Raw genomic sequence first — 51,747 nt, forward strand, 5'->3', positions numbered from 1 at the left:
ATTTAATGAAATTGGTATAAAACTGCTTTTCGGAGCGTTTGTGAGCTGTCTCACACATTAAAATAAGCTATAGGCGATTTTCATTTGGTTGAAGCTAGCTACTTGAGTGGAGTGCTCGCATTTTAATTCGCTCAAGACTAAAACTTTGAATATAGTGGTAATTTAGATGTATTGGAAATTGGCTATTGAATAAGTCGTAATAAACTAGGGAGATGTCTTTCAGGTATTAAAATAATGATTAAGGTCTTGATTATTAAGAGTATTAATTTTATGACTTTTTTCTTGAAGTTATCAAGAGGGGGGATGGGGCGACTGATGGGGCTCGAACCCACGACAACCGGAATCACAATCCAGGGCTCTACCAACTGAGCTACAGCCGCCACAATTTTCGTGTAACACCTTTATGGTGTGGCGCGCATAATACAGAACTTTTTTTACAATGCAAAGCCTTTTTTTATTTTTTTACTGTTTTTAGTAGATTTGCAGCAATTTTCGTCTAGACAGCTAAAATCCATACTTTGTACTTAAACTTAATAGCTTAGAATAAATTATAGGAGAGTTTATGGAAGTACTTATGGATTGGCTGAATAACAATTCGGACACCTTGTCACATTACCTCATTCAAGGGGTAATCGCTTTAATCATTTTCTTTATTGGAATTAGGGTGGCTAAATTTTCGGCCTCCTTAACTGAGAAGGCGATCAGTAAACGAAAAGTAGATAAAGCGGTAGGTACTTTTGTATCTAACATTGTGTACAGCTTGGTCTTTGTGGCGACGCTACTGATGGCGCTATCGCAGGTGGGTGTTGAAACAACGTCGTTTATCGCTATTCTAGGTGCAGCGGGTTTAGCGGTGGGTTTAGCACTGCAAGGGTCACTCTCTAATTTTGCGTCTGGTGTATTGATTATTATACTCAGACCTTTTAAATCCGGTGATTATATCGATGCAGCAGGCCAGTCGGGCAGTGTGCAGCGCATAGAGATTTTTTCTACCGAACTGATAACGCCAGACAACAAAGTTGTTATAATACCCAATTCATCAATCATGTCAGGTGCGATAGTAAACTATTCTCGTGAAAAGACGCGTAGAATAGACTTTGTAATTGGCGTTGGATACGACTCTGATCTTAAGCAAGTGAAGAAAGTATTGGAAGAGGTGCTTGAAAAAGAGTCTCGAATTTTAAAAGACCCAGCTTATACTATAGCTGTTTTGGCATTGGCAGATTCAAGCGTTAATTTTGCTGTACGACCTTGGGTAAATACCAGTGACTATTGGCCAACTTATTTTGATTTGTTGGAAAACATCAAACTGGCGTTAGATGACGCTGGCATTAATATTCCTTATCCGCAAATGGATGTGCATTTACAAAAAGATTGAATATAAAGGTTACTTTTATAATGAAAATGAAACTGATTTCTCTGTGTGTTTTAACAGCAACTTCTTCTTTTGTAGCAACTGCTGAAGCAAGCTCTGAAAGCCCTATCAAAGAGGAAAAAGTATGGGACATCACAAGTGAAGTGGGCGCAATTGTCACGAGCGGTAATACAGAAACAACGACACTCAAAGGTGAAATTAAAGCCAAACATAATTTAGAAAGTTGGCGTAATGAGTATAAGTTGGATGGCATTTTCAAAGAAGATGAGATTGAAAATGACGACGGTGAAAAAGTTAAAGAACGTACTAATGAAAAGTATTCTTTCTCTGTTCAAGGCAACTACAAACTAGTTGAAGATCACAGCCATTTATTTATTTCTGGTTCATACGCTTCGGACTATTTCGGTGCATATAGAAGTGAATCTGTACTGTCTGTGGGTTATGGCCTGAGATTGTTAAGTAAAAGCAACATGTACTTAGATTTTGAAATTGGCCCAGGTATAAAGCGCTTTGAATATCAAGATGATAGCACTGAAACGACGCCTGACGGTCAATCGTTAGCGGGAGAAACTGAAAGCGAAGTTATCGGCGTTGGAAAGATAGACTATGAATGGCAGATATCAGACAATGCTAAGTTCACTCAATTGGTGTCAGTAGAGTACGGAGATACAAACACTAAAACAGTATCGGAAACCGCATTACTGACAAAGATAAACGGCTCGCTGCAAATGAAGGTTGGGTACAATATCACCCATAATTCTGATGTTGATGAGGGCAAAGAAAAAACTGATACGGAAACATCGTTGACCTTGGTTTACAGTTTTTAACACATAGACGCAGAATATAACAAAGATATGACAAAAAAAGGGCCGCAGGCCCTTTTTCTATTTAGTAGATCTCGTGTAGAATGTGCAATCTTTTTTTGAATATTGACAAAGCAGGATACTGATTAGATGTCTTTTACGCGTGTTTTAGCAATAATTTTATTTGGGTTTAGTGCCTTTGTTAGTGCATTTTCACCGACACCAGAGCAGATAGAACAGTTCAAAAAATTACCTAAGGCACAGCAAGAGGCATTGGCCAAGCAATATGGTGTTGATCTTTCTTCGTTAGGATTGGGAAACAAGTCTGGTATGTCAAGTGAGATGGAGCACTCTGCGTCCAGCATTGAACCAAGGGATGTTATGGAGTTAGAGGTTGAAGAGCCTTTAAAGCCTGTCCAGACTAAATTGAAGCCATTTGGATATGAGTTGTTTGCAGGTACTCCTACAAGCTTTGTACCCACTGAACAAATTGCTGTTCCAAATGATTATGTATTAGCAAGTGGCGATGTGGTTTCCATTAGTTTATACGGTAAAGAAACTGCCATTCACGAATTGAAAATAGACCGTGAGGGCCGTTTGAGTATTCCAAACTTCTCCCCAGTCTATGTTGTTGGCTTAACTTATAAAGAATTGAAGCAGCTTATTGACAATAAGGTAGCTACTGAAGCAATTGGCCTTAGGGTTTTTGTTTCTATCGCTGAGTTAAGAAGCCTACGCGTGCTTGTAGTAGGTGAAGCATACAAGCCTGGTAGTTATATACTTTCGCCTTTATCCAATGTGACTCATGCTTTATTTGCAAGTGGTGGTTTAACGGATATCGCCTCTTTGAGAAATATTGAAGTAAAAAGAAAAGGTAAGAGCATAGCGAAGCTTGACCTTTATGATTTGTTGCTTAAAGGTGATAGCACAGGAGATATTACTTTACAGTCTGGTGATGTTGTATTTATTCCTTCAGTTGGCCCCCAAATAAGAGTTGAAGGGTTTGTTAAACGGCCTGCAATTTTTGAATTAAAGCCGGGTGAAGTCGCTGAATCACTGATAACTATGTTTGGTGGATTTAAGGAAGACGCATTTTTAGAACAGGTTGAAATAAAGCGTGTAGTTGATAATGCTAAAAAATCCGTAATTTCTGTCAATTTTAGAAAAAATCAAATCAATTATCGTCCACAAGGCGGTGATGTTATAAAAGTACAAAGTGTTAATAATGAAGTGATCGATTCTATTACTCTAATCGGTGCAGTTTCCAGACCTGGCTACTATCAGTGGGATGGTGATTTGAGCTTTGACCAGTTGGTCAAAAATAGCAAGGCTGACTTACTTCCTCAAGCTGACTTAAATTACGCAATTATTGTTCGAGAAGGTGCATCACTTGGTCAAGTTGACATTGTTCAGTTCTCTATTTTAGACGCTCTAAATGGGGAAAAAATTAGTCTTCAGAAAAATGATGAAGTTTATGTGTTTAGTCGTTTTAACTATTTGCATAAAGAAGAAAATGCGCTCCGTAATTTAGCACTGACAGCGGCTGAACAAGAGCTTCAGGAGCAGGTGAAATTATGGCATTTGTACGAGCGTGAGCAATTTAACAAGAAAGTTATCTCTGCTGGGGTGAAAATCAATACTCCAGTAAGCAATGGTGATACGAAAAAAGCTACGCCAACATTATTTGGTCGAGCTAAATTGCTTGCCCCAATCATTGCTAAACTAGAGCATCAGTCTACTGCTGGGCAACCTGTAGCAATATTCGAGATTGATGGGCAAGTGAGGTTCCCAGGGGTATACCCATTGTCACAAAATAAAACCCCGAGAGATGCATTAGCTGCTGCAGGTGGTCTATTGGAATCTGCGTTTACAGAGTATGCCGAAGTAACACGTGGACTCATAGATGGTGAAGTGCTTCATTTTCAAATCAACGACATTCACAGTAGAACTGAAAGTGAACGTAAGCTTTTGGCAAGCCGCGACATATTAAATATTCTAAAGCAACCTAACTGGCAAGAAAGTTATAAAGTTCAATTAAAAGGCGAAGTTAAATTCCCTGGAATTTACACCATAAAGCGTGGTGATAGCCTAGAGCAAGTTTTATTAAGGGCTGGCGGAATTACAAAATTTGCTGAGCCAAGAGCTGCCATTTTTACACGTGAAGCGATTAAAAACCAAGAGGAAAAGCAGCTTCAAAAGTTGTCGGAAGATTTAAGAAAAGATATCGCATCGAAGAGTTTTCAGAAGTCTATAGGTTCGAATACTTCATTATCATATGACGAAACAGATAAGTTGCTGAAAGACCTGGCGAGCGTTAAAGCTCTTGGTCGTTTAGTTATTGACTTACCAGATATCATAAATGGTAGAGAAGTTTTGAGGTTACAGGACGGTGATACTTTGTATATTCCTGGTAAACAAGACTCTATATCAATTATCGGTGAAGTAAACTATAGCTCATCTCATTTGTTTAAACAGGGCGTATCTATTGAAGAATATATTGCTTTGAGTGGTGGTATGAAAGACCGTGCTGATGAAAAAAAGGTATATGTAATTAAAGCAAATGGTGCTGTATTCATACCTAACTACACGAATTGGTTTGCGGTTAATAATCACCTTGAACTAGAAGCAGGAGACACAATAGTTGTGCCAATGGACTCGTCTCACATGGATAATTTGACTCTTTGGAGTACTGCTACTCAGATATTTTATCAGTTGGGTGTTGGTGTCGCGGCGATTGCAAGGATCTAGGTTGAGTCGATTATGAATATAGAGAATAATGAAGTGGACTTTCAAGCCTTAGTCAAATTAATTTGGATTAAAAAATTCTACATCATTAGCATTGCGCTTCCAATAATTTTGCTAATTAATTTAGCCGTTTATTTTGGTGTTGAAAAAGAGTATTCAGCCCAAGTTTTATTGTCGGAAAGAAGCAGTAATAATCCGTTAGAGCTCCCTGGTGAGATGGGGGCTTTGGGTGCATTGGTTGGCTTTGGGGCAGAATCCACTAATGAAGCTGATAAATCTTTAGAAATAATGAAAACTAGAAAGTTTATTGGTCAGTTTGTGAATAAATATGATTATTCACCTTATTTACTTGAGGTTAAAAAGTGGGATAAAGAAAGTAATGAAATCTCGTTTACCGATGCGTATTCAGCTACTGATGGGTGGGCTGAGGGTGAACCGAATATCTTTCAAATCAAGAAGGCCTTTTTGGACTCGGTAAAAGTAGCTCAGGATAACGTCAGTAATTTCTACTCGATCGCAATTACACATAAGTCTCCTTATGTTGCAAAAGAAATCTTAGAGAACCTAGTTTCTGACTTAAATGAGTTGATGCAACAAAAAGCTATTCTTAGCGCCGACTCTAGCATTGAGTACCTTGAGAGAGAATTGGTAAATACGAAAAACGTTGAGCTGAGGCAGACGTTATTAAAGCTTGTAGAGGCTGAGTTGCAGAAAAAAATGATGGCTAGAGTCCACAGTGATTATATTTTTACAATTGAGGACCCAGCTGTATTGAGGTTAAAACACATTTTTCCGAACTACATGTTATTAGCAATCCTATCGGTTTTTGCTGGATTAGGTTTTGGTGTTTTTATTGTGTTATTGAGAGCAAAGCTTAAAGGGGTGAATCAATAATGCACAGAACGAATTCAGAAATGCACCTAGATGAAGTTAAAATGGATAATCAAGATATCAAGTACTACTTGAATAAATCCTTTCGCTCAAGAAGGCAGGCTTTGAAGCCTGATATTATATACTTATATTGCCCAGAATCAGCGGTAGAAGAAGTACTAAATTGTACTAAAGATTATGATTTTGATGTAGCAATCAATGATTATGACGTTAAAGCAATAGGCCGAAAGGTAATTTGTCACTATCACAGTGCTGCGCTTTCCAGTGAGCAAAAACAGTTCTTAATTCGTGCTATGGAGTACGGCGCATGGGTAGAGCCTTTGGTAAGCTACTTAGATGCTCGAAACAAGTACACTGAAGTTAAGCTTCTGAACAGTGGTTACTTTTTGCATCAAAAAGCGTTTTCGATTCTCTCTACTCAGAGAAATCAGAAAATTAAGCGCGTATTAGATATCGTAGTCTCTTTAACTGCTCTTATCTTCTTACTCCCTATTATGTTACTTGTTGCCATTGCTATTAGGCTTGAAAGCCCTGGACGTGTTATATACAAGCAACTAAGGGTTGGGCAGTTTAACCAAGAGTTCGAGGTTCTTAAGTTTCGTTCAATGGTTAACAATGCAGAGAATGGGAAGGCTCAATGGGCTCAGAAGAACGACCCTCGTGTAACTAAAGTAGGAAAATTTATACGTAAAACACGTATAGATGAGCTCCCTCAGTTTGTGAATGTTTTAAGAGGAGAAATGTCACTTGTTGGCCCTAGACCAGAACGTGAAGTGTTTATATGTGATCTTGAAAAGGAAATCTCCTACTACAGATTCAGACATTCAGTTAAACCTGGTATTACAGGGTTAGCACAAGTTTCGTATCCTTATGGTGACTCTATAGAGGATGCTGTTTGGAAGCATAAATACGACATCTATTATATTAAACACCACTCTTTAAGAAGTGATTTCAAGATATTGTTGAAAACAGTCAAAGTCGTACTTTTTGGTATGGGTAGATGATTGAAGTTTTGAAGGGAAAAGGACGAAAAGTCCTTTTCTCAACAATTGCTGATCTTATTCCACGGGTTATTCCTCTATTAACAACTATCTTTATAGTTAGTTTAGATACTGAACCACGAGTTGTTGATTACTTATTTACTCTAGCAATTTTTAATATCGCAGCTGTTATTTTAAACTTTGGTGCTCAATATCAAGAGAGTACATCACATGAATTATTAAAGCAGAAGCTGATAATTCAGTTCTCGTTTGTTCTTCTTGTATATTTGTCTCAATTTCTAATTGAAGTTAAACAATTTGAAGAGATATTGTACGCTTTAATTCTTGGTTGTGTTTATGCTCATGTTAATGAGTTTAGGCTGCGTAGAGAAGGTAAAGTATATAAATATTTCTTGGCGACCCTGCTACTTGTGGTGCCTAGAGCTGTATGCATGTTTTTTAGTGTTGACTATTATATTTCATCAATAATTTCAGCAGTTTTGTTAGCTTTATTTATATTGGTAGGGCTAGATAAAGTTGGGAATAAAGCTGAGAGTCAAAGTGTTTTTAACTTTGCATTTTTAACAAGTGTAATCATAATTATATATCAGCAAATACCGAGCTTGTTTTCAATAACCCAAGGAGTTGATGAGAATGAACGTATAGAACAGATAGTTGTAAGAATACTGTTTGGCCTTATGTTCCTTAAAACTACACTGGTAGTTATGATTATCAGATATAATTTTAAAATTTATTTTAATCGTTTGGCTTTCTCATGCTTTTTATTGTCTTTTATCTTGGCGACAGAGTTTTTTGTTAGTTATACATATTCAAAATACTTTTTATATATAATTATATTTTTTAGCTCAGAATTAATATATGCGTACTTCTCTGCAGAAATGCATAAGAATTATAATTATAAGAGTATGTCTGTTGATGCATTTTGCCTCATGTCTTTAGCGTTTTTGTTTTCGTATTTTGGGTTTAATTTAATTCAGATTTATACCTTTAGCTCAGTAGGGCTTGTTATATTTAGGTTAAGGAAAGGGCATGTTTAAGAACTTAACAAGGCTTATTTCTTATGCTTTAAAATTTAGGAGAGTAGATAAATCCTATTTGACTATTAATATAGGTAAAAATATTCGCCTTTATTATCCAGAAAAAGTTCAGCACGAAGGGTATTTGCACCTCAACGATGATAACTTCATTGATGCACGTGGTGGTGTTGATTTTGGAAAGAACGTTATATTGGCTCCTAAAGTTTGTATTCTTACATATAATCATGATTATGATAATGTGGGTTGGGTTCCTTATTCTCCAAAAATAATAATGAAAGGTGTAGAAATAGGGCAAGATTGTTGGATTGGTTACGATTCGTTGTTATTACCTGGTACAAGGCTCGGTAATAATACTGTTGTTGCAGCAAAGTCCGTTCTCAAAGGAAGTTATCCTGACAATGTGTTAATTGCCGGTAACCCAGCAAAAGTAATAAAAGCATTAGAGAAGTCAGATGATGCAATACAGTATTTAATTCAAAAGTTTGGTGGAATATCTTGAGAAATATCAATATTGTAAATGGCTTTTTCCCTAATAAAAATTTTGGAGATGATATGTTTCTAGCTTGTGCTGGAGAATATGTCGAAGGGGATTATGAAGTACGCAATTTAGCAAAAGAAAACAAAGGCTACCTAGCTTGGCTTGCGTATTTATTTAAAAGAGTAAAGTCTTATACTTGGCTTGGTGGTACATTTATTGATAAAGATACAACTTTTCCAATGTTGATCTCTATGCTGATTGAATTCACCTTGGTGAAGCTCGCTGGCGCGAAATTGACCTTTGTTTCCGTTGGTTTATCGAGGGATGTTAATTTAATTAAAAAGCTATCACTAAAGTATATTTGCTGGCTGGCTAATGATGTATCAGCGAGAGATAAAGATAGTTTTGAGGCATATAAGCGTCATAACAAAGGCATGACTCTGACCGGTGATATTGTAGTCCTGAACGAGGGGTTGTTTCATAAGGGAATTAAGCAATCAAATCGTCGACTTCTTTTTGTGAGTGTTGATAAAAATAAGTCGTTACAAATTTTCAATGATAAGCAAAGTGTATTCAAACACTTATCTAATACTCCATCTGTAGTACAAGTAACTAGCCCATATCAGGCTGAGTCTCAAAAGAGGCTGTCAGAAGAGATATGTAACTCTTTGGGGTGTAGTTATGACTGCATTGATTATAGCTCTTTTAAAGAAGTGCTAGAGCTTATTGCAGAGTCAGAATGTGTAATCACTGATAGGCTGCATGTTGCGATTGCTGGAGTAATTAATAACAAACCAGTTTATTTGTTTGGTGTTAGTGAAAAGTTGAAAGGTATCAATGATCTGTTGGACACACGTGGCCTTCTTACATTGGTTTCGTAACAACTTATTTGAAAGAGTGAAGAATGAAAACTAATGCCGAAGTAATTAAAGTTGATGTAAGTCTAATAATTTCAGGCTTTTTTGCATTTTTGACTTTTGGTAACTTAGTGGTTGCTCTTACTGTCGTACCTTATTTTAAAGAGCCATTATTTTATTCGGTTTATATACTGAATTCGATGATATTACTTTTTGCATACTCGAGGCTAAAGCCGACTTACTGGAGTTTTCATCATGATAAAGATGCTAGTCTTTACATTAAATTTATAGGCATCTTATCTTCACTGCTAATTCTTAGTGTTTACGTCGCGCAAGGAATGCCTAGTTTAATCGATTTTAGAACGAGCAATCATCATTCTCTAGGTATTATCTGGCTGCTTTTGAACGTGTGTTTATTAATATCACCGCTAGGTAACGTTAAAAAGAGCTATTTTTATATCGCTGTTACCTTAGTTGGTGTGTTGCTCACGGGGTCAAGACTTTACCTGCTTATCTATATGGTACTCACCATGTTAGTTTTTGGTGTGAAACTTAAAAGTATAAAGACTGTTATAGTTCTTTCCATGACTGTCTTGTTATCGACTATTTTAGCCGTATTAAGAGAGTCAGGTGGAGGTGTCAACCGAGATGCTATTATATTCTTTCTATTTGAACTTATTGAACGGAATGTATCATTACTTAATGGGATAATGCTTAACTATAAGCATTGTGCAAACTCGCTGGAGTATAGTAATCCTATAGGTTTGTTAATACCGAGAGTTTTGTACTCTGATAAAGAGCTCGTTTTTAATATCAGAGCGTTCATGTGTTTTTATGATAAGAAATTTGTGCCTTCTAAAAGCTCTGGTTTTTTTATGAGTGAATATTTCCTATATTTTGGAACCTGGGGAGGTGCAATACTTTCATGTATCATCGCACTGATTTACTCATTTTTACTGGTTAAGTTGTTTAATAGGCTTTCTTATAAATTTAAGTTGATATGTTTCCCATTATTGTTCTTGGGTATTTTTGGGCCAATTGAAGGGTTGTATACTGCTTCATTTCAGATTGGCCTGATGTTATTTGTGATATTTGTTATATATGAGTTAATGCCGAAAAATGAAGGTTATTCTGTCTCCTCATCCTGAAAAAACTGCTGGCTATAAATTTGATGAAAATTATGCAGAAAAAAACGATTTTCAAATTATAAGTTTAAAGTCACCTAACAAGTTAATTAATCTAATTCAGTTATTTATCTCGCTTCCCTTTGTACCTATTATGGGTGTTTATGGGGCGATAACGTTTATTCGTGTTCTAAGTAAGCTGAACGTTGTAAAACAAAGCTCAGAAGTTTGCATCTCTAGGTCATTGTTTCCATCGGTTTTATTGCCAGGTAAGACCTCTGTTTTATATCACAATATTGAGCTTTTATATTATTTTGAAGAAGCTAAAGCTTCAAAAAGCTTTTTAAAAAAAGCTATTTTTTACCATCAATTCCTCGTGTTGAAACTTTTTGAGTTTAAGGGGTTAGGAAATAGCTTAGTTATTTGTCTTTCAATGACTGAGAGCAGGCTATTAAATCGTAAAAAGCGCAATGCGATTTTCAGTAAAAGTACATTGTTTACACGTACGGTGAAAGACGAGCAGTTTTTAAGTGAATTTGATGGGGATGATATTTGCTTTTTTGGAGCCTTCAACAATGTGAGAAATATTGAAATGGCAGAAAACCTTCAAAAGGTATATCCAAATATTCGCTTTTTTGGACGTCACGGTGAGCTATTGCCCAGTCATCTAAAAGTGAACTATAAAGGGGAAATAGACGACTTTTCAAAGTTTATTAACTCTAATGTACTCGTGATGATTGAAGCTCCAAAAGCTGGTGTTCAGACTAAAGTTGTTGACTGGCTTGAGAATGGGGGAAAAGTATTTATTCCGAATAATTTGAGACGTAAGATGTGGGGTAAATTAAATGAGCGCTAAAACAGCTATTATATGCAATTCAAATAACCCAGACCTAGCAATGTACTTTAGCAAAAAGGTTAAATGTTTCAGAGACGAAGCCTATTTCCTTGCAAATAAAGAAATTGCAAACAACCTGAATATCGGCTGTTCTTCAGTGTCAAAAGTTTCAGGTCTGAGTTTTGGTCTTATTATCGACTCGTTTCTAGCCTTTATTGTAGTCTTTAAGTTGCTTTTTAATAGAGTCAATACAGTAGTTTTTGATACTGCACACATCTCAAATCTGCCATTAGCAGTGCTGTGTAAAATATGTGGAATTAAGCTGGTTTTTACTATTCATGATTGGAACCCTCATGAAGGCAAGCAGCAAAAAAATGTACTCCTCTACAATAAATTCGTCGATAAAGTGTTAGCGAATGCTTACATTACCTTTTCAAAAGTGAATACTGACACTAAAGTTTACCAGCTGAGGTTGTCAGGCTTTGAAAAGCAATCCCCAGCACAGCCTGATGGATACTATTTATTTTTTGGCAGAATTGAGCCTTATAAAGGTCTAAGGCATTTGGTTAGTATTGCAAAAGCTATGCATGAAAAAGGTTTACCTGAGAAGATCATCGTTGCTGGACGAGGCGAAGACAATTCTATAGATGAGTTGGAGGCATTACCTAATGTAGAAGTCATAAATAGGTTTATTTCTGACCAAGAACTTGACGGTCTACTGAAGGGGGCTATAGCTACATTATTACCATATGACTCTGCTACTCAAAGCGGCGTGATTTTACACTCTTATTCATATTCTAAGCCAGTCGTCGCTTTTGATGTTGGTGCACTTCACGAATATATCAATGATGGAGTAAGTGGTATTTTAGTTGAACATGGAAATACGTCTCTCTTTACAGAGAAAATGCATTATATTAATGAAAATTATGACTTTTTTATGAGCGGCGTAGAATCCGAGTTTAAGGAATTTGATGATAATGCGCTTGAAAGACAATACAAAGCGTTATTAGAAAGTTTAAAAAGATAATTATTAGGTGATTTATGATTTTACCAGTGATCATGGCTGGAGGCTCTGGCACAAGATTGTGGCCACTGTCAAGGGGCAATTATCCAAAGCAGTTCTTGAAGCTGTGCGGTGAGCACACGATGTTACAGCAAACCGTTCTTCGTTTAAGTGGCATAAACCACTCTGCGCCTATGCTGATTTGCAACGAAGAACACCGCTTTATCGCAGCTGAGCAACTAAGAGCTATAAGCTCTCAAAATAGTGGTATTTTCCTTGAACCTGTAGGCCGAAATACTGCTCCTGCAATTGCTCTAGCTGCATTAAAAGCGACGAAAGAAAATGAAGATGCGCTACTTCTTGTACTTGCTGCTGATCATGTTATTGGCAACCAAGAGGCATTTACAAAAAGCGTTGAAGCTGCAAAGCCTCTTGCTGAGTCAGGCAAACTCGTAACATTTGGTATTGTAGGGAATAAACCAGAGACAGGTTACGGGTACATTAAGCGTGGAGAGTCAGTAAATACAGATTCCTTCCACGTTGCAGAGTTTGTCGAAAAGCCAGATCTTGATACAGCTAAAAGATATTTAGAATCAGGTGAATATTACTGGAATAGCGGTATGTTTATGTTTAAGGCATCAGCATATTTAAGTGAGCTACAAGCACACCGTCCAGATATCTATAAAGCTTGCGTTGCTGCTTCCGAAAATAGCAGTACTGATCTTGACTTTATTAGAATTGATAAAGAAGCCTTTGAGTCATGCCCAGATGAGTCAGTAGACTATGCTGTAATGGAGCACACCAAACATGCTGTAGTTGTTCCTATGGACGCAGACTGGAATGATGTTGGCGGGTTTTCTGCCCTGTGGGATGTTCAAGAGAAAGATTCTCATGGCAACGTATTTCTTGGGGACGTAAAATCAAAAGAAACCAAGAATACTTTGGTTTATGGCGAAGGCAAATTGGTTGCTACAGTTGGTGTTGAAGATCTTGTCATCATTAATACCAAGGACGCTATCTTAGTTGCAGACAAAAATAAAGCGCAAGATGTGAAATTGATAGTTAACGAGCTGAAGGCGCAGGAAAGGCAAGAAGTTACATTCCATCGAGAAGTATATCGACCTTGGGGTAAGTATGACTCAATTGATAGTGGTGAACGTTTTCAAGTGAAACGCATTACAGTAAAGCCTGGTGCTAAGCTGTCTGTGCAAATGCACCATCACAGAGCTGAGCATTGGATTGTTGTTTCCGGTACGGCCAAAGTACTAATTGGTGACAAAGAACAATTCGTTACTGAGAATGAGTCTGTATATATCCCAATAACTGAAATACATGCTTTGGAAAACCCTGGTAAGGTAGATTTAGAGCTGATCGAGGTCCAATCAGGTACTTACTTGGGCGAAGATGATATAGTTCGTTTCGAAGATAGATACGGAAGAGTTAAATAATGACCAACGCGAGTCAATTAATTAAGCAAAGCGGTATTGAGTTTGGGACAAGTGGTGCGAGAGGTTTAGTTGAGCAATTTACGCCTCAAGCTTGCTATGCGTTTACTGTCGCTTTTATTAAAGCGTTGGAAGGTGAATTCTCGTTTCAGAGAGTTGCGATAGCAATAGACAATCGTCCGAGCAGTTATGCTATGGCTAAATCTATTTCTGCGATGGTAAAACATCTGGGCTATGAAGCTGAGTTTTTTGGTGTATTACCAACACCTGCACTCGCATTTTACGCTCTTCAAAACCGCATGCCATGCATAATGGTCACGGGTAGTCATATCCCTTTTGACCGTAATGGATTAAAGTTTTATCGTCCTGATGGTGAAATCTCAAAAGCTGATGAATTTAAAATCATTAATTGCAATGAGAGTGTTACCACACCAGATAGTGAAGATGAACTAGATATATTGAGCGGTGCAACTAATTTGTACATAGAGAGATATACACAACACTTCCCCAATAAACCATTTTCTGGAAAAAGGTTGGGTATATATGAGCATTCAAGTGCGGGACGAGATATTTATAAAAAAATATTTGAATCACTTGGTGCAGAAGTGATCTCTTTGGGAAGAAGTGACCAATTTGTGCCGATTGATACTGAAGCAGTCTCTGATGAAGATAAGAGCAAGGCTTTGAATTGGTCTAAAGAACTAAATCTAGATGCCATTTTTTCGACCGACGGCGATGGGGATAGACCTCTCATTGCTGAAGAGCTTGGTAATTGGCTTAGAGGTGACATTTTAGGCCTAGCTACTGCAAAATATTTGAAAGCAAAGCTGCTGGCAACTCCTGTCAGTTGCAATACCGCCATTGAGTTATCTGATACTTTTGAAAAAGTGGTTCGAACTAAAATTGGTTCACCGTATGTTATTGAAGCATTTAGTGGCCAAGATGAAAACTTAAAACCTTATGCTGGCTTCGAAGCCAACGGTGGTTTTTTGTTAGGAACAGATTGCAACTACGGAGGCGGTATATTCCACGCTTTGCCAACGAGAGATGCCGTACTACCAGCTCTAGTGCTTTTCAATGAAGCTTGGTCTAATCAAAAGGAAATTAGTGAACTTATTGAAGAACTACCCAGTCGGTTCACAGCAAGTGACCGAATTAAGGAATTTCCAAGGGAAATTAGCCTTTCTTTAATAGACAAGTTTGCTAATTCAGAAGATATGAGAGGCAAGCTTCAAGAAGTGCTGTCTATTGAAGGAACTCTAGAATCATCTAATGAAATAGATGGATATAGAATGGTATTTACAAATAATGAGATAGTTCACTTCAGGCCGTCAGGTAATGCACCTGAATTGAGATGTTATGCGGAAGCCGATAGGCAAGAACGAGCAGAACATTTGGTTAATCTTGCGCTTAGAACGCTCAAAGAGCTCTCTATCACTTAGTATTAAATCAAGCAGTATATGGCTTACTAGGGGTTGATACAGTATTTTATTGACCCCCTTAACCAGTTCCGTTTCTCTGCAATAGGCTAAGTTAACATACTTTAAATTGGTTCATTAAATGGCTAGAAGTCATAGCCCTATTTAGTTTTCTTTATTTCAACTTATTGTAACAACAAAGATTTGTATCAACTCTTGGTATATGTTGATAGTCGCTATTTTGAATAGTCTGTAGGAATTCACGTATGGCGTAAAAGCCTCTTGGAACTATAGGTGTTCAACCCTTACTCGTTAATCCCCCTCGTAATTTCCCTTTACTTTAAAATTTCTGACATTTTTCCCCTTCATTATGTCCTTGTAAGCTTTATTCGAAAATTTAATGTCACCTTTGAAGGGCCGTTGAAGCTTAGTCTACTAAATGGCAGGCAAGGAAAAGTAAATGAAAATAGCGGTTGCAGGAATAGGCTATGTAGGGCTTTCCAATGCAGTATTGTTGGCCCAACACAATGAAGTCATGGCTTATGATATCGATGAAAGTAAGGTGAGTGCGATAAACAATAGGTTATCGCCAATTCTAGATGAAGATATTAGTGAATACTTGACGGATGGGAATTTGCGGCTCACTGCAACCTCAGACAAAGTCGAAGCATTCTTAAGAGCAGAGTTTGTGATAGTCGCAACGCCGACTAATTATGACCCGATAACAAATTGTTTTAACACGACATCAGTTGAAGGGGTCATTGAAGATATTATCGCGATTAACCCCACTGCACACATAATAATAAAGTCTACAGTGCCCGTTGGTTATACGATTGGGCTACAACAAAAACACCAATCTGAGCAGATAATATTTTCGCCCGAGTTTTTAAGAGAGGGTAAAGCACTTTATGACAACTTGTACCCATCTAGAATTATCGTTGGAAGTAAGAGCCAAAAGGCCCATCATTTTGCAGAGCTGATGTCACTTGGAGCTAAGAAAGTGGATGTGGAAACTTTGTTTACTGGTTCTACCGAAGCTGAGGCGGTGAAACTCTTTTCAAACACCTATTTGGCAATGCGGATTGCTTATTTTAACGAGTTGGATAGTTACTCAGAAGCACATCAGCTAAATACACGCGAAATTATCAAGGGAGTGGGTTTGGACCCAAGAATAGGTGATCATTATAACAACCCTTCGTTTGGTTATGGTGGATACTGCCTGCCAAAAGACACCAAGCAACTAGTGGCAAACTACCAAGATGTACCAAGTAATATTATCGGCGCGATTGTGGATGCGAATCGTACCAGAAAAGATTTTGTAGCTGAGTCGATATTAAAGAGGCAGCCTAAGGTTGTTGGGATACATCGATTGGTCATGAAATTTGGTTCAGACAACTTCAGAGCTTCTGCTATTCAAGGTGTTATGAAGCGAATAAAAGCAAAAGGAATAGAAGTTATCATCTATGAGCCTACGTATCGCGAGGAGAGGTTCTTCAATTCAAGGGTGATTAGTGACTTAGCGCAGTTGAAGTTGGAGGCTGATATTATAGTGACAAACAGAATGTCTCAGGAGTTAGAGGATGTTAAGTATAAAGTTTATACACGAGATTTATTTGGCAAGGATTGAGGCTACCTATAGCTTCACTCGAAGAAAGGGTAAAGCAGCTTTAATCACTGATTAAGCATTTTGAGATATCATAAATACCTGAGCATAAAGTTCAGCACATATGCTGGAACTTTTTTGGAAACTTGTTCTCCGACCTCTTTTACTCGCATTTTTAGTAATATTAATTGAATCTGTATTAATACTAATGTTTTGCATCTCGCAACAGCTGTTTATGATTGGCGATGGAAAATTTATTCTGTATAATATTTGAGGTTAGGGAGCTTTCTAAATAAAGATACAAGGAATAGTATGAAAACAATTCTAAATACCTCTATTTCTGGCTCAACAACTGTAGAGGAATCACCAAATTTTTCTCGAAATCAATGAGCTGTTCATCGGTCGGCTACTTGGTTTGTGGTGCAGTAAATTACAATTCACGGTTAGTTTGAATTTTGCAATTATCTTTTCAGATATTGAAATCAGAAAGCCGACTGTATGGTGATAAATAACCCCCTAAAAGGTGTATTAAAATTGGTACTAGCCGAGATTTTTTCATGTAAATCAAGCGTATTCTAGTTGGAATTTATTTGCATGGCTATTGCAACAAATCTTTAGTAAAACTCATGTAACATTAACGCAATGTAAACTTGCGATTGATTTCATCGCATGCTTTAATTAGCCATCGCATAAGTAGGACTTATGTTTCTTAGTTGAAAACAACTCAGATAGTAAGAATAAGTATTAAAATATTTAGGAATAACAAATGGCCCAACGCTGTAAAAATTTCATTGCCACTACTGCGGCTGCATGTGTTTTGGTAATGAGTGGCTGCACCTTAATCCCAGGTGGGCATTACGAAGGAATTACGTCAGGTGATAAAACAACAAGCTTGGAGCAGGACCTTTCAAAAGTAAATATCCAGCTTATAGATTCTACATTAATTAAACAGCACAAAAACCAAAGCCATCAAGTTAAAAAACATCAGTCTAAAGGCTTAGAACTGTCAGATTATGAATATAAGCTGGGAGTGGGTGATGTAGTAACTGTTGGTGTTTGGGATCATCCTGAGTTAACTATACCTGCGGCTGTTCAAAGAACTGCTGAGTTCGATGGTTTTAGAGTTCAAGCAGACGGCACTGTCACCTATGCCTATGCTCCTAAAGTTCCTGCTGCTGGGAAAACCGTTGTGGAACTTCGTGAAGAACTGACTAAGCGATTGAGTCGAGTTATTGAGGATCCTCAAATCGACGTAAAAGTAGTCGGTTTTAAAAGCCAAAGAGCATACGTCACTGGCGAAGTAAACAAGCCGGGTGTATATCCAATTACAGAGTCTCCTCTAACTCTGATTGATGCTATTAATTTAGCAGGTGGACTGACGGAAAGAGCTGATTGGCAGGTTGTTACTTTCTCAAGGGGTGACCACGTAGAAAAGATTGAATTAGATAACTTCTACGCTGAAGGAGATATTTCTCAAAACCGTCTATTGAAGCACGGTGATGTTATTCACGTTTCGCGCAATGACAAACGTAACGTTTATGTGATGGGCGATGTTAGTAAAGTTGGCACTGTTGAAGTGAAACGTTATGGTTTGAGCCTTGCTGAGGCACTTTCAGAAGTAGGTGGGATCAATGAACGTAGCGCAAATGCCAATGGCATTTTTGTTCTAAGAAAAAGAGATCTTGAAAAAGACGGTGTAATTGCCGATGTCTATCAACTACGAGCGAACAATATTGCAGCTTTAGTATTTGCTGAACAATTTGAACTTGAGCCACAAGACATCGTTTACGTAACAAGTGCGCCAATTGCACGTTGGAATAAGGTGATAAGCTTATTACTTCCATCATTGTCTACTGTAGATGCAATTCAAGATATTGATAATCAATAGGTAGGTCTCTTAAATATGTTTGATAGTATATTGGTTGTCTGTGCCGGTAACATTTGTCGAAGCCCAACGGCAGAATATGTTTTAAAAAATGCGCTTGGCAACAAAAGCATCAAAGTGTCTTCGGCTGGTTTAACTGCGTTGGAAGGTAAAGAAGCTGATTCCATGGCTAAGGAGTTAGCTGGCTCTCGTAATGTAGACATGACAGCCCATCGAGGGCGCCAACTAACCTCATCTTTAGTAAACAATAATTCGCTTATTCTAGTGATGGAGCAAAGACATATTCAAGATCTTTGTGCGCGTTACCCTGAGGCTAGAGGAAAGACATTTCTACTAGGTAAGTGGCTAGGAGATAAAGAAATACCAGACCCATACAGACAAAGCCGTGAAGCTTTTGAACATGTATACGAATTAATCGAAAGCGCTTGTAGCGCTTGGCAGAAGTATTTATAAGGATGAAAGAGTCAATGAATGCTCAATCAAACCTACCGAATGGGGCGCTGAACAAAAATGCGTTGAAACAAGCACAAGAAATAGATCTGATGGCTTTGTTCGGAGCTTTACTCGACCGAAAGCTTTTCATTCTATTTGTTACTGCTTTATTTATGTTTATAGGTACTGCGGTCGCTGTATTTAGTACTCCAATCTACCAAGCTACATCCATGATACAAGTTGAGGAAAAAGGCGGCTCTGTGCCTGGTTTCGATGAGTTGGGTGGGATGTTTGAGAGCACCTCAGCAGCAGTAACGGAGATAGAGCTTCTCAAATCTCGCAGTATTATTGGTGAAGCCGTTGATGGTTTAAATTTGGACATCGTTGCTCAACCAAAGCTTTTCCCTGTTATTGGCGGCCGTGCGTTTCGTAAATTTACACCTATGCAGCAAGGTGACCTTGCAGAGCCTAGCTTTGGTGCGAGTAGCTATGCATGGGGTGGAGAGCGAATAGAGGTTTTCAGATTTGAGCTGCCAAAAAGTGCGATAGGGCAAAAATTTACTTTAGTAGCAAAAGCCAATGATGGGTTTGAACTTCTAACAGCAAATGGTGATGTTCTGTTGAAAGGTAAGGTGGGCGAAGAAGCAACTAATGGCTCGTTCTCACTGGTTTTGAAAACTTTAATAGCGCGTCCGGGGACAGAATTCTTTATCACAAAACACAATCGACTCAACACAATCTTGGGTTTGCAATCAGCGATTGGTGCTTCTGAAAAAGGTAAAGATTCGGGGATCATCAACCTGAGTCTGCAGCACGCAGATGCTTCGTATGCAGAAACTGTTCTTAATAAGGTTGCGGGAACTTATGTACGTCGTAATGTGGAGCGCAGCAGTGCAGAGGCACAAAAGTCATTAGACTTTTTAGAATACCAACTGCCACAGGTCAAAAAACAATTAGAGTCTGCAGAGCAGCGCTTCAACGATTACCAAGTTAAACAGCAGTCGGTAGACATTTCTTTGGAAACCGAAGGTGTTCTAAGGCAATTAGTGAAGCTTGAGACTCAGTTGCAAGAACTTGAATTGAAAAAGCTAGAGTTAGGTCGTAAGTTCAAAATGAGTCACCCTAGCTATCAAGCTGCACTAGAGCAGATAGAAGCTGTTGAAAACCAAAAGAGACGTCTAGCAAGTGAAGTACAGGTTTTACCTGAAACACAGCAAGAACTGTTGCGTTTAAAGCGTGATGTTGAAGTAAACAATGAAATCTACACGCTGCTACTTGCTAAAACTCAAGAGTTAGACATTGTACGTGCAGGCACAGTGGGTAATGTGCGAGTCATCGATGAAGCGCAAGTTAATACGTCTAATCCTGTTAAACCTAAAAAAGCATTGATTGTAGTCATGGCAACTCTACTTGGCGGTATGTTGGCTGTTGCGATTGCTTTAGTTCAAAAGGCAATTCATAAAGGTATTGAAGACCCTGCGGAAATTGAGGGATTGGGCTTACCTGTTTACGCAAGTGTGCCTTACTCTGAGTATCAAGTGAAACTGACAGGCTTTGCCAAAGCGCGAAAAGGAAAAACGGCGAAAGCAAAATCGATACTGGCTGTTGATAACCCAGCTGACCTATCAATAGAAGCGCTGAGAAGTCTAAGAACAAGTTTACACTTCGCAATGATGGAAGCGAAAAATAACATTATTGCGATATCAGGGCCGAGCCCAGGCGTAGGTAAATCCTTCATCTCCGTAAACTTGGCAACAGTGCTTGCTCAAAGTGATAAAAAAGTCCTCATTATTGATGCTGATATGCGTAAAGGTTATCTACAAACTCAGTTTGGCATGAAATGGGATAATGGATTGAGTGACTATTTGTCGGGTGTTATCACGTTAGAACAGGCAACCAAAAAAACGCAGGTTGAAGGGTTAGATCTGATGACGCGCGGGCAAATTCCACCAAACCCATCAGAATTACTTATGCATGAAAACTTCAGTAAATTAATTGAAGAAATTAATGCTAAGTATGACCTTGTTATCATAGATACTCCACCTATTCTTGCAGTGACTGATCCTGCTATCGTAAGTGCACATGCTGGTAGCACATTACTTGTAACTCGCTTTGGTCAAAACCATCTAAAAGAACTTGAGTTGACTCGTAACCGCTTTGAACAAAACGGTATAGATGTTAAAGGTGTGGTATTCAACGGCGTAGTGAAGAAAGCAAGTAATGCATACGGGTATTATGGTTACTACAACTATGAATATAAGTCAGATAAATAATTACCTAGTAGTCATTTAATTAAAGAATATTTTTAGCTTACATGGGAAGTTTGAAATGAAAGTCCTTACAGTTTTTGGCACTCGACCTGAAGCAATTAAAATGGCACCGCTAGTGCATGCGCTAGCGGCGGACAGTCGGTTTGATGCTAAAGTCTGTGTTACCGCACAACATCGTGAAATGTTAGATCAAGTTCTGGAGCTGTTTAAGGTGAACCCAGACTATGATCTAGACTTGATGAAAGCGGGACAAACACTGCCTGAACTTACAAGCCGTATTCTTTTAGAGCTCACTCCAGTATTAAAGGAGTTTAAGCCAGATGTGGTTTTGGTTCACGGTGATACAGCAACCACATTGGCTGCTAGCCTTGCAGCATACTATGAAAGAATTAAAGTTGGTCATGTAGAAGCGGGACTTAGGACAGGAAATATCTATTCTCCTTGGCCTGAAGAAGCAAACAGAAAATTAACGGGTGCATTAACGCACTACCATTTCACACCGACTCAAACATCCAAGCAAAACCTGCTTGATGAGAGCTACAATGATAGCAATATTCATATAACTGGTAATACGGTTATTGATGCTTTATTGATGGTAAAGGCGCAGATTGAGCAAGATCAAGATCTGGCATCAACTTTGGCTGCACAGTTTCCATTTTTAGAAGATGACAAAAAACTGGTATTAGTCACTGGACACCGCCGCGAGAGCTTTGGTGGAGGGTTTGAACGTATATGTGAAGCCTTAGCACAGATTGCAAAAACGCACCCAAATGTACAGGTACTTTATCCCGTTCATTTGAATCCCAATGTTCAAGAGCCAGTTAATCGCATCTTAAGAGATGTTCCGAATGTTCACCTCATTGAACCGCAGCAATACCTACCGTTTGTATACTTGATGAATAGAGCCCATATCATTTTGACTGATTCTGGCGGTATTCAAGAAGAAGCCCCTAGCTTAGGCAAACCCGTATTAGTGATGCGAGATACCACCGAACGCCCCGAGGCAGTTGAAGCGGGTACAGTGAGACTAGTTGGTACTGATGTGAAGCTAATTACATCTTCTATCGATGAACTATTGACTAATCAACAGAGCTACACAGAAATGAGTAGGGCGCATAACCCATATGGTGATGGGAATGCATGCCGAGCAATTTGCGATATTCTAGCTCAATAATTTACAAGTTGTTATTTACCTACAACAATAAGCTTTCTAAGGGAACTCATGTCTTTCAATCATATCTCTGTTATTGGCCTTGGTTACATAGGCCTCCCTACAGCAGCGATGTTCGCATCAAGAAAAAAGCACGTAATTGGTGTGGATGTTAATCAGCATGCCGTTGACACAATCAACAAAGGTGAGATTCATATTGTCGAACCTGAACTAGACATAATAGTTCATGCGGCAGTTACAGAGGGGTATTTAAAAGCCACCACTACTCCTGAACCTGCTGATGCTTTTTTAATTGCAGTGCCAACGCCATTCAAAAATTCTGAGGGTGAGCAAAACGGCATAAATATTCCAGAACCAGATCTGACGTATATCCAAAAAGCCAGTCAGGCAATTGCTTCGGTTCTTAAACCTGGCGACTTGGTGATTTTAGAGTCAACGTCTCCTGTTGGGGCAACTGAACAAATGGCTGATTGGCTTGCAGAATCCAGGCCTGATTTGACGTTCCCTCAAAATGCAGGTGAAAAGTCGGATATCCGTATTGCGCACTGTCCGGAACGTGTACTACCGGGGCATGTTGTAAGAGAGTTAGTTGAAAACGACCGTGTTATTGGTGGAATGACACCGAAGTGCTCACAGGCGGCAATTGAGCTTTACAAGACATTTGTTGAAGGTGAGTGTGTAACCACCAATGCGCGCACAGCAGAAATGGCCAAATTAACTGAAAACTCATGCAGAGACGTTCAAATCGCATTCGCAAATGAACTTTCACTAATATGTGATGAGTTAGATATCGATGTTTGGGAGCTGATATCGCTAGCGAACAGACACCCTAGAATAAATATCCTTCAACCAGGGCCGGGTGTCGGTGGTCATTGTATCGCAGTTGACCCTTGGTTCATTGTTAGCAAAACCCCTGAACAAGCAAAAATTATACATACTGCACGTCAGGTTAATGATGGTAAGCCTAGTTGGGTGATAGATAAGGTTAAGCTTGAAATCGCCAACTTTTTGCAAGATAATCCGACTAAAACGGCACAAGATATCGTTGTTGCCTGTTATGGTCTTGCGTTTAAACCAGACATAGATGACCTGCGAGAAAGCCCAGCATTAAATATAACGAAAGCCTTATCTAATATGCATGCAGGTAGCGTTTGGGCAGTAGAACCAAACATAGCTAGTGTAGAAAATGTATTGTCGACAGTTGAACTAACCAGTCTAGAAAATGCACAAGAAAATGCAGACATTCACCTAGTTTTAGTCGACCATAGTCAGTTTAAAGCCTCAAAATTCAATACAAAATATTTAGTTGATACAAAAGGGATTTGGTAAGTGAAGAATATTTTATCTCTCATTGGTCGTGAAAAAGAACTTTTTACACAAGACATCACAAAACATGAAGCAGAATTACAGCGTATTGTATCTGAATCCCGTTTCTTGGTCTTAGGCGGTGCAGGTTCTATTGGCCAAGCTGTAACAAAAGAGATCTTTAAACGTAACCCAGCTAAATTACATGTTGTAGACATCAGTGAAAATAACATGGTTGAATTGGTTCGCGATATCCGTAGTTCCTTTGGCTACATTGATGGCGACTTTCAAACATTTGCGCTCGATATAGGTTCGACTGAATACGATGCTTTTATTAAAGCTGATGGCCAATATGATTATGTCTTGAACCTATCTGCCTTAAAGCATGTACGAAGCGAAAAAGATCCGTTTACCCTCATGCGAATGATCGACGTTAATGTATTTAACACGGATAAAACAATCCAGCAGTCCATTGATGCGGGAGTTAAAAAATACTTCTGTGTTTCGACAGACAAAGCCGCTAACCCCGTCAATATGATGGGCGCGTCAAAGCGTATTATGGAGATGTTCCTGATGCGCCGCAGCAAAGAAATTGATATTTCTACTGCAAGGTTTGCAAATGTGGCGTTTTCAGATGGCTCACTTTTACATGGCTTTAACCAGCGCATCGAGAAGCAGCAGCCGATTGTCGCACCTAGCGATATCAAAAGATACTTTGTGGTACCGCAGGAGTCAGGCGAACTATGCTTAATGTCATGTATCTTTGGTGATAATCGCGATATTTTCTTTCCAAAATTAAGCGAATCTTTACACCTAATTACTTTTGCAGATATCGCCGTTAAGTACCTTGAGCAAAGAGGGTATGAACCACACTTGTGTGATAATGAACAAGAGGCAAGAGAGCTTGCGAAAACGTTACCAGCACAAGGTAAGTGGCCATGCCTATTTACTAAAAGTGATACAACTGGTGAAAAAGATTTTGAAGAGTTCTTTACTGATAAAGAAGAGCTGAATATGACTCGCTTTGAGAATCTGGGCATTATTAAAAATGAACCTGAGTATGACCAAGAGTTATTGAGTCTTTTCGAAACACAAATTGCGAATATGAAAACCGAACAGGCGTGGAGCAAAGAACAAATTGTCGAGCTGTTCTTTACCATGATCCCTGACTTTGGCCATAAAGAGACTGGCAAGTACCTTGATAGCAAAATGTAAGGGCTGAGAATGAATGCACAATTACTGGTAGAGTTTGTACGCGATCAATACAAAACGCAGGATTTTATTCCGTTACACGCTCCTACTTTTGCTGGCAATGAGAAAGCGTATGTGTCGGAGACTATCGATAGTACGTTTGTTTCTAGTGTGGGTAAGTTTGTTGACGACTTTGAGCGTAAGATAGAGGCTTTTACTGGCAGCCCTAGCGCAATTGCAACGGCGAATGGCACTGCGGCATTGCATACAGCCCTATATATGGCTGATGTGCAACGTGGTGATTTAGTTATTACACAAGCACTGACTTTTGTTGCGACGTGTAATGCATTATTCCATATGGGTGCTGAACCTGTTTTTGTAGATGTCTCGCCAACTAGTTTGGGCTTATGTCCAAAAGCTGTAGACAACTACTTATCAGAGCATGCGCAATTGAATGAACACGGCTGTGTGCATAAGCAAACAGGACAAAGAATCAAAGCAGTTGTCCCAATGCATACCTTTGGCCACCCCGTAGAGTTAGATGAACTGGTGGAAGTTTGCCGTAAATGGCAATTAACCTTAGTTGAAGATGCCGCAGAAAGTTTAGGGTCTTTTTATAAGGGGAAACATACCGGAACGTTTGGTGATTTTAGTGCGGTTAGCTTTAATGGAAACAAAATTATCACTACCGGCGGCGGTGGTATGGTTTTATGCAAAACCTTGGCGTTGGGCAAGCGTACCAAGCACATAACAACCACAGCAAAAGTGCCACACCCCTACGAGTTCTTTCATGATGAGCCTGGGTTTAACTATCGTATGCCAAATTTAAATGCGGCATTAGGCTGTGCACAAATGGAAAGTTTGAATGCTTATTTAAGTGACAAGCGAGCGCTGGCCGAGCGTTATAGTGCGCTGTTTGAAGGTACAGAATATAACTTTGTAAAAGAGCCTGAATACGCCAAATCGAACTATTGGCTGAATGCGGTGATTTGTGAAGATAAGGCAGCAAGAGATTTGTTGCTTAAGGAAACCAATGAAGCAGGGATTATGACTCGACCAGTCTGGCAATTAATGCATCGTCTTCCTGCTTTTAGTGAGTGTTTGAAAGGTGACTTGTCTCACTCGCTTTGGGTTGAAGAAAGATTAGTGAATATACCTAGCAGCCCTGTGAACGGGTAGGAGATAAATATGAAAGCTTGTGTATTAGGCTCAGGAGTAATGGGCACTGGAATCGTATCTGTATTGATTGGCTCTGACGAAATTGAAAATCTATATTGGTATGGTCGAAATTCAGCTACTTTAGACAAGAGTTTAGAGGCGGTTCGTAAAAGCACTTTAAGATCTCTGAAAAAGCAAGGGCGCGATGCTACTGAATGTGAGTCATTGCTTAACAAAATTAAAATTGTAACTGAAATTAATGAGATAGAAGCGTCAGATATCTACATTGAAGCAGTCGTAGAAGAGTTGGATGCTAAGTTAGCCTTATTCAAGGAATTAAACAAAGTCATTCCTAAGGATGCACTTGTTGCGAGTAACACCTCGTCATTGTCTATAACCGCACTTGCGATGTGTATAGAAAATCCGAATAACTTTATTGGTATACATTTTTTCAACCCGACTTCAGTAATGAAATTAGTAGAAGTAGTTGTGGGTTTGACGACGGCTGACTCAACGCTTGAGAGAGCGCTTGAATTTGTAAATGGTCTCGGTAAAGAGCCTGTTATTGTAAATGAATCTCCAGGTTTCATCGTTAACCGTATGCTTATCCCTATGATCAATGAAGCTGTTTCTATTTTCGCTGAAGGTATTGCGAGCAAAGAAGACATTGATAAAGCGATGAAATATGGTGCAAATCACCCAATTGGACCACTTCAATTAGCAGATCTAATTGGTAATGATGTATGTCTTTCAATTATGGAAACACTGCATACTGAAACAGGTGACCCTAAATACAGAGCTCACCCTTTATTAAGACAGTATGTGAGAGCGAATTATTTAGGTAGAAAATCAGGAAAGGGCTTCTATGAGTACTAATCAGAGCAACAGTGTAATTGGTAAGCTGGCTATTTTTGGTACTTCGGGTTTCGCCTATGAAGTGGCTGATGTCGCAGTATCAATGGATATTGAGAAGATTATTCTGCTTACCAACGAAAAAGACTTTGATAATGTGGATGAACGTTTTGAAGTTTTGCACGAGTCTGAGGTCAGTAACCTTGTAGAGCAGGGATACCAATTCGCTATGGGGATCGGTGAACCTGAGCTGAGAGAAAAGGTGTTCAATAAATTTAATGATTTAGAATACCCTAATCTGATCCATAAAAATGCCTCGCTGGGCTATGGTCAACGTGAGTTAATCAATAAAAGTCAAGGTAATGTTATTACAGCCGGCGTGGCAATGACGAATAATATTCAACTGGGTAACTTTTGTATTTTTAACCTACTGTCTACCGTTGGTCATGATTGCATTATAGAAGATTTTGTATCAGTCATGCCTTCTGTAAATATCTCAGGTAATGTGAAACTAGAAAAGGGCGCTTACTTAGGTGTTGGTGCGACGATACTTCAGGGGCAGTTAGATGACAAACTCACCATTGGTGAAGGTACCGTGGTTGGTGCTGCATCTTTGGTAAGAAAGTCGGTACCAAGCTACAAAATTGTAGTGGGGTCTCCTGCGAAAATACTCAAAGATATTTCTAAATAGTAAAACATTTTTAATGTTGCACTTTTTACAGACTGGATGCTCAGTTTGCGTAAGTAAGATACAAGAAGATTAGTATGGATAAGCCAAAAATATGCTTCTTAACAACAGTATTCCCGATGGAAGCTGAAGTAGTAGAACAGTATTTTGAATCCCTAAGCAAGCAAAGTTACACTGACTTCGACTTGGTGATAGTGAACGATGGCCTTGTTGATTTAGATAGCTATGTAGTAAAGTACACAGACTTAAACGTTGTTGTAATGGATGCGGAGGGTCGCACGCCAGTTGAGAATCGAAGACTACTGATAGACTTTGCCTATTCAAATGGATACCAAATTGCTATTTTCGGTGACTCGGATGATTATTTTTCTGCTTCGCGAGTAGAAAGTTCGCTAAAGGTGTTGGCGCAAGGGTGTGACATATTGGTCAACGAACTGCATATGTTTAGTGCCCAAAGCAGTACTGTAACCGCAGTATTAGAACCTCATTTTGAAAGACATCAAGTAATCACTTTTGAAGATCTCCTTGATCGAAACTGTATGGGCTTGTCCAATACCGCGGTTAACCTTTCACGAGTACAGCTTGATTCTTACTTCGAAAATGCATTGAACTTAATCGCTTTAGATTGGTATCTCTTTTCTCGTGCCCTGCTCGATGGGGCAAGAGTTCAGTTTACTGATGAGGCGGTCACCTTCTATCGACAATATGGCGAGAATACGGCCAATCTGATACAAGTTGACAAGCACTCAATCGAGCGAGCTTTAAATGTAAAACTGCAACATTATACAAAGATGAAAGAGTATTCAGATGCTTATGTTGCACGTGACAAAGCAGTACAAGAAAGCATTAATAACGATGTCATTTCTTCTGAATATATTAATAAACAAATAGATAAAATTATACTACCACCACTATGGTGGGAGATTCCTATAATTGAGGATGTATAAATGAAATTAACTGAATCTAAAGAGATTTTTAACTTTTGCACACCATATATCATCGCTGAATTAGGCGCAAACCACAATGGTGATATGGAGCTGGCTAAAAAGTTAATCATTCAGGCAAAAGAAGCTGGGGCAGATTGTGTTAAGTTTCAAAGCTGGTCAAAAGACTCTGTATTTAGTCGTAAGAAATACGATGATAACTACTTTATCGCCGATGATTACAGAGATAGAGATGATTTCACAATGGAAGAAATCGTAGAAGAATACTCGATTTCTGAAGAAGAGCTGCTTGAAATGAAGTCATTTGCTGCTGAGGTAGGAATTGACTGTTCTTCAACACCGTTTTGCCGCTCGGAAGTAGACTTTTTGGTAGACAAATTAGAGTCACCTTTTATTAAAGTTGCGTCTATGGATCTAAACAACTATCCATTCCTAGACTACTTAGCACGTAAAGGTAAGCCAATTATTATCTCTACTGGTTTAAGCGAGTTATCTGAAATTGATAAAGCGGTTAAAACAATTGAAAATGCAGGCAATACTGATATTTGTATTTTGCACTGTGTATCTACATACCCACCGGTAGACAGCGATGTGCACTTAAATAACATCAAAACACTACAGCAAGCATACCCGAATTATCCAATTGGATTTTCTGATCACACGATTGGTGTTGAAATCCCACTAGCTTCTGTTGCTATGGGTGCTGCTGTAATTGAGAAACATTTCACGCTTGATAAAAATATGGAAGGGTGGGATCACAAAGTTTCTGCAACGCAAGATGAAATGCAACAAATTGTGAGTGGTGCAAAGCGTATTAATGATGCATTAGGTAGCTTCCGAATTTCTGCTACTGAGTCTGACGAGAAAAAAGAAGAATTTAGACGCAGTATCGTGTTAACTCGACCAATGAAAGCAGGTGATACGATCGCACTAGAAGACCTAGAGTTTAAGCGCCCTGGCACTGGTATCCAACCAGAGTTTGCTGAGTTTATTGTTGGTCTAACGGTGAATAAAGATCTACCTGATGACTACATTTTAACTAAAGATGACTTGTCATAAATGATAGCAATTATACCTGCTCGTGGAGGCTCGAAAGGGCTTCCAGGAAAGAATATTAAGGATCTGTTAGGTAAGCCCATGATTGCTTACACCATTGAAGCCGCGAAGGCATCAAAACATATAACAGATATTATTATTTCAACTGATTGCGAAGAGATTTATCGGATTGCTATTGAGCATGGTGCTAGGGAAACGTTCTTGAGGCCTGCTGAATTAGCAACGGATGAAGCCCAAGCAATTGACAATTATATCTATACAATAGACAGATTAGAAAAAGATTTTTCCATGAACATCGAGTCATTTGTGGTGTTGCAACCAACATCGCCATTGAGATCGACGGAAGATATTGATAAGTCTATTGAGGTGTATAAAAACTCGAATGCGCGATCTGTTATCAGCTACACAGAGGAACATCATCCTCTTACGTGGCATAAATACATAAAAGAAGACGGCAGCCTCGAAAATATCTTTGAAGATAAGTTAGATAATAGGCAGAAGTTTAGAATGTCGCATTATCCAACTGGTGCAGTATACGTATTTAATACTCAGTTGATTAGAAGCCGAAACTACTTCGATGAATCGACTAAAGCTTACATCATGCCAAGAGAACGCTCTGTCGACATCGATACGGAAGAAGACTTTAGATATGCTGAGTTCTTGCTTGGGAGAAATCGAGATGAGTAGTGTTTTAAAGTTAAGTGAAAACCCTAGCTTTGAGTTGGCAATTGAACTACTAGATTCGAATGGAAATGGCATACTACCAGTAATAGACAAAGATGGTAAGTTTGCTGGGATCATTACTGACGGTGATATTCGCAAAGCGATTCTTTATAAAAATTTAGATCTTGAAAGCATAATCAATAAAGAACCTTATACACTTGACCCGAGCTCAAGTGAGCAGCAAAAAGTACAATTTTTAAAAAGCATTAAGCGTCGTCAATTGCCTTTGGTTGATCACGAGAGAAATTATGTTGGTATGTTTACCTTAGACGAACTCGATTTCTCGACACGAGATAACTGGGTCGTAATTATGGCTGGTGGACTAGGGTCTCGATTAGGTGAGTTAACGAAAGAACTGCCAAAACCAATGCTACAAGTGCGTGGCAAACCAATTCTTGAGCGTATTATTGAAAATTTTGTCGAGCAGGGATTTACTAAGTTTTATTTGGCCGTGAACTATAAAAAAGAGATCATTAAAGACTACTTTCAAGACGGTAAGAAGTTTGGCATTCAAGTACGCTATTTGGAAGAAAGTAAGCGCTTAGGTACTGCTGGAGCACTCGCTTTAATTGAAGAGCAGCATGGTGAACCGATGCTGATTAGCAATGGCGATGTACTTGCTGACATTAACTATGCTGAATTGGTTGACTTTCATGAACGTTCTTCCAGCATGGCTACTATGTGCGTAAAAGAGTATGAACATATAGTCCCGTATGGCGTCATTGAAACGGAAGGTGACAAGATCACTGGCCTAAAAGAAAAGCCTCGTATTCTTTTCAATATAAACAGTGGGGTTTACTGTATTGATCCCAAAGTTATCAATAGAGTACCTCAAGATACTTTTTACGATATGCCAACTTTATTCTCTGAGTTGATGAATGAAGATTTGCCTGTAACTGCTTACAGCTATAACCAATACTGGATCGATATTGGACGCCCAGATGACTTCAAAAAAGCGAACGATTTTAATGAAATTCAATAATTTGAACCAAAGTGAAGCACTGGTTTGTATCGGAAGATGTAATAACTTTAATGATATAACATTAAGGTTTTCGAAAGAATTTTTAGGGTTAGAAAAATATACAACAATTTCAGAATACCCTGGTGCAGATCACTTTGTCGATTTGCAAAAGCAGAATATATCCGATCTACATTCAGATGGCTGGTTAGCTGTAAAGAATACCATTAGCATTGAAGAAGTGATTCTTAAAGATCGTCTATTGAGAAATATCAGCTACTTTGAAGCTAAAGAATTAGTCGTTAAAGTGGCTAAGTACTTTTACGAGCTTTATTCTAAAAATAATTTCAAAGTACTCGTTGTCCATCCAGTAGATAATTATGTCATGGATGTGATGGTGCAAATGGCAGAGAAGTTCAATATTGCTGTTTATGGCGTTTGTGCATTTTTTGTGGGTGGATATAAAAGAGTATCCGTTTTTGGCGAACACAATGCTATAAGAGAAGTTAGTCAAGAAGAGGTGCAGACGTTTAAGAAGAAGATAACTGATAAGTATAAATCACCAATGGTCTCTTCTTTTAGCAAGGCATTTAAGAGTAGCGTTAGTTATTACTTTAAGTACAAGTTGAAGTATTTATACTTCTATTTATTAAAGTATAAACTTTTAGGTAGGTTAGAATATGACTATATCTCTACACCTCATGCTGCAACAGTAAACAAGCTGACGGATTTATTTCCATTTAAGTACTTTAGTACAACGCTTCCGGAGAAGGTTTCTGATAATGACATATACATTCCTATGCATTATCACCCTGAAGCGACCATTGAGTACTGGGCGAGTGATACTACCTTTGTAGACTACCTTACAAGCCTAATAGAAGTCGTTAGAAAGCTCTCTGACGAAGGCTTTAATGTGTACTTAAAAGAACACCCTGCAATGTGTTTTAGACAGGATAAATCTTTATATAAAAAGCTGCTTAATATTAAAAATGTAAAGATAATAAACCCTTATGTCGAAACAGGTCAAGTTTTGGACATGTTTAACAATGTCGCAGTCTGGACTGGTAGTACAGGAATTGAAGCTTTACTTAATGATAAAAAAGTATACTTTATCAGCTCTAACTACTATTTCTCCAAGCAAAGTGACTCTTTATATGAAATAAAGCAATTTGAAACGGAAGAAGAAAAAGACGATTTTGTAGAGCATATCTTGAGTAATACAATCGTCTGGTAAGTTGTATGTATACGATTATTTTTAGGTATGCAATGTATTCTTTGATTGCCTTGGAGGTAATGCTTCTACCTAAGCTACTTCCAAGTCACGAGTACTCTGAGCTGGAATATTATAAATTCATAATTTTTATGTTTCCTTTTTTGCTGGTTGGTGCTCACTCTGGATATATGTATTACCGCTTTACCGAAAAAGAGGATAGGTTTAATACCTTAGTGATATTTGGAGCCTTGCAGCTAGGGCTGTTCGCACTTGCTTTTGGCTTAATGACGCAAAATATCTATTACGCCATTGCTGGTTTACTTATGGGTATGATGGTTGTAATTGAGCAACGGGTACAAGTAGAAAAGCTGTTTACCCTCGCGCTCGCAGGTAAGCCGCTTATTTCTGTGTTTTTGGTCTTGGTGGCGTATTTATCATGGGCTGGCTTTTCACCTCAGCTGGACTCTAGCCAGATTTTGTCGTTTTCAGTCGTTCTTGGTTTTCTCGCTTGGGCAGCGATTGTTGTGTTTTTCATAAAACATGCTGTGCGTTTTAAAGATGGCTTTGAATTTAGTAAGTATATTGACCTGATAAAAAAAGGGTTTTCAATTAATCTTGCAACAATTTTATTGATGATGACATTTTTCCTCGATAGATACATAACCAAGCAATATTACCCTGACTCACTCGCGTCTTATTCATTTTCATACAATATCATCCAGTTTGTCATTCTGGCTTTGACTACAATAGGTTATGTAAATACAGTGAAAGTTGGAGAGCAATTTGATGAGCTTTCATTTCCTGTTTTGATAAAGAAATTAGGTTATACGTATAAAGTTTTTGCAGTCATACTGGCGTTGTTTTTTGTCTTTTTATACGTCGTTAAGTTCTTTTACACCTTTGAAGGCTTTTTAACGTTATCTATCATCATGTCCATATTTGTTGGGAATTTTTTCTGCGTGAATAGCATTGCATCTGTTGCGCTGTATAAAGGTTTCCAAAATAAAGCGGCGGTTGTTTTAGCCGGCATCTTTGCTGTAAATGTACTGCTTTCTTACTTATTGGCGGAGAGCAACGTTGCCCATTATTGGTTGATTCTAAAAACTGGACTGTTACTAAATATTTACTCTGCTACCTTTTTGATTATGGCTAAAAATAGGCTGAAATAGACTCTATGATATTACTTAAATTTTGTTTGCTCTACTTTGGTATTCTTCAGCCTTTTTTGTCCTTACTTTGGTCAAATAGCTTCAACATTCCGTTATTGGTGAAGATAGTATCTGTCTTCAACATAATGACATTCTTTTTAGCCCTCTCTTTGATTTTGAAGTATACCTTTGAGAGGAGAAGTATAAAGAGTAAACCGTTTTTCTTCTTTTTGCTGTTCATAGTGCTAGTTGATGTTTTTGGTCTTGTTGTTGGCACTTTTAATGGTTACACAGATAAGTTAATAAATGACTTCTACCTTACTTTGAATGGCGTCTTTATTGCCTACGCTGTTTATTTATCAGATATCCCGAGCTATAAAATAGAAGAGTTTTTACGTCGTTTTTCGTACTGCTTTACTTTTACTTTTTCATTTGCCGTCTCCATCATGGTAGTGCAAACGATCTTAAATATTCCGCACTATCCAGCGGTAGCATCAAATTTAGCATTGATCCCGATATTTTACTTTTTAAGTAAGAAAAGGTATGCGCTTGTAGCTTTCCTGATCCTAATGGTGTTTTTATCTGGTAAGCGTAGTGTGTTTATTATTTTTGCGTTTTTAATGCCATTTTTCATATTATTCAACCGGGGCGTAAAGCTTGGTACCGTAGCGTCGATAGGAGCGGTTTTAAGTGCATCGATGTTATTAATTCTGCTTCCAGTTGCAACTTACCTTGAAGATAATGCCGATAAGTTCAGCGCAGGTAGATCGGTGATTAATAAGTTTGCGCTACTAAACCCTTTGTCCGACAACTTTGACTTAAAGTCTGCTGCTGGAGAGCGATTTGAAGAGGTTTATAACTCCATAGAGGCACACCATCAAAATCCATATTCATTCTTAATTGGTTCTGGTAATGGGTTCGCCTACAAACTGGAAGTGCACCGTAAGGACATGATAGAAGAAAATCGACATGGAGTGCACTTTGCCCCTGTCGACTTTTATACCAAGTATGGGTTCTTATTTGTGCTGTCCATGACTATTTTCATAATTTTGTACTTGATGAAGGTCTTTCCTTATTTGAAGTGCGGTGTATGGTATTTTAATGTGCTTGTTTTCTATCAGGTGTTTGTTCTTTTTTATTCTTTCTTGGGCTCTAACTTTGGGTTGGACTCAATGTTTTGGATGAGCATCGGATTTGCCCTGTTACTAATTGACGAGATTAAAGAAGCGCAGGAACGGGAAGAACAGAGCATGTACGCTCATAAAACCTAATTGCAAATACTAAGGCATGGTAGGACAGAAAGCTTGAATATGACACTAAATCAAAAAGTACTCGATCTATCGGATTGGTTTCGAGGCTTTGGGTGCTTGTACGTAAGTTTTGCACATTTGCTTCAAGCGTTTTATGTTCCGATCAATGGTGTCGACCCTTTTGTCTCTGTGCTTTCCTACGATGTTGGAAGAATGTAGATAATGATTTTCTTCGTAATATCTGGAATTTTTATTATGAACTCAATTTTGGATAACATTGGTAGGTATGGCACGTTTAATCCGTGGTTTTTTATAGCAAGTAGAGTTGATAGGGTGTACCCACCATTGTTATTCGCTTTTGCTTTATCAATTGCGATTTACTTTGCTGGTTACTATTTTCAATCTCTTTATATTGATAGTGATGGCTACAATTACCCTGTTATAAGAGAGAGTATAGAACTAAATTTAAATAATTATTTTTTGAATTTTTTTCTATTGAATGAAGTTATCGTGGGCGTTGAAACAATTAATAATAATGGTCCACTTTGGTCTGTCGCTCTTGAATTTAGTATTTATATGCTAGCTTGCGCTGTCGTGATGTTTGTGTGCAATAAAAATTTAATCGCAGGCTTATTGGTCTTGTTATTTTTGCTGTATCAAGTGTTTGCTCACAACACCCAATATTTTGTTCACCTGATATGCTGGGTTGTAGGTGCATTCAGTTGTTTGCGGATGAGAGGACTCATTCGATTAGATAGACGGTATTTTGTTTTTTTTGCACTGCTGTCAATGTGTTATTTGGTTTTGCATTATGGCGTATTGGTACCTGCTGAACGTGAGATAATCGCATTATTTGAATTGGCAAAAGTTATATTTTGTTTTTTTATAGTATGTATTTTTATAGATGCAATTCGCTTTCCGAAATGGCTTTGGCTGTTTAAAAATTATGCGTACTTTAGCTATACACTTTATCTAATTCATTTTCCGATTTTTTTGTTTGTGTTTTCCTTGGTCGACGAGGTTTACCTAGCATTAAGCCTATTAGAAAAGTTAGCATTTTTAGCTGTACTTTTTATAACAACTGTTGGTTTATCAGCTTTTTTGGCAAAAAAATTAGAAACAGTGAAATATTTTAGAAAGATAGTTTTTAACAAATACAAGCCCGTTAAGGTAATTTAGGTCCCCCAAAGTACTTCGGGGCATTAAGAATTTTTAGAGAAAAAAATGTGTGGAATAGTTGGATTTAATTTTAAAAGCGAAAATAATGACTTCTTGAGTCTTGCTCCTCATAGGGGACCTGATAGCTCTGACTATACGTATATCGGTGGTTATACGTTGGGGCACAACAGACTGGCTGTTGTTGATCACAACGAAGAGTCGAATCAACCTTTTTACTCCGAGTGTGGAAAATATGTCATCGTTTTTAATGGTGAAGTGTATAACCATGCTGATTTACGAAAAGATCTGGCCGGAAAGTACCCATTCAAAACAAAATCCGATACTGAGGCGATGTTATACGCCTATATCGAATATGGTGATGAATTCGTACACAAATTGAGAGGGATGTTTTCTTTTGTAATTTACAATTCAGTTGACGATGAACTGTTTTGTGCAAGAGATAGAATTGGCATAAAACCACTCAATTATTACTTCAAAGATGGCAAGTTCATTTTTGCGAGTGAAATAAATGTAATTGCAAAGCTACTTGAAGAGAAGCCAAGTATCAACCAAGAGGCGATCAGGCAGTACATGAAGTACTTATACGTGCCTTGTCCCGATACGATTTTTACGGATATTAAAAAGTTACCTCCTGGCCATGTTATGAAATTAAAAGATGGTGAGTTAACGAGTAAACCGTATTGGGAAGCATCGCAATTTGTCGGTAAAAACTTAGGCTTAAGCGAAGGTGAAATACTTGAAGAGTTAGATTACCTTTTCGATGATTCTGTTAAGACTCGAATGATCGCCGATGTTGAATTGGGATCGTTTTTAAGTGGTGGCATTGATAGTAGCCTTATTCTTTACTACATGCAGAAGAATTCGGAAAAGAAAATCAACACCTATACCTTGGGTTTTGAAAATGCCGATAGCTATGATGAGTCTAGCGATGCAATGTTAATGGCGAAGCATTTTAATACTAATCACCAAGAGATATTAATTAAACCTGATGTCGTTAGTCTATTACCTAAAATGGTGAAGCATTTTGGGGAACCTTTCGCTAGCCCAACTTCTTTGCTTATTCATGAGTTAACGAAAGAGACTAAGAAATTTGCGACAGTCGCGCTTGCTGGTGATGGTGGAGATGAAGTTTTTGGTGGTTATCCAAAATATCAGGGGGTTCAATTAGCTGAAAAGTTGAATGCGGTTCCTAAATTTGTATTTAATGGGATTGCAAAGGTTACAGACTTAATTCCAGAGAATACATCGGGTAACCATTTGCCTCGTAGAATAAAAGCATTTGCATCTTCACTTGGTAAAGATGCCGCACAAAGGTATGATGACTGGTCGGCGTACATTAGCGATGAAGATTTAAGTAAGCTATTTAAAGAAGACATCGGTTTTAGCAGTATCGTTTATGATAGCTGGAAATCGTTGGATACTGGTGATGGCATAATCACAAGCTCCCTAGTTGATTTAAGAACATATTTACCCAACGATATGTTGTACTATGGAGATATTATGAGTATGGCAAATGCGTTTGAAGTAAGGTTCCCATTGATTGATCATAACATCGTTGAGTTTATGACAAGTATAGACTCGCAATGGAGAATCAAAAATGGTCAAACTAAGTACTTAATGAAAAGGTTACTGCAAGGAAAGGTACCTGATCAAATCATCGCGAAGAAAAAACTTGGTCTTAATCCGCCAATGGGCATATGGCTGAAGCGTGATTTAGCGCCATTGTTGGAAGAGTACTTGTCAAAAAGTGTAATCGAAAAGAGAGGGATCTTTGATTATAAATATGTCCAACAGATAATTGATGAATTTACCACTAATAGAAAAGACCGTTCACTTAACTTGTGGGCCATGGTCGTATTAGAAGAATGGTTTAGGCAATATTTAGATTAATTTCAAACAAATCGAGAAACTTAAAGTGACTACTAATAATTATCAAGTCTGTACTAACTGCGTAATGGACACAACGGATTCGAAAATCACTTTTGATGAGAATGGAGTATGCGATCATTGTACTACATTTTACAATGATATAGAGCCTAACTGGCACACAGATGAAAAGGGATGGGCAGAGATCACAAAGATTGCTGCTGACATTAAAAAGGAAGGTGAAGGTAAAGAGTTTGATTGCATTATTGGTATGAGTGGCGGTATTGACAGCTCATACCTAGTTTACTTAGCAAAAGAGAAACTTGGTTTAAGACCATTGGTTTTCCATGTTGACGCTGGCTGGAACTCTCAGCAGGCTGTTCACAACATTGAGCAAATAGTAGATCGACTTGGCTTAGATCTTTATACAGAAGTTATCGATTGGGAAGAAATGAAAGACTTGCAGCTTTCTTTCTTCAAAGCGGGTGTTTCTCATACAGATACGCCGCAAGATCATGCATTCTTTGCGACTATGTACAAGTTTGCTTCGAAGCATAAAATTAAACATATTTTAACGGGCGGTAACTACTCAACAGAGTGTATTCGAAACCCGTTGGAATGGATGTATTTCCAGTCAGACTCTCGTCAGATTAAAGATATTCAAAAGAAGTTTGGTACGAAGAAGCTGAAAAACTTCCCGTTGACAAATATCTTATGGCACAAAATTTACTTGCCATATATCAAAGGGATTAAGTTATATAGACCACTTGACTTCATGCCTTATGACAAAGAGGAAGCAACGCAGTTTTTAGTTGATAACTACGGTTATCAGCGCTATGCACAAAAACACTTTGAGTCTCGTTTTACACGTTTCTATGAGGCTTATTGGCTGTATAAGAAGTTTGGCTATGACACTCGTAAAGTACAGTACTCTAGCTTGATTGTTACAGGTCAAATGACGCGAGAAGATGCGTTGGAAAGACTCAAAAAGCCACCATATGACCCAGAGACGATCGATGATGATTTCAGCTACATTGCCAACAAGCTTGGTATCACGACTGAAGAACTAAGAGGTTATTTGGAAGCGCCGAACAAAACCTACAAAGATTATAAGAACCAGCAATCTATTTATGATTTAGGTGCAAAGGTAATGAGAAAGCTTGGTCTTGAGAAAGGCGGCAAAAGATGATCGCTATAGTAGATTATGGCTCTGGGAATATTCAGGCCATTCAAAACATATTTACTAAGTTAAAGATTGAGACTTTTTTTGCAAGTACGCCGGAAGACTTAAAAAAGGCGGACAAGATTATCTTGCCAGGTGTTGGCGCTTTTGATGAAGCGATGACACAACTAGAAAAATCCGGAATGAGAGCAGCGCTCGATCACTTTGCGATGGTTGAAAAGAAACCTGTCTTAGGGATTTGTGTTGGTTTACAAGTCATGGCGAAAAGCAGTGATGAAGGTGAATTACCTGGGCTTGGCTGGTTTGACGCGTCAGTTAAGAAGTTCGATGAGTCAAAGATAGATTTTAAGCCGAAACTGCCGCACATGGGGTGGAACGAAATTGAGCCGACAGAATCACATCCGTTGTTAAATGACATAGATTGTGAAAAAGGGTTCTATTTTATCCATTCATATTACTTTGATGCGCACGATCCAAAGGACGTACTGATCAAAGCTCACTACGGTGATGACTTTTGCTGTGCTGTGAGAAAAGACAACATATTTGGATTCCAATTCCATCCTGAAAAAAGTCACTCGAATGGTATTAACTTATTTAAGAATTTTGCTGAGTTTTCATTATGTTGAGATCAAGAGTATCCCCGTGTTTACTCGTCCATAACAAAGGGCTAGTAAAAACTGTAAAGTTTAAAGATGCTAAGTATGTTGGGGATCCAATCAATGCTGTTAAAATTTTCAACGAAAAAGAGGTTGATGAACTGATTGTGTTGGATATTGACGCAACAGTTGAAAACAAGTCACCCGATTATCAAATGATAAAGCATCTTGCCAATGAGAGTCGTATGCCTTTGTGTTATGGGGGCGGTATTAAAACGCCTCAGCAAGCACAAGAAATCATTAAGCTGGGTGTCGAAAAAGTCGCTATTTCAAGTGAAGCGCTAAGCAATCCATCGGTGCTTAGAGAAATGGCTGATATCATCGGTAAACAGAGTGTGGTGGTTGTTTTAGACGTCAAAAAAACGCTGTTTGGCAGTTATGAAATATATACCCATAACGGAAAGAAAAAAGTCAAAAAGAAACTTGAGCAAGTTATATCTGAACTAGAAGAAATCGGAATTGGTGAGTTAGTGATCAATTCGATTGATCAAGATGGAATGATGAAAGGCTACGATATGAAGTTGGCCGAAAAAGTGCGAGATCTAGCAAGTGTTCCGCTCACAATACTGGGCGGGGCTGGCTCTTCAGAAGATATTTTAAAGCTGATTGAAAAGTTTAAAGTGATCGGAGCTTCTGCAGGGAGCCTTTTTGTCTTTAAAGGTGTTTACAAAGCGGTGCTTATTAATTATTTGACTCAAGATGCCCTCGCTAAGATAAGAAAGATCGCGCGTTCACAATTAGGAAAGTAAGATGAAACAAATTCTACAGGATATGGCGAAAGGCGGCTCGTCAATTGTTGAGGCGCCAGCTCCAAAAGCAACTAAGAACCATGTTGTCATTAATACCACCACAACTCTAATCTCTGCGGGTACAGAGAGAATGCTTGTGGATTTCGGTAAGGCAAATTTAATAGATAAAGCCCGCTCTCAGCCTGATAAAGTTAAAATGGTGCTCGAGAAAGTTCAAACCGATGGACTCATGACCACAGTTGATGCTGTGAAATCCAAGTTGGCCCAACCGTTACCGTTGGGATACTGTAATGTGGGTGTTGTAGAGCAAGCTGGCAGTGGCGTAGATACATTTAAAGTTGGGGATCGTGTCGTTTCGAATGGACCTCATGCCGATGTGGTGCGCGTGTCTAAAAATCTTGTTGCAAAAATCCCTGAGAATGTTTCTGACGAAGAGGCTGCGTTTACGGTTGTAGCCAGTATAGGCTTACAAGGTATACGTCTTGCCAACCCTACTATGGGTGAATCATTTGTTGTTACTGGAGTTGGACTTATAGGCTTGTTAACTGTGCAAATGCTTCGAGCTCAAGGCTGTAGGGTACTGGCCATTGATTTTGATCAGGCTAAGCTAGATATGGCAAAAGAGTTCGGGGCAGAAATTTGTAATCCGGGCCGAGGTGAAGATCCTGTCGCAGCTGGTATGGCATTTAGCCGTGGTAATGGTATTGATGGCGTCATTATTACTGCATCCACCAAATCGAATGACCCTGTTACGCAAGCCGCTCGCATGAGCCGCAAACGTGGTCGTATTATTTTAGTGGGTGTAACAGGCTTAGAGCTGAGTCGTGCTGATTTTTATGAAAAAGAGCTGACTTTCCAGGTATCGTGTTCTTATGGACCTGGTCGTTATGATCCTAACTATGAAGATAAAGGAAATGACTACCCACTACCTTTTGTTAGGTGGACGGAGCAAAGAAACTTTGAAGCTATTCTAGATATGATGGCTGGTGGCCAACTTAACGTAAAGCAGCTTATCACACACCGTATTTTGTTTGAAAATGCAACAGAAGCGTACGATTTACTTACGAGTGACAAGTCTGCACTGGGCATCCTTTTACAGTATGGTTCGCCTTCAGAGTCTCGACACACTTCAAAAGTAACGCTTAATTCTGAAGTCGTATATAAGCCGGGAGAACCTGTTATAGGGTTCGTAGGGGCTGGCAACTATGCATCACGGGTATTAATCCCTGCGTTCAAAAATGCGGGTGCACAGCTCCATAGCATTTCTACTTCGGGCGGTATAAACGGTGTTATCCATGGTAATCAAGCTGGTTTCAAAGAAGCGACTACAGATACAGACGCACTGATCCAAAGTGATGAAGTTAATACGGTGGCTATCGTAACCCGTCATAATAGCCATGCGCATTTTGTGAAGCAGTCCTTAAATGCTGGAAAGAATGTCTTTGTAGAAAAACCGCTGGCGATCACTCACGAAGAACTTGAGGAAGTTAAGTCTGCTTATGAAGAAGCGTCTCAATCAGACAATCCTCCTAAGTTAATGGTTGGTTTTAATCGCCGCTTCGCGCCACAAATACAAAAAATGAAGTCATTGATTGACCCGATAAAGGGGCCTAAGTCATTCATCATGACGATGAACGCGGGCAGTATTCCTGCTGATCATTGGACTCAAGATATTGCTGTTGGTGGCGGGCGAATTATCGGGGAAGCTTGTCACTTTGTGGATTTAATGCGCTTCCTAGTTGGCAGTGAAATTGTATCTGTACAAGCGCGTAGAATGGGTGATAGTGATGCAATAGATATCACGGAAGACAAAGCCGCGATCATACTCGGATTTGCTGATGGCTCATTTGGTACAATTCACTATTATGCTAACGGTGCAGCAAGTTTCCCTAAAGAGCGAATAGAAGTGTTTGCTGATGGTAAAGTGCTGCAATTAGATAACTTTGTAAAGTTGAAGGGCTTCGGCTTTAAAGGATTCAAGAAAATGAACCTTTGGAAGCAAGATAAGGGTCAAAACCTTTGCTCGCAATTGTTCTTAGACTCTATCCGTGACGGCAAGAGCGCGCCAATTGATATAAATGAGATTTTTGAAGTAGCCAAGATATCTATCGATATAGCCGAGCAACTTAGACAACAATGAGCGGCCAATTAGAAAGAGTACTTAAGATATTTCACACAGTGAAATATCTTAAGTTTAAGCAGATATATTACAGAGTTTACTATCGATTTAGTAGACCAAAGTTTATCGAAAGCGGCCAGCCAAGCAGCTCTGAATGGCAGTGGTCTGGACCATTACTGAACAAGCAGAGCTTGTTCAGTAATACCGATGTTAAGTTTCTTAACCAAGCGGGAACGATTAAAACGCCTGCCGATTGGAATTGCGCAAGTAAGCCTAAGTTATGGTTATATAACTTACATTATTTTGATGACTTGAGCTCACAAGATGGGGCGCAGAGATACACTCTTCATAGAGACTTTATTGAAAAGTGGATTTCAGAAAACCCACCGTGTAGTGGAAATGGTTGGGAGCCTTACCCAATTTCCTTGCGGTTGGTAAACTGGGTCAAATGGTGCAGTGTGCAGCCCCAAGTGTCTCCCAGGCACCTTCAAAATATGCTTGAACAAGCAAATGTGCTGACGCAGCAACTGGAATATCATATCCTTGGAAATCATTTATTCGCTAATGCGAAGGCATTGACCTTTGTTGGCGCTTATTTACAAGGAGAAAACTCTGCGCAGTTGTTAGCGCAAGGGATCAAGCTACTTAATGAAGAGCTTGATGAGCAGTTTTTAGCAGATGGTGCGCACTTTGAACTCTCGCCAATGTATCATGAGATCTTGTTATGGGATTTACTTGAGCTAATCGATTTGGCGATGACGAGTAACCGCTCTGAGCTAACTGAGTGCCTGCCAAAGTGGACTGGTATCGCAAGAAAGGCATTGAATTGGCTGTCATCCATGATACATGAAGATGGCGAAGTCAGCTTTTTTAATGATGCTGCTATTGGTATCGCGATGCAACCACAACAGATATTTTCTTACGCACACAAATTAGGGCTCAATCACGATAAAATAAATCAGCAGTTAATTACCAATCAAGATAGTGGATATAGCCGTGTTTCTTACGAGCAATATGCCATTATTCTCGACCATGCCAATGTTGGGCCTGACTATTTACCAGGGCACGCACATGCTGATACGTTAAGCTTCGAGTTATCGATGGGTAAACAACGTGTCTTCGTAAACTCTGGTACGTCTCTATACGGCACAAGCGCCGAGCGTGTAAGGCAACGTCAAACAGCAGCACATAACACTGTCACTGTTTCAGGGTGTGATTCTTCACAGGTTTGGTCAGGTTTCAGGGTGGCTAAACGGGCGTATGCAAAATTAGAAAAGTCCATCAGTAGCACGGGTAATGTACAGTTAGTCGCCAGTCACAACGGCTATTTGCAGCAAAGCCCCAAGGTTAAGCATACACGAGAATTACTGTGTTCTTCTGACAGTGTCATTGTCAGTGATATGTTATCAAAACAGCTCCCTGCTTGTTTTCACCTGCATCTTCACCCCGATGTTAATGTCATTAAACTTTCAGAGAAAGAGCTTAAAATCACAAAAGATGATGAAGTACTTTGCTTAATTAGTAGCGCAGAGCCCATAAATATCAAAGATAGTACTTGGCACCCTGAATTTGGTAAGTCCATTGCAAATAAAAAGATTGAGATAGAGTTTGCAAACGGCAACTTAAGAACAGAAATCAAACAAATTAAGAGGGACTCGTGAGAATACTGGTTTTATCATTTTACTTTAAACCAGACTTATGCGCTGGCTCGTTTAGAACGACAGCTTTAGTGGAACAGCTAAAGCAGCAAGCTGGGGTAGAGGTCAATGTAGTCACAACAATGCCAAATCGATATGCAAGCTTTGATGCCGGGGCTAAAGCAGAAGAGACTGATGGCAATGTCAGAATAAGACGTATATCGCTGCCGTCTCACGAAAGCGGGATGCTAGACCAAATAAAATCGTTTAAAACGTTTTATCAGCAGGCTCAAAAGCTGGTTAAGAGTGAAAACTACGATCTTGTTTTTGCTACGAGTTCTAGATTGTTCACTGCGTTTTTGGGCGCTCGCGTCGCTAAAAGTAAGCAGGTACCTTTGTACTTGGATATACGGGATATTTTTGTAGATACAATTAAAGATGTTCTATCCCCTAAAGCGGTATTGCTATTAAAGCCAGTGCTTTCAGCCTTTGAAAAATATACATTTTCCTCAGCTAAACACATTAACCTTGTTTCTAAGGGGTTTGCGGGGTATTTCAAAGCCCGATATTCAAAGGCGAATTATTCTTGGTTTACCAACGGTATTGATGGTGAATTCTTAGACCTGCCTGATATTAAAAGGGAAGTAAATTCCCAAGAAAAGGCGAAGCGACTCGTCTATGCGGGTAATATTGGTGAAGGACAGGGACTGCACACAATTCTTCCTGAGTTTGCGAGTTTAACGCGTGAAAATTATTACTTCAGTGTGATTGGCGATGGTGGCCGAAAGCAGCAGTTGGTTGACAGGATTTCCGATGTTAGCAACATGGAACTATTACCACCTGTTAATCGGGCAAAGCTGATAGAAGAGTACTTGAGCGCAGATATACTCTTTTTACATTTGAATGATTATCCGGCATTTGAGAAAGTACTGCCGTCTAAAATATTTGAATATGCTGCGACGGGAAAACCTATTTTAGCTGGTGTGTCTGGGTACGCAGCGGAATTTATAAAATCGGAAGTTGCTAATGCTGAAGTTTTCTATCCTGGAGATCATCAAGGCGCGCTGCAAGCTTTGAATAAACTCAAGCTTGAGCATACAGATAGAAACGATTTCATCAGTAAATATACAAGAACTAACATAATGAAAGATATGAGTGACTCGATTGTCGCGTTAAGGTAATTTTTCATGGATAAAATTTTAATTACGGGATACTCAGGATTTGTTGGTAGCCATCTTTTAGGTGCTCTTGATTCGCTGGAAAATGTTAATTTACTCGGGCGTTCGGCCCCTGCAAAGTGCAATAAACATTTAAAGGCAAATATTGATGCGCAATCCGATTACTCCTCCGTACTCGATCGAGTAGATGTCGTAGTGCATATTGCCGCTCGAGTTCATGTTATGAGTGATACCGCTGCAAATCCGCTTGAGGAGTTTCGAGCGGTCAATACGGAAGGCACACTCAACCTAGCAAAGCAAGCGGTAGCGTCTGGCGTTAAGCGCTTTATATTTGTGAGTTCGATAAAAGTAAATGGTGAAAGTACTACCGGTAAGGAGGCTTTCAGTTCTGTAGACAAGCCAAATCCGGAAGATCCGTATGGTGTTTCTAAAGCTGAGGCGGAGGCGCAGCTCATAGCCTTGGGTAAAGAAACCGGTTTAGAAATCGTCATTATTCGTCCACCATTGGTTTATGGTGAGGGGGTAAAAGCAAACTTTGCTTCATTGATGAATTTGGTCAGTAAAGGGTTGCCTTTACCATTTAGGGCTTTAGTTAGTAATAAGCGAAGTTTAGTATCTGTCTACAATTTAGTTGACCTGATTCAGGTGTGTATATCGCACCCAAAAGCAGCTAATCAAGTCTTCTTGGTAAGTGACGATGAGGATATATCTACGGCAGCAATGGTTGCTTTGATGGCTAAAGTACAAGATAAACCAAATTTATCTGTTCCAATACCCGCTTTGTGCTTTAAAATAGCAGGTAAGCTGCTCTCAAAAGAGGACGTTATCGACAGATTAACGGGATCTTTACAGGTAGATATTACACATACAAAAAATACACTCGGCTGGCGTCCTCCATACTCTATTGAGCATGGGTTTCAAATGGCATGTAAGCAGAAAGCTAGGAAGTAACCATGATCCGCATACTCGATTTTTTCTTTGCATTATTCGGCCTGCTATTTGCCTCGCCGTTTTTGATTGTTTTATACATAATTGGTCTATTTGACACAGGCTCACCTATTTTCACTCAAGAAAGAGTTGGTCGTAATAAAAAACCATTTACACTTGTAAAGTTTAGAACAATGAAAGTGGATACAGCGTCTGTAGCAAGCCATCTGGCGAGCACCTTATCGATCACACCATTTGGTGGCTTTTTACGTAAAACTAAGCTAGATGAATTGCCTCAATTATGGAATGTTCTTAAAGGCGATATGAGCTTAGTTGGACCTCGTCCAGGTCTTTTTAATCAAGAAGAGCTGACAAAAGCAAGAGATGAGAAACGTATTTATGACGTTAGACCTGGTATTACCGGTTTATCTCAAGTAAATGAAATTGATATGTCTACGCCAGAGCTACTAGCTAAAACAGACAGACAAATGCTAGATAACCTTAGCTTGGCTAATTACTTTAAATATATTGTTATGACTGTATCGGGTAAGGGCAGCGGTGACCGCGTTAAATAGAACCTTAAGTAGCTAGGTTAGCTGCTTAATTGAAGCTGTAGAATGACAGTTTGCGCTTTACTGTGTATTATTTTTAAATACATCATCGCTAATAAGATGTGCATAATCTCAAGGATTTACAATGGATAGTTTGTTCAATTCTGTTTTAAGAGCTCCTCGGTCTAAGAAACGACTTCTTACTCTAATTATTGATACACTTTTTATAGTAAGTGCATTTTGGTTATCTTTAATAGTACGTCTTGATAGCATTGAACCGTTGTTTGAGATTGGAAACTGGCTACTGCTTTCCATCGTATTACCATGCAGTTTATTCGCGTTTGTGAATTTGGGTTTATACCGAGCTGTACTTAGGTATGTAGGTGCGCATGCCGTTGGAGCAATAGTCATTGGAACTTTGATCAGTACGATAGTGCTGGTCTTAGTATCCTTTTTCACCAATGTGGATGTTCCTCGTACGATGCCTGTCATTTACGCTTGGTTGCTTATTTTGTCAGTAGGTGGCTCAAGAATAATGGTTAGAGCTATGGTAGGAAGAATGGCTACCGTCAATAAAACGCCTGTTGTAATTTATGGCGCAGGCTCTGCGGGTAGACAGTTAGCTCCGGCTATTGGTGCTGGTGATGAGTATTATGTCAGTGCATTTATTGATGATGATAAGTCAAAGCAAGGTGCTATATTACAGGGCATTCCAGTTGTCCCATTCGAAGGTATTTTTAACCTAATTGAACGAAGTAAAGCCAAAAAAGTATTATTGGCCATGCCAAGTGAAAGCAGAGCACGCCGTAAAGAAATACTAGCTCAGCTAGAAAAGCTACCAGTAGAAGTACTCACTATTCCCGGCATGGTCGATGTGGTTGAAGGAAGAGCGACATTAGATGAAATTAAAGATGTCGAAATTGAAGATTTGCTTGGCCGTGATCCCGTAGCACCAAAAGAAAACCTGCTAAACTCCAATGTCAAAGGGAAATCGGTCATGATAACTGGCGCTGGTGGCTCCATTGGCTCTGAGTTATGCCGTCAAATTGTAAAGCAATCACCGAAAAAACTAGTATTGTTCGAACTGACCGAATTTGCATTGTACTCAATAGAGAAAGAGCTTAGCGAAGTCATTCGTAACAACAAACTTGAAATTGAATTGATACCTATTATGGGCTCTGTTCAACATATAAACCGACTTGAAACTTGCATGCTTGCATTCGGTGTACAAACGGTTTACCACGCAGCGGCTTACAAACACGTTCCTTTGGTTGAACATAACGTGGTTGAAGGCGTGCGAAACAATGTATTTGGCACATACTATTCAGCTAAAGCGGCTATTAATGCTAAGGTGGAGACTTTTGTGCTAGTAAGTACAGACAAAGCCGTTCGCCCAACTAACGTCATGGGAACTACAAAGCGCATGGCTGAACTTTGTCTACAAGGTTTAGCACAAGGAAAAGATCACGGTAAGCACAATACGCGCTTCTGTATGGTTAGATTCGGTAATGTACTAGGTTCATCAGGCTCAGTGGTACCTTTGTTCCGAAGACAAATTAAAGAGGGCGGACCGATTACGCTGACCCATCCAGATATCACAAGGTTTTTCATGACGATCCCTGAAGCTGCTCAGCTGGTGATTCAAGCCGGCGCCATGGGTAAAGGCGGAGATGTGTTTGTGTTAGACATGGGGGAGTCTGTAAAAATCAAAGACCTAGCGACTAAAATGGTCCACTTGTCTGGGCTTGAAGTCAAAAGCGAAACTAACCCTCACGGTGACATTGAAATAAAATGCACAGGGTTACGCCCTGGTGAAAAGCTGTATGAAGAGCTCTTAATAGGGGATAATGTAGAGAAAACGAGTCATCAAAGGATCATGACTGCTAAAGAGGTAATGTTGCCCTTAGCTGAGCTTAATGTCTTTTTAGAAGCCCTTGATATTGCCTGTCATAATTTTGAGCATGAAAAAATCCGACAACTGTTATTGGACGCTCCAACAGGGTTTAACCCAACTGATGGAATATGTGATTTAGTTTGGAATGCTAAGAAAGAACAAGCTAACTTTGATGACAGGAACGTTGTCAGTTTTAAATAATATAAAGATGCAAGTAGTTTAGCGAAAATGTGAAGTGCCTAACTAAGGAGTTTTACTGCCCCGTTAAGGCAATTTTGAGCTAGATAACTTGCATTAGTTTTGAGCATTTCAATATACCAACAACATTCGTTCTTTTAATTGTATTGTACGACGAGTAGTTAGAAGAATCGTCTAGTTAGCGCCATATTGGAAAGCGTAAATTTATAATAAATATAACCTTTCGGACCTTGTAATATGTCTAAATTTCTTACTCTGTTTGCATCTAGTTTAGTCGCTGTGTCTGCGCCGAGCTTTTCCGAAGAAAACCTAAACACCTATCGTACTTTTACAGGTTTTACTGGACTTATAAATACAACCAATGCAGAAGTATTAAAAACTGGAGATTGGGATATAGGTTACAATAACATGCTCGATTTTCAGGGTAATGAGTATGTTGATGGACACAATATTGCACTTTCAGCAGGCCTTTTCGAAGGGTTTGAAGTAAGTGGTTTTATCGCTTCCAGTAGTATTCATGACAGCTTGTTTGACCCCAATGTTCAAGCTGAGGGTGGGCAGACTCGCGACCTTTCTTTTAACGCTAAATACCGTATCCCATATATTCCGAAAGATTGGTTTAGCCTTAGCATAGGCAGTAAAGACATTGGTGGTTCTGCGAATCAATATAAAACGCACTTTGCTGTCGCGTCGAAAGAGTGGGATGATTTTCGCTTTTCTTTTGGTGTCGCGAGCAGCGATCATACAACTGGTATGTTAAATGGGACTTTTGGTGGTATTGAATGGATGCCACTGGACTGGTTTGCGTTGCAAGTTGAGCATGATGCTGAGGCAGTCAATGCTGGAGCACGTGTGACGGTTCCTAAAGAGTGGCTATTTGATTTAGGTGAGTTGACGCTAACAAGTCGTTTCTATAGCGGTACTGATTTCTCGGAAAAAGATGTTTATTGGGGGATTAACTTTAAAGCACCATTCTCAGCGCAATATCAGCTTCGTACAAAAAATGTAGAAGCCGCTCCTGGCCCCGCTAAAAGTGCACACATAATCTCGCCTAGCCAGAACCGTCCAGATGAATCTAGGCAAGTTAAATCGGTAGAGAAAAGTACGGCGTTAAAGAAGAGTGAGATAACGCAAAAGTCGGATATGAATAAGCTTGCTCGTAAGCTGAGAAATGTACTGATTGCAGATGGTTTTGAATCAGTAAGAGTCGGTTTTAACAGGAAACCTGTTGTGATAGTCTCTTTCGAAAACTCCGTATTTAATCGGAATGAAATTGATGCTTTAGGTTTGGTAGCTGGGCGTATAACAGAGCTATTTTCTCACACCAATGCTGACTTTGTCTTGCAGCTAAAAAATCATGGCTTGCCTATGCTATCACTTTCTGGTGATGTTCAAAGCTATAAACGCTTTATTGATCATGGTGAGAATCCTTCTGTAAAGGCCAAGCTAGGTGCAATGAGAAGCATTGGTGGTGTAACTTGGGTCGGGTTGGAAAGTGCAAATAGCCCTTATTTCAAGCCAAGAGTTACGATAAGCCCTGAGTTAAACTCTACCCATGCAACTGAGTTGGGTGTGATTGATTATTCTCTAGCGTTGCGTGCAGACGTCACTGTACCAGTTTGGAAAGGGGCCGGGTTTAATCTTTCAGCGCAAACCGTGGTGTCGGAAAGTGACGACTTTGAGAATACGGGAGCGTTTAATGATCGTTCTGTAGACAACGGTGTAAGCAATGCCTTTTTCTATCAGACATATCAGTTACCTTTTGGCATCTACAATCAAACTCGAATTGGTTACTTTAAAGAGTTCTATAAATATACCGGTATTATCAATGAAACTGCTTGGGTCAGCCCTGAAGGTAATCATAAAGTAACGAATACATATGGCTTTTTCGATTACAAAGATTATGATTCAGACAGAGATTATCACACGGTTGAATATCAATATAATTGGGTTGATAAAGACATCAGCTTCCATGTGACTGGTGGTAAGTTTTGGCGAAAGGACAACGGTTTTAAAGTAGAAACACGTTTTTGGTTCGGTGATAGCTATGTCGCGTTATATGGTGAAGATACCAATGCTCAAGTCGCAGGGGTCGCTTTGAGTATTCCACTATCTAAACGTAAAAGTATGAACGTGACTAAGTTTGGTCAGGTTAAAGGTAATCATGCGTGGCGACATCAAGTGGGTACACGCGTAGGGGAAGATAACAATTACCTTGTTTATCAGCAAGCTTACACACCTAAAACGGATGTTAGCCTTCATAGAAGCTTCTTTAATCAAGGGCGTAGCTCTGTTGGTTATATATATGCAAACTTGCCTAGATTAAGAGATGCGTATCTGACTTACAAGTAAGTTATATTGAGTTCAGCTGGTACTTTGCTATTGCAATATGTGTCAGCTGACTAATTCCATAGTCCGCGTTATTCAAAAGAGAGTTGGTTGGATATAACTACAATTATAAATGCTATTCATCAAGCTGTAGGATGGTTGAATTTAATACAGTGGATTAATATGGTTTTAAGGGGTTTTTTATTTGTTTTGGGGTTGGTATTTACTAAAGTTAGCTATTCCGTTGAGGTAAATGATGCATGTTATATCAATATCGATAGCCAATATAAGAAAGTGAATGCTGGAGATAGTGATTTTTCAGCTTTTACTTATTCAACAAGTGAAATGAAGCTTAAATATATAAGCATTTCTATCAACGTAGAGAGCTTTGAGTTTAGTAAGAAGAGGGCGTTCAAAATTCTG

Annotated in this window: 44 protein-coding genes and 1 tRNA gene; 44 read left to right on the forward strand and 1 reads right to left on the reverse strand. The window is 39.0% G+C overall.

Annotated elements, in window-relative coordinates; genetic code table 11:
- Nucleotides 1-304: 304 nt before the first annotated feature.
- A tRNA-His gene (locus tag N482_RS18285) sits at nt 305-380 on the reverse strand.
- A 182-nt stretch (nt 381-562) separates the two neighbouring features.
- Here N482_RS18285 and N482_RS18290 point away from each other — a divergent pair.
- The 44 genes from N482_RS18290 to N482_RS25755 all read left to right on the forward strand — a co-directional run.
- A complete protein-coding gene (locus N482_RS18290) occupies nt 563-1,378 on the forward strand; it encodes a mechanosensitive ion channel family protein (RefSeq protein WP_063378419.1) in 816 nt (271 codons plus the stop codon).
- Nucleotides 1,379-1,398: 20 nt separating this feature from the next.
- Nucleotides 1,399-2,202: a DUF481 domain-containing protein gene (locus tag N482_RS18295; RefSeq protein WP_063378420.1), complete on the forward strand. Its 804-nt coding sequence runs from the start codon at nt 1,399-1,401 to the stop codon at nt 2,200-2,202.
- Between the two features lie 126 nt (nt 2,203-2,328).
- Entirely contained in the window at nt 2,329-4,926 is a 2,598-nt protein-coding gene (locus N482_RS18300) for a polysaccharide biosynthesis/export family protein (protein ID WP_063378421.1), read from the forward strand.
- Nucleotides 4,927-4,938: 12 nt separating this feature from the next.
- Complete coding sequence (locus tag N482_RS18305; protein ID WP_063378422.1) at nt 4,939-5,817, forward strand: hypothetical protein; 879 nt, start codon at nt 4,939-4,941, stop codon at nt 5,815-5,817.
- Between the two features lie 41 nt (nt 5,818-5,858).
- On the forward strand, nt 5,859-6,818 hold the full coding sequence (locus tag N482_RS18310; RefSeq protein ID WP_081228076.1) for a sugar transferase: 960 nt from the start codon (nt 5,859-5,861) through the stop codon (nt 6,816-6,818).
- Complete coding sequence (locus N482_RS18315) at nt 6,815-7,852, forward strand: hypothetical protein (protein ID WP_063378423.1); 1,038 nt, start codon at nt 6,815-6,817, stop codon at nt 7,850-7,852. Before N482_RS18310 ends, N482_RS18315 begins: the two co-directional genes overlap by 4 nt.
- Nucleotides 7,845-8,351, forward strand: coding sequence for an acyltransferase (locus N482_RS18320; RefSeq protein WP_063378424.1), 507 nt, complete (start codon nt 7,845-7,847; stop codon nt 8,349-8,351). Before N482_RS18315 ends, N482_RS18320 begins: the two co-directional genes overlap by 8 nt.
- Nucleotides 8,348-9,211, forward strand: a complete 864-nt coding sequence (locus N482_RS18325) for a polysaccharide pyruvyl transferase family protein (protein ID WP_063378425.1) — start codon at nt 8,348-8,350, stop codon at nt 9,209-9,211. The genes N482_RS18320 and N482_RS18325 overlap by 4 nt, the downstream gene beginning before the upstream one ends.
- Before the next feature lie 23 nt (nt 9,212-9,234).
- A complete protein-coding gene (locus N482_RS18330; protein WP_063378426.1) occupies nt 9,235-10,335 on the forward strand; it encodes a hypothetical protein in 1,101 nt (366 codons plus the stop codon).
- Nucleotides 10,307-11,167 (forward strand): hypothetical protein, encoded by an 861-nt coding sequence (locus N482_RS18335; RefSeq protein WP_063378427.1) that lies wholly within the window; start codon nt 10,307-10,309, stop codon nt 11,165-11,167. Before N482_RS18330 ends, N482_RS18335 begins: the two co-directional genes overlap by 29 nt.
- The gene (locus N482_RS18340) at nt 11,157-12,173 is read left to right on the forward strand and encodes a glycosyltransferase (RefSeq protein ID WP_063378428.1); all 1,017 of its coding nucleotides are present in this window, start codon (nt 11,157-11,159) and stop codon (nt 12,171-12,173) included. The genes N482_RS18335 and N482_RS18340 overlap by 11 nt, the downstream gene beginning before the upstream one ends.
- Nucleotides 12,174-12,187: 14 nt before the next feature.
- Nucleotides 12,188-13,597, forward strand: a complete 1,410-nt coding sequence (locus N482_RS18345) for a mannose-1-phosphate guanylyltransferase/mannose-6-phosphate isomerase (protein WP_063378429.1) — start codon at nt 12,188-12,190, stop codon at nt 13,595-13,597.
- Complete coding sequence (locus N482_RS18350) at nt 13,597-15,036, forward strand: phosphomannomutase (RefSeq protein WP_063378430.1); 1,440 nt, start codon at nt 13,597-13,599, stop codon at nt 15,034-15,036. The genes N482_RS18345 and N482_RS18350 overlap by 1 nt, the downstream gene beginning before the upstream one ends.
- A 436-nt stretch (nt 15,037-15,472) precedes the next feature.
- Nucleotides 15,473-16,639 (forward strand): nucleotide sugar dehydrogenase, encoded by a 1,167-nt coding sequence (locus N482_RS18355; RefSeq protein ID WP_063378431.1) that lies wholly within the window; start codon nt 15,473-15,475, stop codon nt 16,637-16,639.
- A 742-nt stretch (nt 16,640-17,381) separates the two neighbouring features.
- Nucleotides 17,382-18,503: a polysaccharide export protein gene (locus tag N482_RS18360; RefSeq protein WP_063378432.1), complete on the forward strand. Its 1,122-nt coding sequence runs from the start codon at nt 17,382-17,384 to the stop codon at nt 18,501-18,503.
- A gap of 15 nt (nt 18,504-18,518) precedes the next feature.
- Nucleotides 18,519-18,953, forward strand: coding sequence for a low molecular weight protein-tyrosine-phosphatase (locus tag N482_RS18365; protein ID WP_063378433.1), 435 nt, complete (start codon nt 18,519-18,521; stop codon nt 18,951-18,953).
- Nucleotides 18,954-18,967: 14 nt separating this feature from the next.
- Entirely contained in the window at nt 18,968-21,205 is a 2,238-nt protein-coding gene (locus N482_RS18370) for a polysaccharide biosynthesis tyrosine autokinase (protein WP_063378458.1), read from the forward strand.
- A gap of 55 nt (nt 21,206-21,260) precedes the next feature.
- Nucleotides 21,261-22,376: a non-hydrolyzing UDP-N-acetylglucosamine 2-epimerase gene (gene wecB / locus N482_RS18375; protein ID WP_063378434.1), complete on the forward strand. Its 1,116-nt coding sequence runs from the start codon at nt 21,261-21,263 to the stop codon at nt 22,374-22,376.
- Between the two features lie 48 nt (nt 22,377-22,424).
- Nucleotides 22,425-23,702, forward strand: a complete 1,278-nt coding sequence (gene wecC, locus N482_RS18380) for a UDP-N-acetyl-D-mannosamine dehydrogenase (protein WP_063378435.1) — start codon at nt 22,425-22,427, stop codon at nt 23,700-23,702.
- Nucleotides 23,703-24,893: a UDP-N-acetylglucosamine 4,6-dehydratase gene (locus tag N482_RS18385; protein ID WP_063378436.1), complete on the forward strand. Its 1,191-nt coding sequence runs from the start codon at nt 23,703-23,705 to the stop codon at nt 24,891-24,893. It begins immediately after the preceding gene.
- A gap of 9 nt (nt 24,894-24,902) precedes the next feature.
- Nucleotides 24,903-26,048 carry a LegC family aminotransferase gene (locus N482_RS18390; protein ID WP_063378437.1) on the forward strand — a complete coding sequence of 382 codons (1,146 nt, stop codon included), beginning with the start codon at nt 24,903-24,905 and terminating at the stop codon, nt 26,046-26,048.
- 9 nt (nt 26,049-26,057) lie between these two features.
- Nucleotides 26,058-26,903 (forward strand): 3-hydroxyacyl-CoA dehydrogenase family protein, encoded by an 846-nt coding sequence (locus N482_RS18395; RefSeq protein ID WP_063378438.1) that lies wholly within the window; start codon nt 26,058-26,060, stop codon nt 26,901-26,903.
- On the forward strand, nt 26,893-27,570 hold the full coding sequence (locus N482_RS18400; protein WP_081228073.1) for a hypothetical protein: 678 nt from the start codon (nt 26,893-26,895) through the stop codon (nt 27,568-27,570). Before N482_RS18395 ends, N482_RS18400 begins: the two co-directional genes overlap by 11 nt.
- 74 nt (nt 27,571-27,644) lie before the next feature.
- Complete coding sequence (locus N482_RS18405; protein WP_063378439.1) at nt 27,645-28,514, forward strand: glycosyltransferase family A protein; 870 nt, start codon at nt 27,645-27,647, stop codon at nt 28,512-28,514.
- Entirely contained in the window at nt 28,515-29,570 is a 1,056-nt protein-coding gene (locus N482_RS18410; protein ID WP_063378440.1) for an N-acetylneuraminate synthase family protein, read from the forward strand. It begins immediately after the preceding gene.
- Nucleotides 29,571-30,254: a cytidylyltransferase domain-containing protein gene (locus N482_RS18415; protein ID WP_063378441.1), complete on the forward strand. Its 684-nt coding sequence runs from the start codon at nt 29,571-29,573 to the stop codon at nt 30,252-30,254. It begins immediately after the preceding gene.
- Nucleotides 30,247-31,272 carry a nucleotidyltransferase family protein gene (locus tag N482_RS18420; protein ID WP_063378442.1) on the forward strand — a complete coding sequence of 342 codons (1,026 nt, stop codon included), beginning with the start codon at nt 30,247-30,249 and terminating at the stop codon, nt 31,270-31,272. Before N482_RS18415 ends, N482_RS18420 begins: the two co-directional genes overlap by 8 nt.
- Complete coding sequence (locus N482_RS18425; RefSeq protein ID WP_155730639.1) at nt 31,232-32,482, forward strand: hypothetical protein; 1,251 nt, start codon at nt 31,232-31,234, stop codon at nt 32,480-32,482. The genes N482_RS18420 and N482_RS18425 overlap by 41 nt, the downstream gene beginning before the upstream one ends.
- A 5-nt stretch (nt 32,483-32,487) precedes the next feature.
- Nucleotides 32,488-33,630: a hypothetical protein gene (locus tag N482_RS18430; RefSeq protein WP_155730640.1), complete on the forward strand. Its 1,143-nt coding sequence runs from the start codon at nt 32,488-32,490 to the stop codon at nt 33,628-33,630.
- A gap of 221 nt (nt 33,631-33,851) precedes the next feature.
- Entirely contained in the window at nt 33,852-34,880 is a 1,029-nt protein-coding gene (locus N482_RS18435; protein WP_063378445.1) for a hypothetical protein, read from the forward strand.
- A gap of 39 nt (nt 34,881-34,919) precedes the next feature.
- Nucleotides 34,920-35,078 (forward strand): hypothetical protein, encoded by a 159-nt coding sequence (locus N482_RS24975; protein WP_155730641.1) that lies wholly within the window; start codon nt 34,920-34,922, stop codon nt 35,076-35,078.
- A 3-nt stretch (nt 35,079-35,081) separates the two neighbouring features.
- Complete coding sequence (locus N482_RS18440; protein ID WP_269202119.1) at nt 35,082-36,038, forward strand: acyltransferase family protein; 957 nt, start codon at nt 35,082-35,084, stop codon at nt 36,036-36,038.
- A 45-nt stretch (nt 36,039-36,083) separates the two neighbouring features.
- Complete coding sequence (gene asnB / locus N482_RS18445; protein ID WP_063378447.1) at nt 36,084-37,928, forward strand: asparagine synthase (glutamine-hydrolyzing); 1,845 nt, start codon at nt 36,084-36,086, stop codon at nt 37,926-37,928.
- A gap of 25 nt (nt 37,929-37,953) precedes the next feature.
- Nucleotides 37,954-39,093 carry an N-acetyl sugar amidotransferase gene (locus tag N482_RS18450; RefSeq protein WP_081228074.1) on the forward strand — a complete coding sequence of 380 codons (1,140 nt, stop codon included), beginning with the start codon at nt 37,954-37,956 and terminating at the stop codon, nt 39,091-39,093.
- A complete protein-coding gene (hisH, locus tag N482_RS18455; RefSeq protein WP_063378449.1) occupies nt 39,090-39,713 on the forward strand; it encodes an imidazole glycerol phosphate synthase subunit HisH in 624 nt (207 codons plus the stop codon). Before N482_RS18450 ends, hisH begins: the two co-directional genes overlap by 4 nt.
- On the forward strand, nt 39,707-40,492 hold the full coding sequence (locus N482_RS18460; protein ID WP_063378450.1) for an AglZ/HisF2 family acetamidino modification protein: 786 nt from the start codon (nt 39,707-39,709) through the stop codon (nt 40,490-40,492). The genes hisH and N482_RS18460 overlap by 7 nt, the downstream gene beginning before the upstream one ends.
- Nucleotide 40,493: 1 nt before the next feature.
- On the forward strand, nt 40,494-42,632 hold the full coding sequence (locus N482_RS18465) for a bi-domain-containing oxidoreductase (RefSeq protein WP_063378451.1): 2,139 nt from the start codon (nt 40,494-40,496) through the stop codon (nt 42,630-42,632).
- A 38-nt stretch (nt 42,633-42,670) separates the two neighbouring features.
- Entirely contained in the window at nt 42,671-44,272 is a 1,602-nt protein-coding gene (locus N482_RS18470; RefSeq protein ID WP_231100893.1) for a heparinase II/III family protein, read from the forward strand.
- Complete coding sequence (locus N482_RS18475; protein ID WP_063378453.1) at nt 44,269-45,429, forward strand: glycosyltransferase family 4 protein; 1,161 nt, start codon at nt 44,269-44,271, stop codon at nt 45,427-45,429. The genes N482_RS18470 and N482_RS18475 overlap by 4 nt, the downstream gene beginning before the upstream one ends.
- Nucleotides 45,430-45,435: 6 nt before the next feature.
- Nucleotides 45,436-46,377, forward strand: coding sequence for a UDP-glucose 4-epimerase family protein (locus tag N482_RS18480; RefSeq protein WP_063378454.1), 942 nt, complete (start codon nt 45,436-45,438; stop codon nt 46,375-46,377).
- Between the two features lie 2 nt (nt 46,378-46,379).
- Nucleotides 46,380-46,928: a sugar transferase gene (locus N482_RS18485; RefSeq protein WP_063378455.1), complete on the forward strand. Its 549-nt coding sequence runs from the start codon at nt 46,380-46,382 to the stop codon at nt 46,926-46,928.
- 121 nt (nt 46,929-47,049) lie between these two features.
- Nucleotides 47,050-48,999, forward strand: coding sequence for a polysaccharide biosynthesis protein (locus N482_RS18490; protein ID WP_063378456.1), 1,950 nt, complete (start codon nt 47,050-47,052; stop codon nt 48,997-48,999).
- A gap of 234 nt (nt 49,000-49,233) precedes the next feature.
- Complete coding sequence (locus N482_RS18495) at nt 49,234-51,348, forward strand: YjbH domain-containing protein (protein WP_063378457.1); 2,115 nt, start codon at nt 49,234-49,236, stop codon at nt 51,346-51,348.
- An 87-nt stretch (nt 51,349-51,435) separates the two neighbouring features.
- Nucleotides 51,436-51,747 (forward strand): hypothetical protein (locus N482_RS25755; RefSeq protein WP_231100894.1); only part of this gene is annotated, 312 nt, incomplete at its 3' end.

This window comes from Pseudoalteromonas luteoviolacea NCIMB 1942 (assembly GCF_001625595.1).
Lineage (GTDB): Bacteria > Pseudomonadota > Gammaproteobacteria > Enterobacterales > Alteromonadaceae > Pseudoalteromonas > Pseudoalteromonas luteoviolacea_A.

What these genes read in the sequence shown, in the direction of transcription:
- N482_RS18295 (WP_063378420.1), top strand. Translation starts at nt 1,399, where the DNA reads ATGAAAATGAAACTGATTTCTCTGTGTGTTTTAACAGCAACTTCTTCT.
- asnB (WP_063378447.1), top strand. Translation starts at nt 36,084, where the DNA reads ATGTGTGGAATAGTTGGATTTAATTTTAAAAGCGAAAATAATGACTTC.
- N482_RS18405 (WP_063378439.1), top strand. Translation starts at nt 27,645, where the DNA reads ATGGATAAGCCAAAAATATGCTTCTTAACAACAGTATTCCCGATGGAA.
- N482_RS18370 (WP_063378458.1), top strand. Translation starts at nt 18,968, where the DNA reads ATGAATGCTCAATCAAACCTACCGAATGGGGCGCTGAACAAAAATGCG.
- wecC (WP_063378435.1), top strand. Translation starts at nt 22,425, where the DNA reads ATGTCTTTCAATCATATCTCTGTTATTGGCCTTGGTTACATAGGCCTC.
- N482_RS18340 (WP_063378428.1), top strand. Translation starts at nt 11,157, where the DNA reads ATGAGCGCTAAAACAGCTATTATATGCAATTCAAATAACCCAGACCTA.
- N482_RS18415 (WP_063378441.1), top strand. Translation starts at nt 29,571, where the DNA reads ATGATAGCAATTATACCTGCTCGTGGAGGCTCGAAAGGGCTTCCAGGA.
- N482_RS18460 (WP_063378450.1), top strand. Translation starts at nt 39,707, where the DNA reads ATGTTGAGATCAAGAGTATCCCCGTGTTTACTCGTCCATAACAAAGGG.
- N482_RS18425 (WP_155730639.1), top strand. Translation starts at nt 31,232, where the DNA reads ATGACTTCAAAAAAGCGAACGATTTTAATGAAATTCAATAATTTGAAC.
- N482_RS18290 (WP_063378419.1), top strand. Translation starts at nt 563, where the DNA reads ATGGAAGTACTTATGGATTGGCTGAATAACAATTCGGACACCTTGTCA.
- N482_RS18410 (WP_063378440.1), top strand. Translation starts at nt 28,515, where the DNA reads ATGAAATTAACTGAATCTAAAGAGATTTTTAACTTTTGCACACCATAT.
- N482_RS18345 (WP_063378429.1), top strand. Translation starts at nt 12,188, where the DNA reads ATGATTTTACCAGTGATCATGGCTGGAGGCTCTGGCACAAGATTGTGG.
- N482_RS18490 (WP_063378456.1), top strand. Translation starts at nt 47,050, where the DNA reads ATGGATAGTTTGTTCAATTCTGTTTTAAGAGCTCCTCGGTCTAAGAAA.
- N482_RS18350 (WP_063378430.1), top strand. Translation starts at nt 13,597, where the DNA reads ATGACCAACGCGAGTCAATTAATTAAGCAAAGCGGTATTGAGTTTGGG.
- N482_RS18465 (WP_063378451.1), top strand. Translation starts at nt 40,494, where the DNA reads ATGAAACAAATTCTACAGGATATGGCGAAAGGCGGCTCGTCAATTGTT.
- wecB (WP_063378434.1), top strand. Translation starts at nt 21,261, where the DNA reads ATGAAAGTCCTTACAGTTTTTGGCACTCGACCTGAAGCAATTAAAATG.
- N482_RS18390 (WP_063378437.1), top strand. Translation starts at nt 24,903, where the DNA reads ATGAATGCACAATTACTGGTAGAGTTTGTACGCGATCAATACAAAACG.
- hisH (WP_063378449.1), top strand. Translation starts at nt 39,090, where the DNA reads ATGATCGCTATAGTAGATTATGGCTCTGGGAATATTCAGGCCATTCAA.
- N482_RS18330 (WP_063378426.1), top strand. Translation starts at nt 9,235, where the DNA reads ATGAAAACTAATGCCGAAGTAATTAAAGTTGATGTAAGTCTAATAATT.
- N482_RS18360 (WP_063378432.1), top strand. Translation starts at nt 17,382, where the DNA reads ATGGCCCAACGCTGTAAAAATTTCATTGCCACTACTGCGGCTGCATGT.
- N482_RS18395 (WP_063378438.1), top strand. Translation starts at nt 26,058, where the DNA reads ATGAAAGCTTGTGTATTAGGCTCAGGAGTAATGGGCACTGGAATCGTA.
- N482_RS18480 (WP_063378454.1), top strand. Translation starts at nt 45,436, where the DNA reads ATGGATAAAATTTTAATTACGGGATACTCAGGATTTGTTGGTAGCCAT.
- N482_RS18440 (WP_269202119.1), top strand. Translation starts at nt 35,082, where the DNA reads ATGATTTTCTTCGTAATATCTGGAATTTTTATTATGAACTCAATTTTG.
- N482_RS18485 (WP_063378455.1), top strand. Translation starts at nt 46,380, where the DNA reads ATGATCCGCATACTCGATTTTTTCTTTGCATTATTCGGCCTGCTATTT.
- N482_RS18420 (WP_063378442.1), top strand. Translation starts at nt 30,247, where the DNA reads ATGAGTAGTGTTTTAAAGTTAAGTGAAAACCCTAGCTTTGAGTTGGCA.
- N482_RS18365 (WP_063378433.1), top strand. Translation starts at nt 18,519, where the DNA reads ATGTTTGATAGTATATTGGTTGTCTGTGCCGGTAACATTTGTCGAAGC.
- N482_RS18400 (WP_081228073.1), top strand. Translation starts at nt 26,893, where the DNA reads ATGAGTACTAATCAGAGCAACAGTGTAATTGGTAAGCTGGCTATTTTT.
- N482_RS18495 (WP_063378457.1), top strand. Translation starts at nt 49,234, where the DNA reads ATGTCTAAATTTCTTACTCTGTTTGCATCTAGTTTAGTCGCTGTGTCT.
- N482_RS18355 (WP_063378431.1), top strand. Translation starts at nt 15,473, where the DNA reads ATGAAAATAGCGGTTGCAGGAATAGGCTATGTAGGGCTTTCCAATGCA.
- N482_RS18310 (WP_081228076.1), top strand. Translation starts at nt 5,859, where the DNA reads ATGGATAATCAAGATATCAAGTACTACTTGAATAAATCCTTTCGCTCA.
- N482_RS18335 (WP_063378427.1), top strand. Translation starts at nt 10,307, where the DNA reads ATGAAGGTTATTCTGTCTCCTCATCCTGAAAAAACTGCTGGCTATAAA.
- N482_RS18315 (WP_063378423.1), top strand. Translation starts at nt 6,815, where the DNA reads ATGATTGAAGTTTTGAAGGGAAAAGGACGAAAAGTCCTTTTCTCAACA.
- N482_RS18320 (WP_063378424.1), top strand. Translation starts at nt 7,845, where the DNA reads ATGTTTAAGAACTTAACAAGGCTTATTTCTTATGCTTTAAAATTTAGG.
- N482_RS18305 (WP_063378422.1), top strand. Translation starts at nt 4,939, where the DNA reads ATGAATATAGAGAATAATGAAGTGGACTTTCAAGCCTTAGTCAAATTA.
- N482_RS24975 (WP_155730641.1), top strand. Translation starts at nt 34,920, where the DNA reads ATGACACTAAATCAAAAAGTACTCGATCTATCGGATTGGTTTCGAGGC.
- N482_RS18430 (WP_155730640.1), top strand. Translation starts at nt 32,488, where the DNA reads ATGTATACGATTATTTTTAGGTATGCAATGTATTCTTTGATTGCCTTG.
- N482_RS18300 (WP_063378421.1), top strand. Translation starts at nt 2,329, where the DNA reads ATGTCTTTTACGCGTGTTTTAGCAATAATTTTATTTGGGTTTAGTGCC.